Source organism: Pseudarthrobacter defluvii (assembly GCF_030816725.1).
Taxonomy (GTDB): domain Bacteria; phylum Actinomycetota; class Actinomycetes; order Actinomycetales; family Micrococcaceae; genus Arthrobacter; species Arthrobacter defluvii_A.
This window is the reverse complement of sequence record NZ_JAUSYG010000001.1, coordinates 3,483,272-3,540,942: the sequence shown is the minus strand read 5'-3', so window position 1 is coordinate 3,540,942 and position 57,671 is coordinate 3,483,272. Positions and strand designations below refer to the sequence as shown.

The following is a 57,671-nucleotide window of genomic DNA, read 5'->3' as shown; positions in this document are numbered from 1 at the left end:
GTACGCTCCGGATCCCGCCAGTTTCCGGAGCTCCACCATCGGCGGCAACGTGGCCACCAATGCAGGAGGACTGCGCTGCGCCAAGTATGGGGTCACCAGGGATTCGGTCCTCGCGCTCGACGTCGTCATGGCTGACGGGTCGCTCATCCACACCGGACACCAGACCTTCAAAGGCGTGGCAGGCTACGACCTCACGGGCCTTTTCGTGGGGTCCGAGGGGACGTTGGGCATCGTCGTCGGAATCACCGTGCGGCTAAAGTACCTGCCCCGGGAAGTCCACACCGTGGCCGCGTTCTACCCGGACTTCCGCATGGCTGCCGCAGGGGTCCTGGCCGTGGGCAGGGCACGCGTCCAGCCCGCCATCATGGAACTGCTCGACGGCGGGACGCTGGCCCAGCTCGACGACATCCATGGCTCGGACCTCAGCACGCGCGGAAAGTCCCTGCTGCTCATCCAGACGGACGGCTTCGGCGCTGCTGCGGAAGCCGACGTGGTGCGCCAGGTCCTGCGCGAGGGCGGCGCAACGGTCACCACCGAGGCCAGCGCCGAAGCCGAGCGGCTGGTGGAGCTCCGGCGACACAGCCGGGGCACGGAAGTCGACGACGAGTACCGCGTTGGTGAGGATGTGGCCGTTCCGCGCTCCCGCCTGGTGGACTACGTTGCAGCGCTCGAGGCCATGGCCGCCACGCAGCAGGTGCACCTCAAAGTGGTGGCCCACGCCGGTGACGGGAACCTGCATCCCACGTTCTGGATCGACCGGCAGGGGGCGGAGGTGGATGCGGGCGCCATGGAGCGGCTGCAGGTGGCGCTGGATGAGTCCATCACTGCCGCCCTGGCGATGGGCGGCACCATCACGGGGGAGCACGGCGTAGGCCAGTACAAGCTGCGCTGGCTGGGCCAGGAGCAGCCGGAACCGGTCCGGGAGCTCCAGCGCAGGATCAAGGACCTGTTTGATCCTGCCGGGATCCTGAACCCCGGCAAGGCCATCTAGGACCTAGTCATCGGAGTCCGGGTACTCGTCCACGGACTCGTCGGCGCCGTAGCGGGACTCCTCGTTTTCCACCTCGAGGATCTTCAGCAGCTCAGTATCCGGGTTGAGCATGATGGCCGCTTCGTCCCGCCGGTGCCGGAGGATCGAATCGATGTAGGACTGCACGGCTTCAGCCAGCGGAATGTGGCGCTCCTGCTTTTCGGACATGTACCACCGGTGCTCCAGGACCTCGTGCACCACCTCGGCGTGCTCAAGCTTGCCGGACAGGTCGCGGGGTATGGCCCGCACGATCGGCTCGAAGATCTGGCTGACCCACAGGTGGGCGCTGTATTCCTCATCCATTTCCGGGTTGTTGTCCGCGCGGAACGAGTCCATGTCGTTGAGCAGCCGGCGGGCCTGGTTCTCCTGGGCATCCAGGCCGGTGAGCCGCAGCAGGCGGCGCTGGTGGTGCCCCGCGTCCACCACCTTGGGCTGCAGCTGGATGGTGGAGCCGTTCTGGGTGGTCTTGATGGCGTACTCTTCGACGTCGAAGCCGAGTTCGTTCAGGCGCCGGATACGCGCTCCTACCCGCCAGCGCTCGCCGAGTTCAAAGGACTCCTTTTCGGTCAGCTCAGCCCACAGCCGGCGGTAGCTGTCCATGATCAGCTCGCTGGTGGCCACGGGGTCCACCTTCTCCTCGATGAGGCCGCCGTCCAGCAGGTCCATCAGCTCGCCGGCGATGTTCACGCGGGCAATCTCCAGGTCGTACTCGCGCTGTCCGGTGGAGAGGTCCGGGTAGAGCTCGCCCGTTTCGGCGTCCACCAGGTAAGCGGCGAAAGCACCGGCATCACGGCGGAAAAGGGTGTTGGACAGCGAGACGTCGCCCCAGTAGAAACCGATGAGGTGCAGCCGCACCATGAGCAGTGCCTGCGCGTCGATGAGGCGGGTGAGGGTGTCCTTGCGCAGCATCTGGGAAAAGAGCGCGCGGTAGGGCATGGAGAACTTCAGGTGCCGCGTCACCAGGACCGGGTTGAGCGGGCGGCCGTCCGGAGTGGTGCGCCCTGTGATCACCGCGACCGGCTCCACGCACGGGACGTCGAGGCGGGCCAGCTTGCGGAGCATGTGGTACTCGTGGCGGGCAACGTGCTCGGAGGTTTCCTTGATGGCGATCACGGAGCCGCCCAGGTGCGCGAAGCGCACAATATGCCGGGAGATGCCGCGGGGGAGTGCCGCCAGGTACTCCGCCGGCCACTCCTCCAACGCGATGTGCCAGGGCAGGTCCAGCAGTTCCGGATCCGCCGCCGCGGCGGTGATGTTCAGCGACGAGGCGACCGAGGCGGCTTTGTTGTCATCGGCACTGGCCGCCACGAACCGCGGCAGTTTCCCGATCTGCGCGTAGTCGGTGGGTTCGTCGTGCCACTGGGCGCTGTATTCCTCGGTCATGGCTCAATTCTTCCGTACTCAGGGCAGGGCGGCTAAATCCCGGACAGGCATGGTTAAAGGCCGACGGCGGCCCGCCAGGAAGGAGGGCCGCCGTCGCTAACCTGGGGCCACGCCGGCAGGGTTCCCTGGCCGAAGCGAAGCGAGGTTAGGGTGCCGGTGGGGAGGATCAGTCGCCGAGGCGCAGGCCGGTCTTGGTGTCGAACAGGTGCACGTGGCCCGACTGCGGACGGACGTAGATGACCTCGCCCTTCATCGGGGGGCGGCGGCCGTCGACACGGGCCACGATGTCGTGGTCCTTGCCGTCAAGGTTGGTGTGGCCGTAGACGTAGGCGTCGGCGCCGAGTTCTTCGACGACGTCCACCTCCACCTTGAGGCCCTCACCTTGCGGGGCGGTTTCCAGGTCTTCGGGACGGCTGCCCAGCGTGACCGTGGAGCCGTGGGCTTCTTCGAGGACGTCGCGCGGCACGGGGTAAACGGTGCCGCCGAACTGCACGCCGCCGTCGACGACGGGCAGTTCCAGCAGGTTCATGGCGGGGGAGCCGATGAAGCCGGCAACGAAGACGTTCTTGGGGCGGTCGTAAAGGTTGCGCGGAGTGTCAACCTGCTGCAGCAGGCCGTCCTTCAGCACGGCGACGCGGTCGCCCATGGTCATGGCCTCAACCTGGTCGTGCGTCACGTAAACGGTGGTGACGCCCAGGCGGCGGGTCAGGGACGCGATCTGGGTACGGGTCTGGACGCGGAGCTTGGCGTCCAGGTTGGACAGCGGCTCGTCCATGAGGAAGACCTGCGGGTTGCGGACGATTGCGCGGCCCATGGCAACACGCTGGCGCTGGCCGCCGGAGAGTGCCTTCGGCTTGCGGTCCAGGTACTGCTCGAGGTCGAGGAGCTTGGCGGCTTCACGGACGCGCTCGGCGCGCTCTTCCTTGGAGATGCCGGCGATCTTGAGGGCGAAGCCCATGTTGTCGGCCACAGTCATGTGCGGGTACAGCGCGTAGTTCTGGAAAACCATCGCGATGTCGCGGTCCTTCGGGGGAACATCGGTGACATCGCGGTCGCCGATCAGGATGCGGCCTGCGTTTACGTCCTCAAGGCCTGCGAGCATGCGCAGGGAGGTGGACTTGCCGCAACCGGAGGGTCCAACGAGGACCAGGAATTCGCCATCGGCGATGTCGATGTTGAGCTTATCGACGGCGGGCTTATCTGTGCCCGGGTACAGACGCGTAGCGTTGTCAAAAGTAACTGTAGCCACAGTTATCAATCCCTTCACCGGCAGGTACGTGCCGGACGATCCGTTGTGAATGGTTCATTTTTATTCAGTTTTGTTCCTGCAAAATGCTCCGCGGCGTCCGCGGAGCATTGATTGACGCCGCACGCTTGTTGTGCGCCACATCACACAAAGAGTATGACAGAGGTTTCTCTTTTTAGCGCAATTGTTACGAACGTCACATCCGGCGCGGGACTAGGCCTTAGCCGGACGCGGCCTGCGGATCCTCCTCGGTCACGGCGCTGCTCCGCTCCTGGAGCAGGGCTTCCAGTAGTTCCGCGACGTGGACGGGTGCCTCCACCCGGTATTGCGCCTGGGTGAAGTCGAGCCCGATCTTGACGCCGACATCGCCTGGTTCGAGGCGCCCAAAGGCGTCCTCATCCGTGACGTCATCACCGGCGAACAGCACGGCGGTGGCCCCCGTTGCCTGCCGGAGGAAGGTGACCCCTTCACCCTTGGAGGCATGGACCACTGAAGTTTCCAGGACACGCTTGCCCTCTTTGAGGAAGACTCCCTTGCGGTCCTGCAGAACCGAGCGGGCGGCGGACACTGCGTCCTCCGCCACGTCATCCTGGGCCTGGCGGGTGTGCAGGACCACACCGGCGGGCTTGTCTTCCAGCGACGTGCCGGGCGCTTCCGCGACGATAGCCGCTAATTCGGCCCGCACTTCTTTAAGGAGCGCTTTCTGGTCCTCATCCAACGTCAGTTCGGTGGAGCCCGGCCCCAGCCAGGCCTCGGCGCCGTGGCTGCCGATCAGCAGCGTGTCCACCGGCGGGGAGGCGACCTCACGCAGGCTGGCGAGGGCGCGCCCCGAGATGAGTGCCGTCCTCGTGCGTGGAAGCACGGCGAGCCCTGCGAATGCCGCGGCTGAGCGCGGAAGGGGCCGCGCGTCCTGGGCGCGGCCCACGATAGGCGCCATGGTGCCGTCGAAATCCATGGCAACCAGCAGGTGCTCTGTTGCGGCGATCCGGCGCAGCGCCTGGCGGAGTTCGGGAGTGAGCGCCAGCGCCGGCCTGCCCCCGTCTTCACGAGTCATCGCGGATCACCTTTTCCTTCAGCGCGCGCAGGAAGTCCGCGGACCAGTGGTCCACGTCGTGCTCAAGGATCTGCTTGCGCATGGCACGCATGCGCCGCGCTGCGTCCCGCGGCGGCAACTCGACGGCGCGCATGATCGTGGCCTTCAGTCCGTCGATATCGTGCGGGTTCATCAGCAGCGCCTGCTTCAGCTGGTCCGCGGCGCCGGCGAACTCACTGAGGACCAGGGCGCCGTCATTGTTGATTCGGGCGGTGACGTATTCCTTGGCCACCAGGTTCATCCCGTCCCGCAGGGCGGTGACCAGCATGACGTCCGCCGCCAGGTACAGCGCCACCATCTCCTCCACGGGGTAGCTGTGGTGCAGATAGCGCACCGCGGTGTTCTCGATGGTGTCGTAGGTGCCGTTGATGTGGCCCACGGTGCCCTCCACCTCCTCCCGCAGCAGCCGGTAGTGCTCAACGCGCTCGCGGCTGGGTGAGGCAACCTGGATCAGGGTTGCGTCACCCACGGTCAGTTTGCCGTCCGCCAGAAGCTCTCCGAACGCCTTGAGCCGGTGGCCGATGCCCTTGGTGTAGTCCAGGCGGTCCACCCCCAGGAGGATGGTCCGGGGATTGCCCAGGTCCTGGCGGATCTGCCGGGCCCGCTCGATGATCTCCGGCTTGGCGGCCAGTTCACTGATCTGCTGGGCATCGATGGAGATGGGGAAGGCCTGGGCGCGCGCGATGTGGGTGATTTCCCCGTTCTGGCCCTTGACGTGCACCTGCTGCTGCTTGACGCTCGCGCCGAGGAAGCGGCGCGCGGAGCGCATGAAGTTGCCGGCATCGCTGGGCCGCTGGAAGCCCACCAGGTCGGCGCCGAGAAGTCCGTCGATGATGGCGTGGCGCCACGGCAGCTGCGCGAAGATTTCCGGAGGCGGGAACGGAATGTGGTTGAAGAACCCAATCTTCAGGTCCGGCCGCGCCTGGCGCAGCATGCGCGGCACCAGCTGCAGCTGGTAGTCCTGCACCCAGACCGTCGCGCCCTGGTCGGCGTGGCTGACGACGGCGTCGGCGAACCTTTGATTGACCCTGCGGTAGGCATCCCACCAGGTCCGGTGGAATTCCGGCGGCGCGATGACATCGTGGTAGAGCGGCCACAGGGTCGCGTTGGAGAAGCCCTCATAATAGAGCTCCACGTCGTCGGTGCTCAGCTGGACCGGAACAAGGTCCATGCCACCGTGGCTGAAAGGATCCACGGTCTCATCCGGTGCGCCATGCCAGCCAACCCAGGCGCCGTCCGTCTTGGTCATCATGGGAGCCAGCGCCGTCACCAGCCCGCCGGGCGAACGGCGCCAGCCTGAGCCGTCATCCCCGGCGTCGCCCGCTGCCACACGGTCAACGGGCAGCCGGTTCGAGACCACCATGAAGTCGTACTTGGTGTCACCGGCGTGGCTGGAACCGGAACCCACGGCCGTTGCTGTGCCGGCGGGTTTTTCCTGGACGGGTGTTTGCATTGCGGCCCCCTGGGGTTGCTTGTGCCTCTAAGCCACCCTAGCCGGACGGAATCTTCGGGGCTATTCGTCCGTTGGTCAAGCCGAAGGAATAGTTGAACCCGCAAGCTCTCAGCTTTCTCCCCTAAAATGTTGGGGTGCCACGAAGTGGTCCCCTACGTCGACCGACCCAAGGAACTCATGAGCCCCGCAAACGAAGTACGTAAGTCCAAGGCTGAGCGAACGGCGGAGGCGCGCGAAAAAGCGCGCCTGATCCGCGAAGCGCAGGCAAAAAAGGACAAGCGCAACAAGCTGCTGATCGGCTGGGGCATCGTGGCGGCGGTGGTGGTCATCCTGGTGGTGGTGGGCCTGGTGGTGGCGGGCAACATCCAGCGGAACGCCCCGGTTGCGGACCAGGGCCCTGTTCCTGCCAACGCCAACAGCCACGGCGGCGTTACGCTGCTGGCCAACAACGAGGTGGCCAAGACGGAGCCGGCTACTGTTGACGCCGCTTCCGTGGGGGAAGCGCCGAAGACTCCGCCCGCCGAGGTGGTGGCACCCGGCGCCGAGGCGGAGGCGGGCAAGCCGGTCAAGGTGGTCCTCTACATCGACTTCATCTGCCCCATCTGCAAGAACTTTGAGACCCAGTACAACGACCAGCTCACCTCGCTGCGCAATGAAGGCAAGATCACTGTCGAATACCGCGCCCTGGGCTTCCTGGACAGCCGGTCCACCACCAACTACTCGTCCCGGGCAGCGAACGCAGCAGCGTGTGTGGTCAACACATCGCCGGAGAAATACTCGGACTTCGTCAACGCACTGTTCGCCAAGCAGCCGGCAGAAGGCACTGCGGGCCTGTCCGACAACGACCTGAAGAAGATGGCCTCGGACATGGGCGTGAACATCGACTCCTGCGTGGATGACAAGACCTACCGCCCCTTCGTGAAGTTCACCACCGCGGAAGCATCCGCGATCGGCGTTACGGGTACGCCCACCGTCTTCGTGGACGGCAAGCAGTGGGGCAAGGGCGACAGCGCCCAGACGCCGTTCCCCGACTTCCTGCAGGCAGCCATCGCCGCCAAGGGCTAGGAACCAACAGTGCTGCCAGGGGCCTGTTCCGGAACATTCCCGGGGCAGGCCCCTGCCGCAGGCAAAACACCGGCCCGGGCGTTTTTACGCCCGGCGGGGAGTTGGGCTACCCTTATCTAGCGCCTTCCGCGCGCATGCCCTAATGGGCACGCCTCCTTAGCTCAGTTGGCCAGAGCACCGCTCTTGTAAAGCGGGGGTCGTCGGTTCGAATCCGACAGGGGGCTCCACAAACCTCCGGGTCTAAGCTGGAACTATCCACATGATCAGCGTGCTGACAAAGGAGGATGGGTCCCATGCCCAAGACCGGCAAGAACGACCATGCCCGCAAGGAAGAGCTCCCCTCGACCCTGCAGCGTTCTGACCAAAAGGCCCAGGACACCTTCGCCAAGACCTACGATTCCGCCCTTGAGTCCTATGACCAGGACGAACAGCGGGCCGCCCGCGCGGCCTACGCCTCCCTGAAACACAGCTACGAGAAGGTGGGCGACCACTGGGAGCCCAAGGAAAACCGCGGCCCGTCGGATAAACGCGCAGAAGAGGGTATCCGCTCCTCGGAACCCACGGCCGGTGGCGTGGATGCCAACGCCTCGAAGGACCACCTCTACGAGCTGGCCAGGGAACTGGACGTCAAGGGCCGCTCGAAGATGGACAAAGACCAGCTGGTGAAGGCACTCCAGAAGGCCAACGACGCCGCCACCCGCAAAGCCCGCAGCAAATAGCCTTCGCTCTTGCCGTCCCGCCGTCCAAGGTGTCGAATCAGAGGACACGTTCGGTCCGGTCGGCAATGATGCCAGGAGGTTCCAATGTCGGTGAAGAGCACCAGGGAGTCAGCGCGGGCGGCAGGCGGCAGGAGCGGGCCTGAATCCAGGCGAAGCGACCAGGCGGGCGGCATCGCAGCCCAGGACCCGGCCCGCATCCGGAACGTGGCCCTGGTGGGACACTCCGGCGCCGGGAAAACCATGCTGATCGAGGCGCTGCTCGCGGGCAACGGCATGATCACCCGCAAAGGCTCCATCGCGGACGGGTCCACCGTCAGCGACTCGGACCCCGCCGCGGTGCACCAGCAGCGGTCGGTCTCGCTGTCCCTGGTGCCGCTGATGGTGGACGACGTCAAGGTGAACCTCCTGGACACACCGGGCTACCCGGACTTCATTGGCGAACTGCGGGCCGGACTCCGGGCCTCGGACGCCGCCCTCTTTGTGGTGTCCGCCGTCGAGGGAATCGATGCAACCACCTCCGCACTGTGGGGCGAGTGCGCGCACATGGGGCTCCCACGCGCCGTCGTCATCACCCGGGTGGACCACCCGCGCGCAAATTACGACGCCGCCCTGGCCGCCTGCCAGAGAGCGTTCGGCGACGGCGTCATCCCGCTGTGCGTCCCGGTGCGGACAGAAGGAGCTGTCACCGGCCTGTTGGGCCTGCTGTCGCAGGAGGTGGCGGACTATTCCGCTGAAGATTCAGCACCTGAAGTCCGCGCCGCAACAACCGGCGAACGTGAGGAAGCGGGGACCGCCAGGGGAGCGCTCATCGAGGGCATCATCGCCGAGAGCGAAGATGAGACGCTGATGGACCGCTACCTGGAAGGCGAGGACATGGACACCGCCGTGCTGGCCGCCGACCTGGAAACCGCCGTGGCCCGCGGCTCGTTCTTTCCGGTGCTGCCCACATCCGCCGTCACCGGGCTTGGCACCGCGGAACTGCTGGACCTGCTGGTGCGCGCCTTCCCGGCGCCGGTGGAACGCAGCCTGCCCGCCACGGCCGACCTCGCCGGCAGGCCGGCCGGAAGCCTGGCCTGCGATCCTTCCGGACCGCTCGCCGCCGAAGTGGTCCGCACCTCCAACGATCCCTTCCTGGGCCGCATCTGCCTGGTGCGGGTCTTCTCAGGCACCCTGCGCGAGGACTCGCCCGTGCACGTAGGGGGCCACGGCCTGGCCGACCGCGGCCACCAGGACCACGACACCGATGAACGCATCACCCATATCTACTCACCGCTGGGGGCCACCCTTCGCCCGGTTCCCTACTGCGTGGCCGGGGATATGTGCGCCCTCGCGAAACTCGGCAGCGCCGAAACCGGGGACACCATCTCCAGCCGGGAGAGTCCGTTGCTGCTGGCCACCTGGGAGATGCCCGAGCCGCTGCTGCCGGTCGCGGTGGAAGCTGATTCACGTAGCGACGAGGACGCGCTGGCCCGCAGCCTGGGCAGGATCGCGGCGGGAGACCCAACGCTCCGGGTGGACCGGAACACCGAAACGCACCAGCTGGTGCTGTGGTGCATGGGCGAAGCGCACTCCGAAGTGGTGCTGGACCGGCTGCGCGAGCAGGGCGTGAAGCTGCATACCGTGGACGTGGTGACCCCGCTGCGGGAAACCTTCGCGGCCCCCGCCTCCGGCCACGGCCGGCACGTCAAACAGTCCGGCGGGCATGGCCAGTACGCCGTGTGCGATATTGAGGTGGAACCGCTGGAGCGCGGCGGCGGGTTCGAGTTCGTGGACAAGACGGTTGGCGGGGTCATCCCGGGAACGTTCATTCCCTCCATTGAGAAGGGGGTGCGGGCGCAGATGGACAAGGGGGTCTCTGCGGGTTTCCCCGTGGTCGACCTGCGCGTGACCCTGGTGGGCGGCAAGGCACACAGCGTCGACTCATCCGACGCCGCGTTCCAGGCGGCCGGGGCCCTGGCGCTCCGTGAGGCAGCTGCCGAGGGAAAGGTGCAGCTGCTGGAACCGGTGTCCTCAGTCTCCATCACCGTTGCCGACGAGCACGTGGGGTCTGTGATGAGCGACCTCTCCGGCCGCCGGGGACGCCTCACCGGGACCACTTCTTCCGGGGAAGGGCTCACGGAGATCAGCGCGGAGGTTCCGGACCAGGAACTCCTGCGGTACGCCGTTGAACTCCGGGCCCTGACTGCAGGCACCGGACGGTTCCGCCGGCAGTACCTGCGGCACGACCCCGTACCCCCGAATTTCAGCCCGTCCTGACACCAACGGCAGGAAGACAGACGCAGGGCGCCCGCCAGTGAACGCTGCAGCTCGAAGAATCCAGACCATCTACCTGACCCTGACGTTGGGAAACACCCTTGCGGCGTCGTTCATCTGGGGCATCAACACCCTGTTCCTGCTCGATGCCGGGCTCACCAACCTGGAAGCGTTCGCGGCCAACGCTTTTTTCACGGCCGGAATGGTCCTGTTCGAAGTTCCAACAGGGGTGGTGGCCGACAGCTGGGGGCGCCGCACGTCCTTCCTGCTGGGCACCGTAACCCTGGCCGCATCCACCTACCTCTACTACCTGCTGTGGCAGTTGTCCGCGCCCTTCTGGTGGTGGGCCGCGGTGTCCGCCCTGCTGGGTCTTGGCTTCACGTTCTTCTCCGGTGCCGTGGAAGCGTGGCTCGTGGATGCGCTGCATTTCTCGGGATACGAGGGGGCACTGGAAGCGGTGCTGGGGCGCGGCCAGATGGTGTCCGGCATCGCCATGCTGGCAGGATCAGTTGCCGGCGGCGTCATTGCCCAGGCCACCAACCTGGGCGTGCCGTTCCTGCTGCGTGTCGCGGTGCTGGTGGCCATGTTCGTGGTGGCTTTCCTGCTGATGCACGACGTCGGCTTCACCCCGGAGCGGTCGGCGCACCCCCTGCAGGCCACCCGCGCAGTCCTGAAGGCATCCGTGGACGGCGGACTGAGGAACCCGCCGGTTCGGTTCATGATGCTGGCTGCGCCGTTCACCGAAGGCGTGGGGTTCTACGTCTTCTACGCCCTCCAGCCCTACCTGCTGCAGCTTTTCGGCGATCCCAGGGCCTACGCCATTGCGGGCCTGGCAGCGGCCATTGTGGCGGGCGCGGACGTGGTGGGCGGCTGGCTGGCGCCCCTGGTCCGGAAGCTGGTGCGCCGGCGCACCAGCGTTCTGATCGCCTCCACCATCACCAGCTCGGTGGTCCTGGTGGTGCTCCTGGCCACCACCGTCTTCTGGGTGGCGCTGGTACTCCTGGCCGTGTGGGCCGTGGTTGCCTCCGCAGGCACCCCGGTGCGCCAGGCCTACCTCAACGACATGATTGCCTCGAAGCAGCGGGCCACGGTCCTCAGCTTCGCTTCGCTGATGGGTTCCAGCGGGGGAGTGGTGGTGCAGCCACTGCTCGGCAGGACCGCGGACCTCTACGGCTACCCGGCGTCGCTGGCCCTGGGCGGCGCGGTGCAGCTGCTGGCGGCCCCGTTCATCGTGCTGAGCCGCCGCCGCCGCTCGCCTGCCGATGTTGCCGCAGGCCTGGCTGCCCCCTGAGCAGTTGCCCCTCATCGCCGCGGCCGCACGCAGGAAGGCCCCCGTTGCCAGGACTCAGTCCGGGGCAACGGGGGCCAACAGGTGCACGGTTGCGGTGTTTCCTACTTGATGCCTGCCTCCACCGTTTCGCTGGCGGCCGGCGCCGGCTTCTCTGCTGCCGGCGGAGGGCTGGTCTTGAGCTTGAAGCGCTTGCCAATGTCGCCGCCGCCACCGCTGCGGTTCTTGTTGAAGATATCGAAGCCGACGGCGACAAGGAGCACCAGGCCCTTGATGAGCTGCTGGTAGTCGGTACCCAGGCCCAGGATGGACATGCCGTTGTTGAGCACACCCATTATGAGGCCGCCGATCATGGCCCCGGCCACGGTCCCGATGCCGCCGGTGACCGCGGCGCCGCCGATGAAGGCTGCGGCGATGGAATCCAGCTCGAAGCCCGTTCCACCGGCCGGCTGCGCGGAGTTGAGCCGGGCGGTGAAGACGAGGCCCGCCAGCGCGGACAGTACGCCCATGTTGACGAAGAGCCGGAACGTGACGGCCTTGGTCTTGATGCCTGAGAGTTCAGCCGCGTGGAGGTTGCCGCCGATTGCGTAGGTGTGCCGGCCGAAGACGCTGTTGTTCATCAAGGCCGTGTACGCAATCACCAGGGCGGCCAGGACCACCAGGACAATGGGGGTGCCCCGGTAGGACGCCAGCAGGAACGTGATGATGAGCATGAGCAGCGACGTGAAGGCGGTCTTGATGATGAACCAGACCAGCGGCTCGCTTTCGAGATCGAACTTCCGGCGGATCCTGCGCTCCTTGAACGCCTGGATCAGGAGGGCGGCGGTTGCCCCGACGCCGAGAATGACGGTGAGCCACTCCAGGACGGAGGTGCCGCCGGTGAGGTCGGGAAGGAAGCCGCCGCCGAGGGCGCGGAGTTCTGCCGGGAAGGGGGTGATCTGCTGGTTCTTCAGGGTGATGAGGGTCAGGCCGCGGAAGATCAGCATGCCTGCCAGCGTCACGATGAAGGCCGGAATCCCCACATAGGCGATCCAGTAGCCCTGCCAGGCGCCCACCAGGGCGCCGACCAGCAGGCAGGCGGGGATGGCGGCCCACCACGGCCAGCCCCAGTGCACGATCATGACGCCGGCCACGGCGCCGATGAACCCGGCCACCGATCCGACGGAGAGGTCGATGTGCCCGGCGATGATCACCATCACCATGCCGATGGCCAGGATGAGGATGTAGCTGTTCTGGACCACCAGGTTGGTGACGTTCTGCGGCTCCAGCAGGATCCCGCCCGTCAGTCCCTGGAAGAGCAGGACAATCAGGATCAGGGCAACGAAGATGCCCACCTGGCGCAGGCGGCTTGTGAGGAATCCAAGCGATTCTCTGAGGGCGGACATGTCGCTATTCCTTCTCTTTGGTCATGTAGTGCATCAGGGTTTCCTGGGTGGCCTCGGCGATGGGTACTTCACCTGTGATGTGGCCGGCGGCGAGGGTGTAAATGCGGTCGCAGATGCCCAGCAGTTCCGGCAGTTCGGAGGAAATCACAATGACGGCTTTTCCTTCGGCCGCGAGTTTCGCGATGATCGTGTAGATCTCGTATTTGGCGCCGACGTCGATGCCGCGGGTGGGTTCATCGAGGATGAGCACGTCCGGGTCGGAGAACATCCATTTGCTCAGCACCACTTTTTGCTGGTTTCCGCCGGAGAGTTTTCCGGTGATGGCCGCCACGGACGGCGCTTTGATGTTCATGCTCTTCCGGTAGCCGTTGGCCACTACGGTTTCCTGGTTCTTGTCCACAAAACCGTTTTTGGCGAGCTTGCGCAGCGCTGCCAGGGAGATGTTCCGCTTGATGTCCTCGATGAGGTTCAGGCCGTAGTGCTTGCGGTCCTCGGTGGCGTAGGCGATGCCGTGCCTGATCGCGTCGGACACGGTGGAAGTGTTGATTTCCTCGCCGTATTTGTAGACCTTGCCCGATGTGGCGGTGCCGTAGGTGCGGCCGAAGACGCTCATGGCGAGTTCGGTGCGCCCGGCGCCCATGAGCCCGGCGAGTCCTACAACTTCACCCTTCCGGACGTGCAGGTTGGCGTTGTTGACCACCATGCGGGTGTGGTCCTGGGGGTGGCGAACGGACCAGTCCTCGATCCGCAGGACTTCCTCGCCGATGTTCGGCTCGCGGTCCGGGTACAGGCTCTCAAGGTCCCGGCCCACCATGCCGCGGATGATCCGTTCCTGCGTGATCTGGCCTTCGTCTAGCCGCAGGGTCTCGATGGTTTTGCCGTCCCTGATGATGGTGACGGCGTCCGCCACCTTGCGGATTTCGTTGAGTTTGTGGCTGATGATGATGCTGGTGACGCCCTGGCCCTTCAAGTGGAGGATCAGGTCCAGCAGGTGGCCGGAATCCTCGTCGTTGAGGGCGGCCGTGGGCTCGTCCAGGATGAGCAGCTTCACTTCCTTGGACAGGGCCTTGGCGATCTCCACCAGCTGCTGTTTTCCCACACTGATGTGCTGGACGGGGGTGACAGGGTTTTCGTCGAGGCCAACGCGGGCCAGCAGCTTTGCAGCCTCCAGGTTCGTCTTCCGCCAGTCAACCCACCCGTTGGTGGCCTGTTCATTGCCAAGGTAGATGTTCTCGGCAATCGACAGGAAGGGGCTCAGGGCCAGTTCCTGGTGGATGATGACAATTCCCCGCTTCTCGCTGTCCGAGATGCTGGAGAAGTTGCAGGGTTCGTTTTCGAAGAGGATCTCCCCGTCGAAGGTGTTGTGTGCATAGACGCCGGACAACACTTTCATGAGCGTTGATTTGCCGGCTCCGTTTTCACCGCAGATGGCGTGGACTTCTCCACGGTTCACATCCAGGGTGACGTCCTGCAGCGCTTTCACGCCGGGGAACGTCTTGGTGATTCCTCGCATTTGAAGAATGGGTGTGTTCATCGTCAATTCCCACTGACTGGTCGAAGCTTGGCCTTCCTGCTGCTGCAGGAGGCGGCGGGAGGGGCTGTGCCCGGGATGGAGTCCCGGGCACAGCCCCTGGACGCTGACTACTTGACGTCGGCGTCGGTGTAGTAACCCGAGTCGATCAGTTCCTTCTTGTAGTTGTCCTTGGTGATGATCACGGACTTCAGCAGGAACGCCGGAACTACCTTGACCTTGTTGTTGTAGGTCTTGGTGTCGTTGGTTTCCGGCTCCTGGCCCTTCAGGACTGCGTCTACCATCTTGACGGCCTGCGCGCCGAGCTGCCGGGTGTCCTTGAAGATGGTGGAGTACTGCTCGCCGGCGATGATGGACTTGACGGAGCCCTTTTCGGCGTCCTGGCCGGTGACCACCGGCAGGCTTCCCTTGGCGTAGCCGCCGGTGCTGGTGAGGGCAGAGAGGATGCCGATGGACAGGCCGTCATATGGAGAGAGGACGCCGTTCAGCTTGGTGCCCGAGCTGTAGGCGGAGGTGATGATGTCCTCCATGCGCTTCTGGGCCACCGGTGCCTGCCAGCGAAGGATCGCGGCCTGCTCAAACTTCGTCTGTCCGCTGGGGACCTTCAGGGTGCCGGCATCCAGGTACGGCTTGAGGGTGTCCATGGCGCCACTCCAGAAGAAGTTGGCGTTGTTGTCGTCGGGGCTGCCGGCGAAAAGCTCAATGTTGAACGGGCCCTTGCCGTCCACCTTCTTGCCGCTGGCGTCCAGGAGGCCCAGACCGGTCAGCAGTGAGGTGGCCTGCTGCACGCCCACCGTGTAGTTGTCGAACGTCGTGTAGTAGTCCACGTTGGGGGTGCCGTTGATCAGGCGGTCGTAGGCGATGACCTTGACGTTCTGGTCCTTGGCCTTGGCCAGCACATCGGTCAGGGTGGTGCCGTCAATGGCGGCGACGATCAGGGCCTTGGCGCCCTTGGTCAGCATGTTTTCAATCTGCGACACCTGGGTGGGGATGTCGTCATTGGCGAACTGAAGGTCCGTCTTGTAGCCGAGGTCCTTCAGCGACTTCTCCACGTTGGCGCCATCGGCAATCCACCGTTCGGAGGTCTGGGTGGGCATCGAGATGCCGACCAGCGAATCGCTGGGCTTGGCGGCACTGCCGGATTCAGAGGCGGCTCCGCCCCTTGACCCGCAACCGGTGGCGCCCACCGTCAGGGCGAGGACGAGGGCCACCGCGCCCATGAGTTTTTTGATTCTCACCATTTTCTCCTTCCGCGGCAGCATTGCCGCGAAGTGTCGTTGGACCAGGCAGCGCGAAGGCTCCCTGGTCCTGGCCACATTGTTGATGTGTCGGTTCAATATAGACCTCTTTGTGAACGCTAACAAGGCTCCGCCGCGGAAATTTCGCAACTTTTTCGGCTTCATTGACTTCTGCTTTGTTAGCGTTCACAGTTGTTGCAGCACCTAGCTCTACCCCAAACCCTACAAACCCCGGTGATGAGGCCCCAGCCTCCCGGACGGAGGCAAACGCATGCCAGAGACGTTGTTCGATTCAAGCTCCGCCCCCCGCCATGACCAGTACGTCATCGGGGTGGACTACGGGACCCTCTCGGGCCGTGCCGTGGTGGTCCGGGTCCGCGACGGCGCGGAACTCGGAAGTGCCGTCCATGAGTACCCGCACGCAGTGGTCACTGACGCACTTCCCAAAGACACAGCGGGAGCGGGATCCGATGGACAAGACGTAAGGCTTCCCGGCGAATGGGCACTTCAGGTGCCCAACGACTACCGGGACGTCCTGCGCAAGGCTGTGCCCGCCGCGGTGGCGGACGCGGGGATCAACCCGGCCGCCGTCGTCGGCATTGCCACTGACTTCACTGCGTGCACCATGGTGCCGGTCAAGTCCGACGGCACGCCCCTGAATGAATTGCCCGCTTACGCCAACCGGCCGCACGCCTACGTGAAGCTCTGGCGCCATCATGCGGCGCAGGGCCAGGCAGACCGGATCAACCGGCTCGCTGCCGAGCGGGGTGAAGACTGGCTGCCGCGCTACGGGGGACTGATCTCCTCCGAGTGGGAGTTCGCCAAGGGCCTCCAGCTGCTGGAAGAGGATCCTGAGGTCTATGCGGAGATGGACCACTGGGTGGAGGCTGCCGACTGGATCGTCTGGCAGCTGTGCGGACGGTATGTGCGCAACGCCTGCACCGCCGGCTACAAGGGCATCTACCAGGATGGCCGGTACCCGTCGGAGGAGTTCCTGGCTGCCCTGAACCCGGAATTCAAGGACTTTGTCAGCTCCAAGCTGGAGCACACCATCGGGCGGCTGGGGGACGCGGCGGGCACCCTCACCGCGGAAGCGGCAGCCTGGACCGGGTTGCCCGAGGGCATCGCCGTGGCCGTGGGAAACGTTGACGCCCACGTCACGGCCCCCGCTGCCAAAGCGGTGGACTCCGGCCAGTTGGTGGCCATCATGGGCACCTCCACCTGCCACGTCATGAACGGTGCCGAACTGCGCGAGGTGCCCGGGATGTGCGGGGCCGTGGACGGCGGCATCGTGCCCGGGCTCTGGGGCTACGAAGCCGGCCAGTCCGGCGTGGGGGACATCTTCGGCTGGTTCACCAAGTACGGCGTCCCGCCCGAATACCACCAGGCTGCCAAGGATGCGGGCGTGGGCATCCACGAGTACCTCACCGAACTGGCCTCGCGGCAGGCCATCGGCGAGCACGGCCTGATCGCGCTTGACTGGCACTCGGGCAACCGCTCGGTCCTGGTGGACCACGAACTGTCCGGAATTGTGGTGGGACAGACCCTGGCCACCAGGCCGGAGGACACGTACCGGGCGCTGCTTGAAGCCACCGCCTTTGGGACCCGCACCATCGTTGACGCCTTCCGCGACGCCGGTGTCCCCGTCAAGGAATTCATCGTGGCCGGCGGCCTGCTCAAGAACAGACTCCTCATGCAGATCTATGCGGACGCCACAGGCCTGCAGCTGTCCACCATCGGCTCGGAGCAGGGCCCGGCCCTGGGCTCGGCCATCCACGCGGCCGTGGCCTCGGGCCTCTACGCGGACATCCGCGAGGCTGCCGCCGCCATGGGCGCCGAACCCGGCGACGTATATACCCCCATCCCGGAAAACGTGGCCGCCTACGACGAACTGTTCCAGGAGTACAAGACGTTGCACGACTACTTCGGCCGCGGCGGCAACGACGTCATGCACCGGCTCAAGGCCATCCAGCGCAAAGCCGCCCAGACCGCCCTGCCGGGCACCGGAAACCCATCCGCAGCGGTTGTGGAGGTGTCCGCATGACCGCCGGAACCGGAACCGAAACCGGAATCCTGCAGACCATCGCCCGGGTCCGTGAGGAAGTGTGCGCGCTGCACGCCGAGCTGACCAGGTACCAACTGGTGGTGTGGACGGCGGGCAATGTCTCCGCGCGCGTCCCCGGCACCGACCTCATGGTCATCAAGCCGTCCGGTGTTTCCTACCAGGACCTGACCCCGGAGCAGATGATTGTCACCGACCTGCACGGTACGCCGGTGAGGGGTTCCAACGTCGGCGGCGGCGGGACCGTTGACTGGGGCAACCCGCCTTTGTCGCCGTCCTCGGACACGGCCGCGCACGCTTACGTGTACCGGCACATGCCCGAGGTGGGCGGCGTGGTGCACACGCACTCCACCTATGCCACCGCCTGGGCCGCCAGGGGCGAGGCCATCCCGTGCGTGCTGACCATGATGGGGGATGAGTTCGGCGGCTCCATCCCGGTGGGGCCGTTCGCGCTGATCGGTGACGACTCGATCGGCCACGGCATCGTGGAGACGCTCAAGAACTCCAATTCCCCGGCGGTGCTGATGCAGAACCACGGCCCGTTCACCATCGGCAAGGATGCCAGGTCCGCGGTGAAGGCCGCCGTGATGTGCGAGGAAGTGGCGCGGACTGTCCACATCTCCCGGCAGTTGGGCGCGCCGTTGCCCATCGACCAGGCCGACATCGACTCCCTCTACGCCCGCTACCAGAACGTCTACGGCCAATAACAAGCACAGGCCAGTAAAAGGCCCCGAAACTTTTCCAGGAGAACCCATGAGCACCCCAGCAAACACCTCCCTCGACGGTTACGAGGTCTGGTTCCTTACCGGCAGCCAGCACCTGTACGGGGAGGAAGTCCTCAAGCAGGTGGCCGCGCAGTCGCAGGAGATCGCCAACCAGCTCAACGCATCCACCGCGGTCCCCGTGCGGATCGTGTGGAAGCCGGTCCTCACGGATTCGGAGGCCATCCGCCGCACGGCGCTGGAGGCAAACTCCGATGATTCCGTGATCGGTGTGACGGCCTGGATGCACACCTTCAGCCCGGCCAAGATGTGGATCCAGGGCCTGGACCTGCTGCGCAAGCCGCTGCTGCACCTGCACACCCAGGCCAACCGTGACCTGCCGTGGGCGGACATCGACTTCGACTTCATGAACCTGAACCAGGCCGCGCACGGCGACCGTGAGTTCGGGTACATCCAGTCCCGCCTGGGCATTGCCCGGAAGACCGTCGTCGGGCACGTCTCCAATCCCGAGGTTGCACGGCAGGTGGGTTCCTGGCAGCGTGCCGCCGCGGGCTGGGCCGCCGTCCGCACCCTGAAGCTGACCCGCTTTGGCGACAACATGCGCAACGTGGCCGTCACCGAAGGCGACAAGACCGAGGCTGAGCTGCGCTTCGGCGTCGCGGTTAACACCTGGTCCGTGAACGAGCTCGCCGACGCCGTGCACGGCGCCGCAGAGGCCGACGTCGACGCCCTGGTGGCGGAATATGAGGACCTTTATGACGTGGTTCCGGAGCTCCGCGCAGGCGCAGCCCGGCATGAATCGCTGCGGTACGGTGCCCGGATCGAACTGGGCCTGCGCAGCTTCCTGGAAGGCAACGGCTCCGCCGCGTTCACCACCTCCTTCGAGGACCTTGGCGCGCTCCGCCAGCTCCCCGGCCTCGCGGTGCAGCGGCTCATGGCCGCGGGCTACGGGTTCGGTGCCGAAGGTGACTGGAAGACCGCCATCCTGGTCCGTGCCGCCAAGGTGATGGGCGCCGGGCTGCCCGGTGGTGCCTCCCTCATGGAGGACTACACCTACCATCTGGAACCGGGTTCGGAGAAGATTCTGGGCGCGCACATGCTGGAGGTCTGCCCCTCCCTGACGGCGCAGAAGCCGCGCCTGGAAGTCCATCCGCTGGGCATTGGCGGCAAGGAAGACCCCGTCAGGCTGGTATTCGACGCCGATGCCTCCCCGGGCGTCGTCGTCGCCCTGTCCGACATGCGGGACCGTTTCCGCCTGGTGGCCAACGCCGTCGACGTTGTTCCCCTGGACCAGCCCCTGCCCAACCTTCCCGTGGCGCGCGCCCTGTGGCAGCCCAAGCCGGACTTCGCCACCTCCGCCGCAGCCTGGCTGACTGCCGGGGCTGCGCACCACACGGTACTGTCCACCCAGGTGGGCATGGACGTGTTCGAGGACTTCGCGGAAATCGCCAAAACCGAGCTGCTCACCATCGACGAAGGCACCACCATCCGCCAGTTCAAGAAGGACCTGAACTGGAACGCCGCCTACTACAAGCTGGCCGGCGGGATCTGACCCATGGCACGGCTGAGACCCCGGCTGCCACCGCGAAGAAGCCCGTGACGGACGGCAGGCCGCCCCGGCTGCCGCGGCTTGAAGACGTGGCGGAGCTGGCCGGGGTCTCCCACCAGACCGTGTCCCGGGTGGTCAACTGCCACCCCAACGTGAGTACCGGGACCCGGGAGAAGGTGGAGGCGGCGATTGCTCGGCTTGGATATCGCCGCAACTCCGCGGCCCGGAGCCTGGTCACCCGGCGCTCGCAGACCATCGGGGTCCTGGCCAGCGAACTGTCGCAGTACGGGCCCGCCAACACCCTGCTCGGCGTCGAACGCGCCGCACGGGACGCCGGGTACTTCGTCAGCGTCGCCGCCCTGCGGGAGGTCAACAGGGACGCGATCCTGGACGCCGTCCGGCACTTCCTGGACCAGTCGGTGGAAGGCATCGTGGTGATTGTTCCGCACCTGGAGATGCCCGGGGCCCTCGCGGAGCTGCCCATCGGCGTGCCTGTGGTGGCCGTGGGGCCCACCGGCAATGACGCCGTTGGCGGGGTCAAGGTGGACCAGCGCCGCGGCGCCGAACTGGCGGTGCAGCACCTCATCGGGCAGGGGCATGCCCGCATCGGGCACGTCGCCGGGCCGCAGGACTGGATTGATGCCGTGGCCCGCGCCGACGGCTGGCGGTGCACCCTGGAAGCCGCCGGGCTCGACGCCGATCTCATGATCGAAGGTGACTGGAGCGCCGGCAGCGGCTACGACATTGGCCGCCGGGTGGCAGCCGCCCGCCGGGCCACTGCCCTCTTTGTGGGCAACGACCAGATGGCCCTGGGGGTCCTGTGCGCGTTGAACGAGGCAGGCATCAAGGTGCCCGACGACGTGTCCGTGGTGGGTTTCGACGACCAGCCCGAAGCCGGCTACTTCAGCCCGCCCCTGACAGTGGTGCGGCAGGATTTCGAGGAACTGGGCCGGCGGTGCATGGACATGATGCTCGGGGCACTGGCCGGAGCAGATGGACCGCGGACGCTGGTGGTGGAGCCCGAACTGGTCCTGCGCAGCAGCACCGCCCCGCCCGCCTGGGCTGCAGGCCGCGGCGCGGTGTCTGGTTAAGCACACTATTGCCCCACTGGCGTGATAATGCCCTAAACTGCTTCACTGAGGTGCCTGGAATGGCGCTGTGCAGCAACGAAAGTGAACACGCTATGGCTACCGATTACGATGCTCCACGCAAGCAGGAAGAAGAGTCGCCCGCTGACTCGCTCGAGGCCCTCCAGGCGTCACGGAGCGGCAACGCGCAGACCGCTGTTATCGATGTCGATGAAACCGACACCGCCGAGGGCATCGACCTGCCCGGCGCAGACCTGTCCAACGAGGAACTGACCGTCATCGTGGTCCCCGAGCAGTCCGATGAGTTCACCTGCTCGTCCTGCTTCCTGGTCCGCCACCGGTCACAGGTTGCCCGTGAGAAGGACGGCCTGAAGTACTGCCGCGACTGCGAAGGCTAGAGCTTCTTCCTGGTTTTTCCCGGCGCCGGGCACCCCTGAAGGGTGGCCGGCGCTTCTTTGTCTGAGGCCGCCGTCGTTATCAAAATGGTCCTCGTTTCCGGGCCGCAACACTCCTACGCTGGAAGCATCGAATGGCGTTGAATCCTGGATGGCACAGCAATGAAAAAGTTCTCCGTCTGGCTCGCAGCCATCCTGCTGGCTGTAGGGCTCGGAATCGTGGTCCAGGGGCCTGCCTCGGCGGCTCCCTACTGCGGGCTCACCTGGGGCTCGCTGGCGAAATCCGGGCAGGACACCGGTACCGCATCGGTCACCGACGTCCGCACCGGGCAGCATTACTGCTTCGACCGCCTGGTGGTGGACCTTAACGGCCCTGCTGTCTCCTACACGGTGCAGTATGTGCCGCGGATCGAGCAGGAAGGCTCAGGGGCGGTCATTCCGGTACGGGGCGGCGCACGCCTTCACATCAGCATTAAGGCGCCGTCCTACGACCAGAACGGCAACCCCACCTACAACCCTTCGGACAGGAATGAACTCAGCAACGTTTCCGGTTACCAGACCTTCCGCCAGGTGGTGTCCGCCGGAAGCTTTGAAGGGTATACAAGCCTGGGGCTTGGAGTCCGGGCCCGCCTGCCGTTCCGTGTCTTCACCCTCGACGGTCCCGGTTCCGGCTCCCGCCTGGTGATCGACGTGGCGCATTACTGGTGACGGACCCTCCGTCGTCGGTCAGACCGTCTGCAAGCAAAAAGGTGCCGCGCCCCCGCTGAGGCACGGCACCTTTTCGGTTGGCGGCCTACTCCGGAACCACCAGGGCGGGAGTGTCCCGCTTGAGGGTTTCCCCGCGGAAGAAGCCGGGGTGCGTGCGGGACATGGCCAGCATGACGACGGCGCCCAGGGCCAGGATGCCGATGCCCAGGATGAAGACGAGGCCCACACCGAAGACCTCGGAACCGCTGCCGAACTCGGGGGCAAGGCTGTCCACTGCGGTCTGGACGAACACCACGAACAGGCCCACACCGCCAACCACCGGACAGACCAGCCGGAACATGAAGTGGCGAACGCTGTTGAACAGGCTGTGGCGGAAGTACCAGGTGCAGGCCAAAGCGGTGAGGCCGTAGTAGAAGCAGATCATCAGGCCGAGGGCCAGGATGGTGTCATTCAGGACGTTCTCGCTGACCACGTGCATCACCGCGTAGAAGCCCGCGGACAGCACCCCGGCCGCGATGGTGGCGAAGCCCGGCGTCGCAAACTTCCTGCTGATGCGGCTGAACGGCTCGGGCAGCGCGCCGTAGTGGGCCATGGCCAGCAGGCTCCGGGAGGGTGACATGAAAGTTGACTGCAGGGATGCGGCGGAGCTGGAGAGCACCGCGAGGGACATCAGGATGGCGAAGGGACCCATGATGGGGGATGCAAGCGCGGTGAAGATGTTCTCGTGGTTTTCGGCGTTGTTCAGGCCGTTGCCCGTATCTCCGACGCCGGCGAACATCATGGTGGCGATGCTCACCAGGAGGTAGATGGCAAGGACGATGACGGCGGTCAGCGTGCCTGCCACGCCGGCGGTCTTCTTGCCGTTGGCCGTCTCCTCATTGACCGTGAGGCAAACGTCCCAGCCCCAGTACACGAAGATCGACAGTGAGATGCCGGCGGCAACCTGCCCGAAGGTTTCGATCTTGGTGACGTCGAACCAGTCCCAGCTGAACGGGATCGCTGTTTCTGAGCTGGACCAGTTGGCGAAGGCCATCCCCACGAACAGGCCCAGCACCAGCAGCTGGAAACCCACCAGGCTGTACTGCACCAGCTTGGTGGTGTGCAGGCCGCGGTAGCTGACCCAGACGGCCAGCGCCACGAAAACGAAGCAGGTGAGGACGTTCAGCGCTTTGTTGTCCGCCAGGTCCGCGAGCTCGGGGGAGCCGGTGAGCTGTGACAGGAAGAGGTAGAAGAAGTCGACGGCGACGCCGGCAAGGTTGGACAGCACGATGATGTTGGCCGCCAGCAGGCCCCAGCCGCCCATCCAGCCGATCCAGGGCCCGAAGGCCTTGGTCACCCAGGTGAAGGTGGTGCCGCTGTCCGGGGAGTCGGCGTTGAGCTCCCTGTATGCGAGCGAGACCAGGATCATGGGGATGAACCCGATCAGGAAGATGACTGGCAGCTGGAGGCCGGCTTCGTTGACGGTGGGGCCCAGTGCGCTGGTGAGGGTGTAGGCGGGGGCGATGGTTGAAATGCCCAGGACGACGACGGCCAGGAGCCCGAGCTGCCCGCCCTTGAGGCCCTTGGCGCTGAAGCCGTCCGCGGAGGGCGCGTGTACGTGCGGACCGGACTTGGAAGTACTGGTGCGGATTGTCTCTGTCATGGCACCGCTTTCTGGAAAGGCTGTGAGACGGACGTCACTATATGAATGGCGTTCATTTAGTATGGGGGCGGCGGCCCTGTGATGCAAGACGCAATATGAACCACATTCGTTTATGACTGGTTTTCGGAATTAGTAAGCTCACTGAGAAATTGCCTTTTGCCCTGCCGCCGCGCCGACTGCGGCTGGTAGCGTCTGCCGTACTGGACCATTTGAGGAGGATGCATGAAAGCTTCACCGACACTGACCAACAACCTGCAGGCTGTCCTGGCGGACCTGATCGAGCTTCACGTTCAGGGCAAGCAGGCGCACTGGAACATCGTGGGCACCAACTTCCGCGACCTCCACCTGCAGCTGGATGAGATCGTGGACGCTGCGCGCCAGTTCGCCGACGATACCGCCGAGCGCATGCGTGCCCTGCACGCGCTTCCCGACGGCCGCAGCGCCACCGTTGCCGAAACAACCAGTCTGGCCCAGTTCCCCGAAGGGCTGATCAGCACCGAAGATGCCATCGAGCGGATGGTCGCCGCCATGGAGGCTGCCGTGGGCACCATGCGCAAGGTCCATGACGAAGTGGACGAGGAGGACCCCACCTCCGCGGATCTCCTGCACGAGTTCATCGCCCGGCTGGAGCAGTTCGCCTGGATGGTGCAGGCGGAAAACATGAAGCCCACCGCCAAGGTCACGGCCGCCGACTCCAAGTAGCGGATATTCCAGAGGGCGCCCGGCGCCGGGGTTGGTCCCCGTCGCCGGGCGCCTTTTTGTGTGCATTGGGCTGTTGGGGCTAGCTGCCGTTAGGCGGCCTTTGGCACTTTCCGAAGCACGACGGCGGCGAGGACTGCCGCCGTCGCCATCAGTACCAGCCCGATCGCCGCAGTGATGTGCACCCCGGAGTCGAACGCTGCCGCAGCGGCGCCGTGGGACGCGGCGGCGAGCGGCGCGGGCAGGAGGTTGGCCGCTTCCACTGCGCCCGCCAATGTTTCCCCGGCGTTGTGCAGGACGGGCCCGGGCAGCATGCCGTCCAGTCCTGCGGGCAGCCGAAGGTTTTGCTGGTAGGAGGCCGTCAGGATGGATCCCAGGACGGCGGTCCCCAGCAGTGAGCCCACCTCGTAGCCCGTCTCGGAAATGGCCGCGGCCGCCCCTGATTTTGCCGGCGGGGCGGAACCGAGGATGAGGTCGTTTGAGATGGTCTCCGCCGTGCCCACACCCAGCGCCAGGACCAGGAGGGCGGCCAGCAGCAGGGACGGGCCGCCGTCGTGGTTCCCGAACGTCACCATGCTGTAACCGGCGGCGCTGAACGCCAGCCCCGCAGCCACCACGAAACCCGGCCGGACCTTGCGGACCAGCGGCACCACCACCAGGCCGGCCACCACGGTGGCTGCCAGCGCGGGGAGCATGGCAACCCCTGCCGCCGACGGGGCCATGCCTTCGAGGAGCTGCAGGTGCTGGGCAAGGAACAGGATGAACCCGTTGAAGGAAAACAGGGCCAGGATGTTGGCGCAGATGGCCATGCTGAACACCCTGTTGCGGAACAGCGACATGTCCAGCAGCGGGTGCTCCAGGCGGAGCTGCCGCTGCACGAACACCACCCCCATGGCCAGGCCGAAGGCAACCGCTCCCAGCCCCGCCGCGTCCGGCCCCTCGGTGGCCAATGCCTTGATGCCGTAGACCACCGGCACCATGACCAGCAGGGAGAGCAGGATGCTGGCAATGTCCACCTTCCCCGGCGCGGGATCCTTCGACTCCGGGATGAGGGCCGGTCCCAGCACCAGCAGGGGGATCATGAGGGGTACCGCCACAAGGAATACAGCGCCCCACCAGAAATGCTCCACCAGCCAGCCGCCAAGAATGGGCCCCAGGGCGGCGCCGCCGGAGAACCCTGCCGCCCAGATGGCTACGGCCAGCCTCCGCCGGTTGGGCTCGGGGAAGATGTTGCGGATCAGCGACAGTGTGGACGGCATCAGCATGGCCCCGAAGAAGCCCAAGGCGGCCCGGCCGGCGATCAGCCACTCGGGGGTCGTGGCAAAGGCGGTGGCGGCAGAGAGCGCGGCAAAACCAATGCTGCCGATGACCAGCAGGCGCCGCCGGCCGATCCGGTCACCCAGGCTGCCCATGGACACCAGCAATCCGGCCAGCACCAGCGGATAGGCGTCCACGATCCAGAGCAGCTGCACACCCGAGGGCTCCAGGGAGCGTGCAATGGCGGGCAGGGCGAAGGTAAGAGCGGTGTTGTCCACGGCCACCAGCAGCACGGGAAACATCAGCAGGCCCAGCGCCAGCCAGTCGCGGTGCGGCGGGCGTGAAGCGATGTTGTCCGGGCGCGAGGTCGCTTGGATGGTGAAAATCGGCATGAGGTAACTATACCGTCCAGACGGTATAGTTACGGCGAGGTGCCTGGGCTTGTGCCTTCCGGACCGGCGGAAGGCATGATGGAAGGCATGCCCAGAAAGCCTGTTGCCCGCGATGCGGTCCTTGATGCCTTCGAGTCCCTGCTGATCGAGGTGGGGGAGCGGGCTGCAACCCTTGATGCCGTTGCACGCAAGGCTGGAGTGTCCAAAGGCGGACTGCTGTACCACTTTCCCAACAAGGAAGCGCTCATAGCCGTGCTGCTTGACCGGCTGGAAGGCCTGGCAAAAGCGGATGCCGATGCCATGGCGGCGGCGGAAGAAGGTGCCGCCGCCTACTTCATCCGTTCCTCCGTGTGGGCGGATACGCCCCTTGACCGGGCCATTGTGGCCGCCACCAGGCTTGCGGAGGTGGCGCATGAAGAGACGCGCCGGCGGTTCGCCGCCATCCAGCAACGCTGGCTGGACGAAATTGCCGCGGACGTGGGCCCGGGGCTGGCAAAGGCTGTCCTTTACATGGGTGACGGCCTGTACTTCAATGCCATGCTGTCCGTGGCCCCTGTGCCGCCGGGGGGAGCAGCCGCTGACGTGGAGGAACTGCTGGCCGCCTTGGAGCGGCTGCGCAGGTAGCCGCCGCCCATTTGCCGGGAGGGGTTGCACCGTAGGACAATGGAGAGTTGTGAGGGCTGTCACCGGCCGTCATGATCCAACAAGTGAATAGCCTTTGATCTGCGGCGGGAGAGTTCTGCCGGAAGTACAGGCAGGCGCCGTAGGAGCAAATCCTCCCCAGGAATCTCGCAGGCCCCTGTACCGCCGCGGCGAGGCGCCTCTGGAAAGCAGCAGGCAGTTTCCCTCCCTCCACTGTGGGAACGGAAGGCTGTTGTGCTCACCGACGGTGCAAGCGGGTCCTGCCAAGGCAGGAAACGCGGAAACTCTCAGGTCCAATACAGAGCGGGGAGGAACCCAATAGCTGTGGCGTACCCTGCGCCGCCTGAATAAATGGAGTTCCTTCGTGTCGGTTACCCCAGCCTCCACCACCTTCGTAGACCGCCATGTCGGCGCGCGCCGCCAGGCCGACGTCGACACCATGCTCAAAGCCGTAGGCTATGACAGCGTCGACTCCATGGTGGATATGGCCGTTCCCAAGGTCATCCGCCAGGAAACTGCCCTTCGCCTCCAGGACGCCCTCAGTGAGGTCGAGGTCCTCACCGAGCTGCGGAAGCTCGCCGGGAAGAACAAGACCGCCGTGCAGCTGATTGGCCAGGGGTACTTCGACACCGTCACTCCGCCGGTGATCCGGCGCAACATCCTGGAGTCCCCGGCCTGGTACACCGCGTACACCCCGTACCAGCCCGAGATTTCCCAGGGCCGGCTCGAGGCACTGCTGAACTTCCAGACCATGGTCCAGGACCTGGTGGGCCTGCCCATCGCCAACGCTTCCTTGCTGGATGAAGCCACCGCCGTGGCCGAAGCCGTGCTGCTGATGCGCCGCGCCAACAAGGCCAAGCCCGCGGCCGACGGCAAGACCGTCCTGGATATTGACGTCCTGCCGCAGACCATCGCCATCGTCAGGGGCCGCGCCGAGGCGCTGGGCTTCGAGGTGGAGGTTGCCGATCTGTCCCAGGGCCTGCCTGAGGGCGACATCAACGGCATTGTGCTGCAGCAGCCCGGTGCGTCCGGCCGGGTCTGGGACCAGTCCGGCGTCATTGCCGCTGCCAAGGAGCGCGGCGCGCTGGTGACGGTCGCGGCTGACCTGCTGGCCCTCACGCTCATCACTCCTCCGGGCGAACAGGGCGCAGACATTGCCGTCGGTTCCGCCCAACGTTTTGGTGTGCCGCTGTTCTTCGGCGGCCCGCACGCGGCCTACATGGCCGTCCGCAAGGGCCTCGAGCGCTCGCTGCCCGGCCGCCTTGTGGGTGTTTCCAAGGACGACGCCGGAGTCCCCGCCTACCGGCTTGCCCTGCAGACCCGCGAGCAGCACATCCGCCGCGAGAAGGCAACGTCCAACATCTGCACGGCCCAGGCGCTGCTGGCGATCGTTGCCTCCATGTACGCCGTCTACCACGGGCCGGACGGGCTGAAGGCCATCGCCGAGACCACCCATGGCCACGCGCGGAGCCTGGCGGCCTCGCTTGCAGCCGCCGGCGTCGAGGTCTTGCACCGGAGCTTCTTCGACACGCTTTCTGTCCGGGTGCCCGGGCGGGCGGCCGGAATCACTGCCGACGCCGAGGCGCGCGGCATCAACCTGCGCAGCGTTGACGCTGACACTGTGGGCATCTCCCTGGATGAAACCACGACGGCGGCCATCGTCGCCCAGGTTGCCGACATCTTTGGCGCCACCGTCGCCAGCGACGGTGAAGGCTTTGCGCTGCAGGCCGCCGTCGAGCGTTCCTCCGATTACCTGCAGCACCCGGTGTTCAACACGCACCGGTCCGAAACCCAGCTGCTGCGCTACATCCGCAAGCTCTCGGACCGGGACCTGGCGCTGGACCGCACCATGATCCCTCTGGGATCCTGCACCATGAAGCTGAACGCTACCGCCGAGATGGAGGCCATTTCCTGGCCTGAGTTCGCCTCGATCCACCCGTTCGCCCCGGACTCCCAGACCGAAGGCTGGCGCGAACTGATCGCCGACCTGGAAGCTGACCTGACGGCCATCACCGGGTATGACCAGGTGTCCATCCAGCCCAACGCCGGCTCCCAGGGCGAGCTGGCGGGCTTGCTGGCGATCCGCGGCTACCACCACTCCCGGGGCGATGAGCAGCGGAACGTCTGCCTGATCCCGGCCTCGGCCCACGGCACCAACGCTGCCTCGGCCGTGCTGGCCGGCATGAAGGTGGTGGTGGTCGCCACCGCCTCCGACGGCACCATCGACCACGACGACCTGACGGCCAAGATCGAAGCCAACAAGGACGCTCTGTCCTGCATCATGATCACGTACCCGTCCACGCACGGCGTCTACGACGGCGACGTCCGCGAAGTGTGCGACGCCGTGCACGCTGCCGGCGGGCAGGTGTACATCGACGGGGCCAACCTCAACGCCCTCGTCGGACTTGCCCAGCCGGGCCAGTTCGGTGGCGACGTGTCCCACCTGAACCTGCACAAGACCTTCTGCATCCCGCACGGCGGCGGCGGACCTGGTGTCGGTCCGGTGGCAGCGAAGGCCCACCTCGCACCGTTCATGCCGGGCGACGCGACGACGTGGAGTGCCGGTTCCGGTGCTACCGATGTGCCGATTTCCGCCTCCCGTTTCGGCTCCGCCGGCGTGCTGCCCATTTCCTGGGCTTATGTGAAGCTGATGGGCGGCGAGGGGCTGACCGAAGCCACCAAGTCGGCCCTGCTGGCCGCCAACTACGTCGCGTCCCGGCTGAACGAGTACTTCCCGGTCCTCTATACGGGCGAAGGCGGGCTTGTTGCCCACGAATGCATCCTCGATCTGCGCGAACTCACTGCCAAGACCGGGGTTACCGCCGAGGACGTGGCCAAGCGGCTGATCGACTTCGGCTTCCACGCCCCCACCCTGTCCTTCCCCGTCGCGGGGACGCTGATGGTGGAGCCCACCGAGTCCGAGGACCTGGCCGAGATGGACCGCTTCATCGAAGCCATGATCACCATCCGCAAGGAAATCGACCAGGTGGCCAACGGCGACTTTTCCGTTGCAAACTCACCGTTGCGCCGCGCACCCCATACCGCCGCCGCCGTCGTCAGCTCCGACTGGGACCGCGCATACCCGCGGGAACAGGCAGCCTTCCCTGCCCACCACAAGCAGGACAAGTACTTCCCGCCGGTGGGGCGGATTGACGGCGCCGCCGGGGACCGGAACCTGATCTGCTCCTGCCCGCCGCTCGAAGAGTTCGAGAAGTGAGGACTGCCGCCATGACCGAGAAATACACAGCGCTGTACGACGAGCACAAGAAGCTGGCCGCCTCCTTCACCGACTTCGGGGGGTGGCAAATGCCGCTTAAATACAGCTCCGAACTGGCCGAACACCACGCGGTTCGAAAGGCCGCAGGCCTGTTCGACCTCTCCCACATGGGGGAGGTCTGGGTGACCGGGCCGGACGCTGCGGCCTTCCTGGATTATGCGCTGGTGGGGAAGATCTCCGCCATGGCGGTGGGCAAGGCCAAGTACTCGCTGATCTGCAACGAGGACGGCGGCATCATCGACGACCTCATCACCTACCGCCGCCCCGCCGCGGCGGACGGCACCGACGTCTTCCTGGTGGTGCCCAACGCGGGCAACGCCGCCGTGGTCGCGGCGGCGCTGCAGGAACGGGCTGCAGGGTTCGACGTGGTGGTGCAGGACGCCTCCGCCGAGACGTCGTTGATCGCCGTACAGGGCCCCACGGCGCAGGAACTCCTGCTGCGCCTGGTCCCGGCCGCCCAGCACTCTCTGGTCATGGACCTGAAGTACTACGCCGCCGTGGAGGTTCCGTTCCTGGTGGGCGGCGCGGGCAAGGATCTCCTGCTCGCCCGTACCGGATACACCGGTGAGGACGGGTTCGAGATCTTCGTGGACAACCACGACGCACCAGCGCTCTGGCAGGCACTCATCGCCATCGCCGACGAAGGTGAGCTGACCCCCGCAGGGCTCGCCTCCCGCGACTCCCTCCGCCTTGAGGCAGGCATGCCGCTGTACGGCAACGAACTCTCGCTGCAGGGCGACCCGTTTGCCGCCGGCCTGGGCGCCGTCGTCGCGCTCTCCAAGGAAGGCGACTTCGTCGGCAAAGCGGTCCTGGCCGCCAAAAAGGAAGCCGGCGCCGGAAGGACCTCCGGCCGCCGCCTCGTGGGGCTCAAAGGCCAGGGCCGCCGCGCCGGCCGCGCGCACTACCCCGTGGTCAAGGACGGCGTCACGGTCGGCGAAGTCACCTCCGGCCAGCCCTCACCCACCCTCGGGTACCCCATCGCCATGGCCTACGTCGACGTCGAGCACTCGGCGCCCGGCACGGCTTTGGACATCGACCTCCGCGGCAAGGCAGAGCCTTTCGAAGTCGTCGACCTCCCGTTCTACAAGCGCCTCAAGTAGTCCCTTATGCCGCGCCGTCGTCACCTTGTCGAAACATCGGTGGTTGCCTTGGGCCCGGTGGGACCGGCATCCTCCGCGTGCTCGGTCGCGAAGACGCCCGCTGAGCGGACGTGTCGCTCCCTTGGACGCACGCTTCCGGATACCCGTCCCACAAGGGCTTCGGTCCGTCGCCTTGGGTACGGCTCCGCCGGCCGCCCCTGGGCACGTCGCCACGGTGCAGAGGCCTAGGTGACGGGCATGTGCAGGCAGCGGGGGGGGGGCGCGGACAAGGTGTGCGTCTTCTTTCTCCGGCACTCACGATCGTTGTCGGCCTGTTCGTTGCTTGCCTGCCGCGTCGCTTTGATGCCGTGTCCCTCGGAGTGGGCGGGGCATCCGGCAGCGTGCGTCTAAGGGAGCGTCACGTCCGCTTAGCGGGCGTCTTCGCGACCGAGCACGCAGAGGATGTCCTGCCCGCTCCACCCCAACCACCCGTTTTAGTTAGGAACCAATCGCATGGCTGTTGGCGTTTTTGATCTGTTTTCGATCGGGATTGGTCCCTCGAGTTCGCATACGGTGGGGCCGATGCGGGCTGCTGCTGTTTTTGCGGAGGAGTTGAAGGGCTCGGGGAAGCTGGCAGAGGTGGCTTCGTTGCGGGTGGATTTGTATGGGTCTCTGGCGGCGACGGGGCATGGGCATGGGACGATGACCGCGGTGTTGTTGGGGTTGGAGGGGTTCCATCCGGAGTTGATCCTGCCGGCGGAGGTGGAGGAGCGGCTGGCCTCGATCGCGGAGACCGGGGTCCTGAACCTGGGAGGTGCTGTGGCGCTGCCGTACGGGGTGAAGGACATGGTGCTGCGTCCGTTGACGGTGCTGCCGCGGCATACGAACGGGATGACCTTCACGGTTTCCGATGATTCCGGGACGGTGCTGCATGCGGCGACGTTCTTCTCGGTCGGTGGCGGGTTCATCGTCCGGGAGGGTGAGGAGGACGCCGCGCAGCAGGAACTGGACGCGTCCAAGCAGGAGCTGCCGTTGCCGTTCCGGACCGCGGCGGAGCTGCTGGAGCACTGCGCGGTGACCGGGCTGGGCATCGCGGACGTGATGCTGGTCAACGAAAAGGCTTCCCGGGACGAGGAGGGGATCCGGGAGGGTTTGCTGCACATCTGGTCGGTGATGGAGAACTGCGTGCAGGCCTCGCTCAAGCGTGAGGGGGTGCTGCCGGGCGGGTTGAAGGTCCGCCGCCGCGCCCCGGACTGGTACGAGCGGCTGAAGAAGGAGACCGCCCGGCCCGGGGACCGGGACAACGAGGACCAGGACGGTGGCCAGGACTTTTACGACCCGCGGTATTGGCAGGAGTGGGTTAATTTGGTGGCGCTGGCGGTGAACGAGGAGAACGCTTCCGGCGGGCGGGTGGTCACCGCACCGACCAACGGGGCGGCCGGGATCATCCCCGCGGTGCTGTTCTACGCGCTGCATTTCGCCCCGGGCATGGACCAGGCCACCCAGGCCGACCGGGACGGCGTGGTACTGCGGTTCCTGCTCGCCGCCGGCGCCGTCGGGGTGCTCTACAAGGAACAGGCCTCGATCTCCGGGGCCGAGGTCGGCTGCCAGGGCGAGGTGGGGTCCGCGTCCTCAATGGCCGCCGCCGGCCTGGCCGAGGTCATGGGCGGCACCCCCGCCCAGGTGGAAAACGCCGCCGAGATCGCGATGGAACACAACCTGGGCCTGACCTGTGACCCGATCGGCGGGCTGGTCCAGGTCCCTTGCATCGAACGGAACGCGATCGCCGCCGCGAAAGCGATCAACGCCGCGAAAATGGCGCTCTGGGGCGACGGCACCCACCGCGTCTCCCTGGACGAAGTCATCATCACCATGCGCGAAACCGGCAAAGACATGAGTGACAAGTACAAGGAAACCGCCATGGGCGGCCTCGCCGTCAACGTCGTCGAATGCTGACACCCTAAAGCCGCCGGTGGCATAACGGCTGGCCGCGTTCCCGGCCCTCCTTCCCAAGCGGCTAGTTGTGCGCTGCCGCCCACCAGTTCAGGCTCGCAGCGAAGACAAGCCACGAAATATAGGGGAGAAGGAGCAGCCCGGCGGTCCGGCTGATCGGGCCGAAATACAGGACCGTCACAACGACCGCGGCGATCAGGGCAAGGATTATGGCCAGTCCCAGCCACAGGGCCGGCGTGCCCAGGGCGGGGTACAGGGCAAAGAATGCGGGGGTCCAGGCGAGGTTGAGGACCAACTGAAGGGCATAGACCGCCATGGCCGGCCGGGTCCTGTCGGTGCGCCGACGCCAGACCAGCCACGCCGCCACGGCCATCGCTGTATAGAGGACGGTCCAGACCGGACCGAACACGCCGTTCGGCGGGGACCACGGAGCCTTGTCTGCAGTTGCGTACCAGCCGGTGACATTCGCCGCCGATGCCAGTCCACCCAGCGCCGCCACCACCAGGGACGCCACCAGGAACCCGACAAGCGCCGCAACCTGAACCCCGGCGCTGTAGGGCTGCCTGCCGGTGTCCGCAGGAGCGGCTGTCTCTTCCCCATCCGGTCTCATACCCCAACCCTTGTTGAACGCCCCACGCCCCGTCAAGACGGCGTCCGGCAGCGTGAGACGGGCCATGCCGGCCGGGTCAGGGAAAGGCTGGGAGCGCATCAGGCTTTAGACTTGAGGCTGCATGTCCGCACGCAGCCAGAAGTACCGAAACCGCGCACAAACCCGATTGGACACGGCCCCCTTGCGAGAATTCACCGCACGTTTTGCCACAGCCGAGGAAATTGAGAACTGGGACAAGCACGTCACGGCCAACCCGAACGGCGGCAACATGCTGCAGTCGGCCGCCTACGCATCCGTCAAGAACGGAAGCGGCTGGACAGTCCGGTTCCTGGTATTGGAAAGCGGCGGAAACCCCAGCTACAACCTGGTGCTGGAAAAGCGCTTCCCTGTCCTGGGACGGCTTTGGTACCTCATCAAGGGCCCCGACCTGGCGGAGGCGGCGGACCTGCGGCCGGCCCTCGAAGCGTGCGCTGCGTTCGTCCGCAGCCGGAAACTGAACGTCTTCACCGTCAAGGTGGAACCGGACATCGTCGACTCCGCGGAGGCGCAGCAGGAACTGCAGGCGGGGAACCTGGTCAAGGCCCCCAACATCCAGTCCAACGACTCCACCGCCCTGCTGGACATCTCCGGCACGGAGGAGGAAGTCTTCAAAGCCATCTCCTCCCGCGCCCGGAACGCAATCCGGCGTGCAGAGCGTGAGGGCTGCCAGGTGGTCCGGCAGGAACAGGGGCCCGAAACCTACCGGGCGCTGTACGACCTGATGGCCAACACCGTCAACGCCAAGGGCTCCATGCCCCTCCGCAGCTACGACTACTACGAGAAGTTCTGGGACGAGTTCTGCAACCGCGGCCAGGGCAACTTCTTTTTCACCTACGAGGACGGGAAACCCAGTGTGGGCGCCTTCGTCATCAACTACGGGTCGAAGGCCACCTACAAGGACGGTGGCTCCATCCAGAACCGCAAGCAGTACGGGGATTCGCACCTGGTGCAGTGGACCGCCATCAAGCGGATGCAGGAACTCGGCTGCACGGAATACGACTTCTGCGGCACCCCGCCGGCCGCGCGCATCAAGGACAAAACCCACAACCTTCACGGAATGGGCATGTTCAAGACCAGCTTCACCAAGACCGTCACCGACTTTGTGGGCTGCCACGACTACGTGCTGTCCCCGCTCCGGCACCGGCTCTGGGTCAGCGGCGGCGAAAAAGTGTTCCGGCGGATCGAAACCGCACGCACCGGCCAGCAGTTCTACTGACCCTCAGCCGGCAGGGCTGCAAAGCCAGCGAGCCCTGCCTGGCGGCCCCTGCCAGCCCTACGGCCGGCCCCGTACGCCGTCCGCCTGAACACCCTCCCTCTCAACACCCTCCATACACTGCGTGCCCGTCAAGGCCGCGAAGAGTCCAGAAGAAGGTCATCCCTTGAACACAGTTTCCGCCGCTACCGGGCTTGAATACGCCAACCTCAGCGACGCCGACTTTGAGGCCTTCGCCCTGAAGCATCCGCAGAACAGCTTCCTGCAGTCCATCGACTTTGCCCGCTTCCAGCGTGCCCGGGGCCAGCAGGTGGAGCTCTTCGGCGTCCGGCGCGACGGTGAACTTGTGGCCGCCGGAAAACTCAACTACACCACCAGCCGGCTGGGCTACACCATCTGCGAATGCGCCAAGGGCCCGCTGATGGACTACACGGACCGGGAACTGGTGGGGTCCGTCGTCGAACTTCTCCGCAAACACGCGGCAGTCCGCAAAGCTGCCGAGCTGCGGATCTCGCCCAACATCAGGTACATCGCAAGGGACGCCGACGGCGCCGAGCACCCCGACACCGAGGACAACCGGCCGCTGGTGGCTGACCTGGAGCGGCTGGGGTTCCAGCACCAGGGCCTGGACATGAACTTCGTCAACGTCAACTGGATGTTCATCAAGGACCTGGCGGGCATCCAGGATGCCGAGGAACTGATCATGGGCACCAGCTACCGGACCCGGAAAGCCATCCGCAAGGCCGAAAAGAACGGCGTCTTCCTGGAGCAGGCCACCCTGGAAACCCTGGACGATTTCTACGGTGCCCTGAGCCGGGCCGGCGACGAAAAGGGATTCGTCTACCGCGAACGCGCCTACTATGAGCACCTGCTGCGCACCACGTCAGCCGAATTCACCAAGCTCATGATGGCCAAGATCGACATCCCGGCCTACCGCAAGTCCATCACGGAGCGTCTTGCCAAGGAATCCGCCGCTGCGGCCGACCTCCGCCACGAGGTGGAGGAAACCGGCAGCAAGAAGAAGGCCAACCGGCTCAAGGTGGTCCAGGACCTGGTGGACAGCTACGAGCGGAGCCTCAAGGACATCGAAAGGTTCCCCGACTCCGTGGGCACCGCCACGGTGGCCGCCATCCACTTTGTCTGCTACGGCGATGAAGTGGTGTGCGTCATCGGCGGTACCGTCCAGGACTACATCTACTTCAACGGCGCAACCTCGCTGTACTGGGGAATGATGCTGCACGCCCTGGAGAAGGGGTATCCGCGCTACAACTTCTACGGCACCTTCGGCATCTCCGGGCAGGACGAGGAAGGCCACGGCGGCTACGAATTCAAGAAGGGATTCGGCGGGGAAGTGGTCCAGCTGGTGGGCGACTTCGTCCTGCCGGTGCGGCCCGCCGTCTTCCACGCCAACCGGCTTGCCAGGACCGCGGCAGCAGCGGCCCGCACCCTGCTGGGCAAGCTGCCGCTGAAACGCGCAGCCTGACCATCCACCAACCGCGCACCATCACTAAACGCGTCCAGGGAGGAAGCGGGAATGACTGACCGGCCCCCACGGCCAGGGCACAGGCCGAAGACCGACGGCCTGCCCAAGACTGAAGCGCTGACCCCTGCGCAGATACGGCAGGATGCGGCCGCCAGGCGCATGATCCGGCGTCTGGTGCAGGGCGAGAACCCGCCCACTGCGCCCATGAGCATCGTTGACCGGCTGGCGGGCAGCCCTTACGCCAACCCCACCATCCAGGTGGGTGGGGTGGACACCTCCGCCCGCAAAACCCTGGATTTCGCCCTGCACCTGGCAGAGACCATGTTCCGCTACGGCGCCGGCGCCCTCGAAGTGGAAACCAGCATCATTGCCGTCACTGCTGCGCTGGGGTTGAAGAACATCGAAGTGGACATCACCAACCAGTCGGTGGGCATCAATTACGCGCCCAAGGACCAGACGCCCATCTCGCTGCTGCGGGTGGTGCGCTCCTGGACCAACAACTACGCCGGCCTGGCCAAGGTGCACCAGCTGGTCACGGACATCGTGGCCGGCGGCGTGGGCCGGGACGAAGCGATCCGCAGGCTCAACGAGGCGATCACCAGCCCCAAGCCCTACCCGCGGTGGATGGTCACGGCGGCGTTCGGTGTCTTCGCCGCCGTGTTCGTGGGTGTGCTGGGCGGCGGCCCGGTGTCCTCGGCGGTCGCCTTCGTGGCCAATCTCGGCATCAGCCTCCTGGCCAGGCAGCTGGGGCGGTGGCGGGTACCGGACTTCTTCATCACCGCCAGCTGCTCGTTCGTGGTGACCATCCTGGCGCTGCTGCTCTGGCAGTTCGGGCTCACCGCCTCGCCGTCCATCGTGGTGGTGGGTGGCATCCTGCTGTTGCTGCCAACCGGGCGGCTGGTGTCCTCCGTGCAGGACGCCATCAACGGCTTCCCCGTGACGGCGGCGGGCCGGTTCCTGTCCACGCTGCTGACCTTCGGCGCCATCGTGGCAGGAATCGCTGTCGCCTTCGTGGTGGGGGAGCTGACCGGGCTGCAGCGCATCGATGTCACCCAGACCTTCCCGCCCGCCTACGACCTCTGGGTCCTGATCGTCTTCGTGGCCGCCGCGGTGATGGCCATCGGCATTACGGAACAGACCACCTGGAAGCTCCTGCTGCCCACGGCAGCTGTTGGTGTGGCAGGCTACCTGGTGCTGCTCGGCTGCGGCCTGCTGGGGATCGGCGACCGGTTCTCACCTGCCATCGCTGCCGTCGTCATCGGCCTGCTGGCAAGGGTTGTGGCCCTCCGGATGGGTGCGCCGCAGCTTGTGGTGGCAGTTCCCGCGGCGCTGATCCTGCTTCCGGGCCTCACCATCTTCCGGTCCATGTATGTGCTCACCGTCGAGGAAACCGAGATCCTTGCAGGCGCTGGAGGAATGCTCAGCGCCGGCGCCATTGTGCTGGGCACGGCCGGCGGCATTGTCCTGGGTGACGTGCTGGCCCGTCCGCTGACCCGCAGCCTGGCGAGCAACGAGCGGCGCCGGGCCCGGCGCCGCTAGCCCGGCTGGGAATTAGCGGGCTAGATTTGCCCGACCGGCAGTTTCTTCTCGGCCTGGAACACGTCCTCCACCCGGCCCTGCGCCCAGTAGCCCGAGAGGGACACCTGCCGGCGCTCCAGGCCGCGCTGCTTGAAGAGGACCTCGCGCAGCGCCTTCATGTAGCCGCGCTCGCCATGGGCAAAAACATCCACCCTGCCATCGGGCCACTGTGCATCCGCCACCGCTTTGACCAGCAGGTCGCTGGACCCTGCCGGTACGCCGTTGCGCGGCAGCCAGGTGATGTCCAAGCCTGCGGGAGCGGAGATGGACTGGATATCGGCTGCGGAGCCAACCTCCAGGAAGGCCAGCCCGGTTGCCTCCGCCGGCAGTGACTCGATGCACGCGGCGATGGCGGGCAGGGCAGCCTCGTCGCCGGCAAACAGGTACCAGTCGGCCTCAGGGCTGGGGTTGTAGGCACCGCCGGGTCCGGTGAAGGTGAGTGTATCGCCAGGCTCGGCCCTGGCTGCCCACGGACCCGCCAGGCCCTCGTCGCCGTGGACTACGAAATCGATGGCCAGCTCCCGGGCTTCCGGATCCACCCACCGCAGTGTGTAGGTGCGGGTGAAGGGCCACTGCCCGCGCGGCATGGCTTCCCGGATGGCCCAAAGGTCAAGGGGTGACGGATACTGGACCCCCGGCTGCGGAAAGACGATCTTCACGTACCGGTCCACGAACCCGTTGTCGGCAAAGTCACTGAAGCCCTCCCCGCCCGCGACGATCCGGACCATGTGCGGCGACAGCTGATCCTTGCGCAGCACCCTCAGGTCGACCTGCGGGCGGTTCTTCTTGGTTGCGCTGGTGGCGGCAGGAACAGTGCTCATAAGGCAAGCCTAAGCTAGGGCAGCGGCGGCAGTTCCCAGGTTACGTCGGACGCACCTTGTTCCCGCAGGAGTTCGTTGACCCGGCTGAACGGGCGGGAGCCAAAGAACCCTCGCGACGCGGACAACGGGCTGGGGTGCGGGCTGCTCACGGCGGGGGCGCCCGCCAGGAGCGGCCCGACACCCTCAGCCTCCTTGCCCCACAGCACGGCCACCAGCGGCATCCTGGACCCGTCCGCAGCCTTGCGGGCCGCCAGGGCGGTGACTGCCGCCGTCGTAATCTCCTCCCAGCCCTTGCCGCGGTGCGAACCCGCCGCCCCCGCCCTGACCGTGAGTACCCGGTTCAGGAGCAGCACGCCCTGCCCGGCCCACGCCGACAGGTCGCCGTGGACGCGCGGCGGAATGCCCAGGTCCGATTCCAGTTCCCGGTAGATGTTCACCAGGCTGCGGGGGAGGGGCCGGACGTGCGGGTCGACCGAAAACGACAGTCCGACGGCATGTCCCGGCGTGGGGTAGGGATCCTGGCCCACGATCAGGACCTTCACCTCCGCGAGGGGCTGGCGGAAGGCGCGCAGCACGTTCGACGGCGGCGGCAGGACCTGGTGCCCGGCAGCCTCTTCGGCTGCCAGGAAAGCGAGCACCTTCCGGAGCTGGCCTTCGACGCCCTGCAGCGCCGCGGTCCAGTCCGGAGCCATGAGCTGAGCCAACGGCAGCTCCCCGAGGTCTGCGAAGCTGAGGGCGTCCGCCGTGTCCTGCTGCAGGTCGAATAGCGCATCCGATTCAAACATCGTTCCATTCTTGCAGGCAACATGCAGGAGCAGTCCGGGGAGGGCAGTTTGTGACCAGCCCCGGTACCGGCGTGCCGGCAGCAGGGGCTCAAATGACACTGCTGTTATTCGGCGGCTAGCATAGGGGTAAGACATTGACCGTAACCAGCTGAAGGAGTGCGCCGTGGCGGAACCGGCCCGGGAACACCTGCCGGAGCAGGATCCGCGGAAGTCCCTCCTGGCGGATTTCAGCCTTCGTGAGTCCTCCCTCTCCGAGCGTGAACAGCAGATGCTGGCCCTGGAACGGCAGTGGTGGAAGTACGCGGGAGCCAAGGAACAGGCCATCCGGGACCTGTTCGATCTCTCCGCGACCCATTACTACCAGCTCCTCAACGCACTGATCGACCGCGAGGACGCCCTGGCCCACGATCCCATGCTGGTGAAGAGATTGCGTAGACTACGTACGTCGCGCCACCGTGCACGCACCGCCCGGCGCCTGGGATCCGACGCTTAAGACGCCCCGGGCCGGGACAACAGCCGCAATCAACAAGGATGTCCTTCCACCATGACCAGATACGCCCGCGATGAATTCGACAAGGTCCCCGAGGCCGCGTCGCGACAAGGTGTCCACCGGACGGCCTCGGCCCCGTCCCGCGTGCGGCTGTGGCCCATCCTGGCGGTGGGCATGGCGGCCCTGGCGATTGGGCTGGTGTCCTTCCTGATCCTTCCCAGGCTTGGCTTCAGCAGCACCGCCAGCCAGGCGTCGGCAAGCGTTGAGTCGGCCCCGCTGGCCGGAACGGGGTCCAGCCCTTCGCCTACGCGGGCATCTTCCGCGCCGTCGTCCGCCCCGCCGTCGTCCGTCTCTGCGGAACCGACCCAGAGCAGCGAGCCCGAGCCCACTGCTTCCGCCACCCAGGCCATCGTCGACAAGACCCGGCCAGTTGCTGTTTACAACGCTGCCGGCACCGCGGGGCTGGCCGGCCGGATAGGCGGGACGGTCCAGGCCGACGGCTGGCGGCTCGGCCAGGTAGGCAACTGGTCCGGCGCCCCGCAGAAGTCCTCCGTGATCTTCTACGCCGGTCCCCAGCAACTGGCCGGCGCGCAGGCACTCGCCGGGCTGTTGAACATCCCCACCGTGGTGGACAGCACCGAGTTCCAGGTACCGCTCGTGGTGGTGCTCGGCCCCGGATACCGGTAGCCGCACGCCCTCCAGGTACGCCGCCCGGTTTGCAGCCCGGGCCCCAACGGAAAGAGTTGTCCACCATGTCACTGGGAACCGTCAGATGGTTCAACGCTGAAAAGGGCTACGGCTTCATCACCGTTGACGGCTCCGGTGACGACGTCTTTGTCCACTGGTCCGCAATCCAGGGCGAGGGCCACCGCTCCCTGGTTGAGGGCCAGCGGGTGCAGCTGGACGTCGGCGAGGGCGAAAAGGGCCCGCAGGCCGAAAACGTGCGGCCCGCCCAGTGATGCCGGTTTACCGATCCCCGGCCCGCGCCAGTGCCGCGCTCGCCGTTTCCCTGGCAGGCCTTCTTTCAATGACGGCCTGCACCGGCACCGGCGGCAACGCCAGGACAGAGCCCGCAGAAGCCTCCGGCGACGGCGTCCTCCGGGTAGGGCTGATCCTTGATAACACCGGCGACAACGCGTTCCTCAACGCACCCCAGCTGGCCGCGGCAAAACTGGCCATCCACGACATCAACGCCGTCGGCGGCCACAAAGGCCGCCCTGTGGAACTGCTTCCGGTGCACCCGGACCAGGACACCGCAGCCCAGGCCAAGGACCTGGCCGCTGCCAAAGCAGACGTTGCCATCGGACCCACCGACTCCAGCCATGCAACTGCTGCCCTGGACGTCCTCGCCGGTGCCCATGTGCCGCTCATCTCCCCGGCCAACACCGCTGCCGCCCTCTCCACGAGCGCCAGCGGCGGCTACTATTTCCGCACCGCCGCAGCCGACGTCGCACAAGGGCCGGTCCTGGCCAAACTCGCCAAGGACGCCGGCGCCGCCAGCATCGGCGTGCTCTACCAGGACGGTTCCTACGGCAAGGACCTGTCGGCTGCCGTCAAGGAAGCTGCCCAACAGTCCGGACTCAAGGTCCTGCCCGGGGTGGGCTTCAAGCCGGGCGATGCCGCCGAAGCCGCACGCTCTGCCGCCCAGGCCGGGCCGGACGCCGTCGTCCTGGTTGCCCGCGACGGCGCGCGGGCCGCGTTGGCTGAGCTCCACAACGCCGGCCTCAGCGGTTCGAAGGTCATCCTCAGCGACGGTGCCTTCGCCCGCTACGGTTCCGGGCTGCCGTCCCGGATCCTGGAAGGCGCCCGCGCCGTCGTTCCCGGCCAGCTGCCCTCGGCTGCTTTCCAGGGCAAACTGCTGGCCGTGGACCCGTCCCTGAAAGATCTCTCCTACGCTGCTGAAACCTATGACGCCGTGACGCTGGCGGCGCTGGCCGCGGCCCGCGCCCAGGATGACGCCGGGCGCTCCATCGCCGCGAACCTCATTCCGGTGTCGGGCGGGACGGCGGCTCCGGGTGCCGGCACGCCATCCGCCCCCTGCCGGAGTTACAAGGAGTGCCTGGGCGGCCTTGCCGCCGGCCCGGACATTGATTACGACGGCGAATCCGGCCCGGTTGCCTTTGATTCCAACGGGGACATCACCTCGGCGGCCTTTTCCGTCTTCACCTACGGCGCAGACAATAACCCCAGCCCCACCGGGCATGAAACAGTTGGCCGCTCCGGCTGATCGCCCTGGGCGAAGCCGCCGAAGCCAGGCTCCCGTCCGGCGTCTTATCGCTTGCACTCTCACTTGGGGAGTGCTAATTATTGAGTTAGCACTCTGAGGTACCGACTGCTAAAGCTAAGCCTGGTTTCGGCCAGGTGGTGCACAGCACCGGCCGAAGAGCGAAAGAAACGCCTCACTTCAGTGAGATCCCCACCCGGAGGCATACAGAGGCCGCCGTCGAAGGATCGTCCGTCGCGGGCACTGCAGCGAAGGTCCATTCTTAACGACTGTCCCGAAAGGACTACTGCCGTTATGGCCAAGATCATTGCATTTGATGAAGAGGCACGCCGCGGCCTTGAGCGGGGCCTGAACATCCTCGCCGACGCCGTTAAGGTCACCCTCGGCCCGCGTGGACGCAACGTCGTCCTCGAAAAGAAGTGGGGCGCCCCCACGATCACCAACGATGGTGTTTCCATCGCCAAGGAGATCGAGCTGGACGATCCCTACGAGAAGATCGGCGCAGAGCTGGTCAAGGAAGTTGCCAAGAAGACCGATGACGTCGCAGGCGACGGCACCACCACGGCAACCGTCCTGGCCCAGGCCCTGGTCAAGGAAGGCCTGCGCAACGTTGCCGCCGGCGCCGACCCGCTGTCCCTCAAGCGCGGCATCGAAAAGGCCGTTGACGCCGTCACCGCCGAACTGCTGAACTCCGCCAAGGAAATCGAAACCAAGGAAGAGATCGCAGCTACCGCCTCGATCTCCGCCGGTGACGACGAAATCGGCGCCCTCATCGCCGAAGCCCTGGACAAGGTGGGCAAGGAAGGCGTCATCACGGTCGAGGAGTCCAACACCTTCGGCCTGGAGCTGGAACTCACCGAAGGCATGCGCTTCGACAAGGGTTACATCTCCGCCTACTTCGTCACCGACGCAGAGCGCCAGGAAACGGTCCTCGAGGATCCGTACATCCTGATCGTCAACTCCAAGATCTCCAACGTCAAGGAACTGGTTGCTGTCCTGGAAAAGGTCATGCAGTCCAACAAGCCGCTGCTGATCATCGCCGAGGACATCGAGGGCGAGGCCCTGGCCACGCTGATCGTGAACAAGATCCGCGGCACGTTCAAGTCTGTGGCCGTCAAGGCTCCCGGCTTCGGTGACCGCCGCAAGGCCCAGCTCGCCGACATCGCCGTCCTCACCGGCGGCCAGGTCATCTCCGAGGAAGTCGGCCTCAAGCTGGAAACGGCTGGGCTGGAACTCCTGGGCCAGGCACGCAAGGTTGTTGTCACCAAGGACGAGACCACCATCGTTGAGGGTGCGGGCGACGCCGACCAGATTGCCGGCCGCGTTTCACAGATCCGCGCCGAGATCGAGAACTCCGACTCCGACTACGACCGCGAGAAGCTGCAGGAGCGCCTGGCCAAGCTGGCCGGCGGCGTTGCAGTCATCAAGGCCGGTGCCGCCACGGAGGTTGAGCTCAAGGAGCGCAAGCACCGCATCGAGGACGCTGTCCGCAACGCCAAGGCTGCCGTTGAAGAGGGTATCGTCGCCGGTGGCGGCGTGGCCCTCATCCAGGCCGGTGCCAAGGCATTCGCCAACCTGCAGCTGTCCGGCGACGAAGCAACCGGCGCGAACATCGTCCGCGTTGCCATCGACGCCCCGCTGAAGCAGATCGCCTTCAACGCCGGCATGGAGCCGGGCGTCGTGGTCGACAAGGTCCGTGGCCTGCCCGCAGGCCACGGCCTCAACGCCGCCACCGGCGAGTATGTCGACCTGCTGGCCGCCGGCGTCAACGACCCCGTCAAGGTGACCCGCTCTGCCCTGCAGAACGCGGCCTCCATCGCCGGCCTGTTCCTCACCACCGAAGCAGTGGTTGCTGACAAGCCGGAGAAGGCTGCAGCACCCGCCGGTGGCGACGACATGGGTGGCATGGGCGGCATGGGCGGCTTCTAGTCTCCCGGCCAGGAAAACCCTCCCGCCAAACAAAATGCGGCCCCTCGTTGTGAGGGGCCGCATTTTTGGTTGGCGGAAATTACTTTCGGGCCGAGTCCAGCATCCCCTGGACTTCCTTCTTGAAGGCTTCCGCTGCCGCCTGGGGCGTCAGCCGGTCATACAGCACTTCATCCGTGTAGCGCTTGATCACATTCTGGACGCTTCCCGCGCCCACGGGCGGCACCGGCGGCGCGTCTTTGATGTCCGGCGCGATGTCCTTCAGGAAGTTCACCACCGTGGTGTCCGCCGGCTTCAGCGAGGGCGTGATGTCCGCGACGATCTCGCTGTTGGTGGGCACGCCCCTGTCCGTCATGAGGATGGCCCCGGCCTCCGGGCTGTTGGTGAGGTAATTGATGAACTCAGCAGCCTGCTGGGGATGCTTCGAGCGGGAGGAGGCAGACCAGAACATGGTGGGCTTGTAGTACATGCCGTTCTTGGCCGATGCGCCGTCGACGCTCGGGGCGCGCAGCATTTTGATGCTGCTGCCGGTGGTGGCTTCAAGCGAACCAAGCTGATTGGTCCACCACCAGGCCATGCCCACCCGGTTTGTCCCGAAAAGGCTTTCCTCCAGGCCGGCCCCGGCGTCCTCCGTGGCCACCGTGGCCGGCGGGCTGGCCTTGGAATCACGCTGTTCCTTGAGTCGCTCCCAGAAGGACGCAGCCGTAGCGGCCTCAAAGTCGAGCTTGCCGTCCTCGGAGTACAGGTTCTCCCCGTGCTGGCGCAGCCAGATGATCAGGTCAGCCTCGTTGCTGCCGTACGCAGCTCCGTAGTTCTTCCCGTCGCCTGCGGCGCTGATCTTCGACGCGGTGTTCATGAAGTCCTTCCACGTCCACGTCTTGTCGTCCGGAACGGGAACACCCGCCGCTTCAAACACCTTGGTGTTGGCCATGATGACGTAGGCATTCTGGCCGGTGCTCAGTCCGTACTGTTTGCCGTCGTACTGGCCGGAGGCAAGCGCTTCCTTGTCCAGTTTTGACGTGTCGATTCCGTCTTGCTTGGACAGGTCCAGCAGCGCGCCGCGGCCGCCGTATTCGGCAATGTATTTTTGGTCCATCTGGATGACGTCCGGCGCATCGTTCGCGGCGGTTTTTGTTGCCAGCTTGTCCCAGTAGCTGGACCACTCGCCAGGTTCGGCCTTGATCTTGATGTTGGGGTGGGATGCTTCAAACGCGGCGATGACCTTGTCCGTCTGTCCGTTCAGGTATTCGTTGCCCCACCAGGCGAAGCGCAGGGTCACCTGGCCGCTGTCGCCGGAGCCTCCCGGGGCTCCGCAGCCCGTTGCCAGGATGGACAGGGCCAGCGCGGCAGCACCGAACTGGAAGCTGCGCCGGCTTACGACTGGAATCGTCATTGATGTTCCTTCCGGTAGGTTTCCTGGCGCTGCCCCCTATGGAGGTTAGGGGCGGTGCACGTATGAGAAACCGCTTTCTTAAGGGATGTTGCGATTCTTCCGTGCGGCTGGTGTTCCCGTCAAGATATTTGGGTAAGCGTTTTCCCGCCGTGCCATCCCGGCAGGTGACTCCGGGTCGGGGGCGCGCCGGTATCCGTAGCAGGCCCAGCGAAGGCTGCCCCAGCCGCCGCAGCCGATTGTCTGTTGCTTCTGGCAGGATGGATTGGTGACGATTACTGCAGCGGCTGACGGTTCGGCCTTGGGAAACCCTGGCCCGGCGGGCTGGGCCTGGTACGTAAATGACGATTGCTGGCGGGCCGGCGGCTGGCCGCACGGGACCAACAATCAAGGAGAGCTGATGGCTGTCCTTGATCTTTTGCGTGCCACCGCGCATATGCCCGGGGAGGACCTGCGCATCCTGTGTGACAGCCAGTACGTCATCAACTCCATCACCAAGTGGATGCCGGGGTGGAAACGGAAGGGGTGGCGCAAGGCCGACGGAAAGCCTGTCCTGAATGTGGAGCTGCTGAAGGAACTCGACCGCGAACTGGCGGGCCGCACCTACACGTTTGAATGGGTCAAGGGCCACGCAGGGCATGACCTCAACGAGGCTGCCGATGAACGGGCAAGGGCTGCGGCCACGGCGTACCAGCAGGGAGTGGCAGCACGCTCCGGCCCTGGATTCCCCGGCGCGCACCACCCGGGCAGCCAGCACGCCGCCTCACAACGCCCGGACGCATCCGGACCTGCGCTGGACAGGCAGGCGCCGTCCGGTGTGGGGCTCCCCCCGGCCACCCTGGATATCCCCACTGCTTCCCCGAAGCGTCCGGCGGAAGCGCGCCCGGCGGAAGCGCGTCCGGCAGCAGCAGCTGGCGGGGATGTTCCTGCTGGCGCAGGCGCAGGCAACCGGCGCAGGGCAGCGCCCGAGCCTGTGTCGGCCTTCGACGAGCTGGACCTTTTCAGCGAACTGGACAACGAGGCCCTTGAAGTGGCCGAGGCAACGCAGCAGGCCGGCTCCATCCCGCCGGAGGCCTTGGTGGAGGAGCTCGAACGCGAGCTCCTGGGACCCCTGGTGCGCGGGGATATCGGCCGGACCGCCGTCCTTCTCCACCCGGACTTCATGGAGATCGGCAGCTCGGGAAGGGTCTGGACGCGGGACGCCATGATGATGGCCCTTGAAGAGGACCCCGGGGAACGGACCGACATCGAAATCTTGGGCGCAGACCGCATCGGCCCCGGCGCGGTCCTGCTGACGTACCGGAACTTCGCCCGGTCCGGCACCACGCTCCGCAGCTCGCTGTGGGTCCTCGACGGCGGCCGGTGGCGGCTGCGGTTCCACCAAGGGACGCCTGAGGCCTAGCCGGAGGTTCAGCTGAACCGCTGCGTGTTGCCCTGCTCTGCCTGGGCATAGGTGGCGGCGGCAGAGGCCAGGGCCGCATTGATGGAGGCCAGTGAAGCTTCCACGCGGCCCTGGGTCATGGTCCATTCGGTGATGAGTGCCTGGAAATTGGTGGCTGCGGAACCGCGCCACGAGCCCTGCAGTTCGTCCAGGCCCCGCTTCATGGTCTGCACGTCCGCACTGATGCGATCAACTGTGGCCTGGACATTGGCGGACTTCAGCTGCAGCAACTCGGTGTCGACGGAAATAATGCTCATGGCTGTGCCTCTCGATACGGCGGGTCCCTGGGAGTCCCACGCCCGGTGGATCCGGGCTGCTGGGACGAGCCTATGGAGCAGCCGCACCCCGGGACCACTGACCAGTGGCTATATGTGGATAACCGATCCGTCACTGCCCTTCGCCGGGGCGACATCGTCGTCAGCGGCGTCCTCGCCGTCGCTGCCTGTTGTGTCGTCACGCCGCGGAAGGCTGACCACCAGGGTCGCGCCGCCGCCGTCGGTCTTTTCCACCCGGACGGAGCCGCCGTGGGAGCCCACGATTGCTGCCACGATGGCCAGCCCCAGGCCGCTGCCGCCGGTCTCCCTGGTCCGGGAGGTGTCCGCGCGGTAGAAGCGTTCAAAGACCTTTGCGGCATCCTCATCCGAAATGCCCGGCCCATGGTCCCGGACTTCGATGACGGACCGTGCCCCGCCGTCGCTTCCGCGGACCCCGACGGCGAGTTCGATGGGGCTGCCCTCGGGGGTGTAGCGCAGGGCATTGCCCACCAGGTTGCCCACCACCTGCCGCAGCTTGGCCTCATCGCCAAGGACCGGGGCCGGGGAGGCCGGGCCGCCGTCGAGCCCGGTCAGGGATATTGCCCTGGAACGGTCGCTGGCCTGGGTGTCGACAACTGCGTCATGGGCAACCAACTGCAGGTCCACCGGCTTTTGCTGCAGGGGCCGCTGCTCATCGAGGCGGGCCAGCAGGAGCAGGTCCTCGACCATGGAGCCCATGCGCTTGGCTTCGCTTTCGATCCGGCCCATGGCTGTGGCCACGTCCTGGTCGGTGGCCAGGGCGCCGTGGCGGTACAGCTCGGAGAACCCGCGGATGGTCACCAGGGGAGTGCGCAACTCGTGGGAGGCGTCGGCGGCGAAGCGGCGCATCCTTGCCTCCGAGGCGGTCCGCGCGGCGAATGCGGTTTCGATGTGGGCCAGCATGGCGTTCAGGGAACTGCTCAGCCGGCCCAGCTCGGTGGCAGGGTTTTCCACTTCCACGCGGCGGGAGAGGTCGCCGGCGGCAATGGCGGCAGCTGTTTTTTCCACCCTGGCCAGCGGCCGGAAGGACCGCGACACGGTCCAGCTCGCAATGAGCGAAGCCAGCAGCAGGGTCAGCAGGCCCACCCCGGTGACCACCAGGGTGGCATGCTTGAGGACATCGTCGACGCTCTCCAGCGGCAGCCCGATCACCACCACGGACGTGGTGGGCCCATTCTGGACCGTCACCGCCACTACCCGCCAGTTTTCGCCGTCCGTCCCGCGGACCTGGAAAGGAACCAGCTGGAGCGCCTGCGCCTGCTCCACGGTGATGTTGGTGATGTCCGGGTGCTCGTCAGGGTCCCCGCCGAACGTGTACGGCTGCTCGCCGGGGGCGAAGAGCATCAGGGAATAGTCGGTGGGGATCGAGCTGGGTGCCTGGAGCTGGGTGAACGAGCGCTGCTTCCGGGCAGAGTCGACGGCGGCATCCAGTTTGTCGTCCACCTGGCCCTGGAGGTAGCTGTGGAGCAACGTCAGGGTCACCGCTCCGGTCACCGTCAGGGCCACGATCAGCAGGGCCATGATCATGGCCACCAGCTGCGACCTGAGTGAGGCCGACTTCCACCGCTTCAGCAAGGTCAGCGCTTTTCAGCCGTCCGGAGCACGTAGCCCACGCCGCGCTTGGTCTGGATGAGGGCGGGCGCGTCGGGGTCGATGTCCACTTTCCGCCGCAGGTAGGAGATGTAGGACTCCACGATGGAGGCATCGCCGTTGAAGTTGTACTCCCAGACGTGGTCAAGGATCTGCGACTTGGACAGCACCCGGTTGGGATTGAGCATGAGGTAGCGCAGCAGCTTGAACTCGGTGGGGGAGAGCTCGATGACAGTGCCGCCGCGCCGCACTTCGTGGGCGTCGTCGTCGAGCTCCAGGTCATCAACGCGGATCACCGCATCATCGTCCAGCAGGGGCTGGGTCCGGCGGAGCACGGCCCGGATGCGGGCCACCACCTCGTCAAGGCTGAAGGGCTTGGTGACGTAGTCGTCCCCGCCCACGGTCAGGCCTGTGACTTTGTCCTCGGTGTCGTCCTTGGCGGTCAGGAAGAGGACGGGGAAGTGCTTTCCGGACGCGCGGAGCCGGCGGGTCACGGTGAAGCCGTCCATGTCCGGGAGCATGACGTCCAGCACGGCCAGGTCAGGGGCGTGGGTATCGGCCGCGGCGAGGGCATCCCGGCCGTTGGCGGCGGAGACCACTTCAAAGCCGGCGAACCGCAATGACGTGGAGAGGAGCTCGCGGATGTTGGGTTCATCATCGACGACGAGCAGCCTGGCTTCTGGACCGTTCTTGTTCATGCTCCCATCATGCTCCCAGTCTCTGGGAGTTGTCTGGATATTGGTTGTGAGCACGGTGTTGGTCCGCTTGGCCTACCAGCCCATGGTTCCGGGTTCGCCTTTGAAGGGACCCACCACCCGGCTGGTGATCCAGCCGCCGTAGAACCTGCCGGGCTGGGCAGTCACCCGCTCACCATCCACCTCGCAGTAGTCCATCCTGCCCGGATAGACGGCCACCCGGTCCGCAAGCGCCTCGAAACCGGAGGCGGGCTCGGGATAGGACCACGCAGCGCTGTCCGCTTCCTTCCCGCCGCCGCGGACAGTCAGGTACTTCGCCGCGCCCTTGAACTCGCAGAAGCTGCTGCCCGAGGCGGGCTCCAGCGCCCCCGGGGCAAATGCCGACAGCGGGAGGTAGTACACCGGCGGATGGCTTGTCTCAAGGACCCGAAGCGAATCCGTGGAGTCGAGGATCAGCTCTCCGCCCAGGACGATGCGGATGCGCTCGCTGCTGCGTTCGATCCGGGGCGGCCGGGGGTAGTCCCACACCGATTCCTGCCCCGGTCCCGGCGCCGTGGGAATGATTCGTGTACCCATGCCTCCAGTGTGCACGCCGGAAGCGCTACCGGCACAGGGGAATTCCTAGTCGGCTGCCGGCACGTCCTTGGCATCCATGATCCGGTAGGCGTAGCCCTGCTCGGCGAGGAACCTTTGGCGCTTGGCAGCGAAGTCCTGGTCCAGGGTGTCCCGTGCGACGAGGGAGTAGAAACGCGCCGCCCTGCCGTCCTTTTTGGGCCGCAGCAGCCGGCCCAGCCGCTGGGCTTCCTCCTGCCGCGAGCCGAAGGAACCGGACACCTGGATGGCAACCGAGGCTTCCGGCAGGTCGATGGAAAAGTTGGCCACCTTGGACACCACAAGGGTCTGCAGCTCTCCGGCACGGAACGCGTCAAAGAGCTTCTGGCGTACCTTGACGGTGGTATCGCCCTTGATCACCGGTGCCTGCAGGCGCTCGCCGAGCTCATCCAGCTGGTCAATGTACTGGCCGATCACCAGCAGTTGCTCGCCGGCGTGACGGGCCACCAGCTCCTCCACCACCAGGGTCTTTGATTCGGAGGTGGCGCAGAGGCGGTACTTGTCGGCGTCATCGGCCATGGCGTAGGCAACCCGTTCGTCCTTGGGCAGGTCCACCCGGACCTCCACGCAGTCCGCGGGTGCGATGTAGCCCTGCGACTCGATGTCCTTCCAGGGCGCGTCATACCGCTTCGGCCCGATCAGGCTGAAGACCTCGCCCTCGCGCCCGTCCTCCCGGACCAGCGTGGCGGTCAGCCCAAGCCGCCGCCGGGCCTGCAGGTCTGCGGTCATCCTGAAAATGGGTGCCGGAAGGAGGTGGACCTCGTCATAGATGATCAGTCCCCAGTCGTGGCCGTCCACCAGTTCGAGGTGCGGGTAGATGCCGCCCCGCTTGGTGGTGAGCACCTGGTAGGTGGCGATGGTCACCGGCCGCACCTCCTTGAGGGCGCCGGAGTATTCACCCACCTCGTCCTCGGTAAGGGAGGTGCGCTTGAGCAGTTCGTCCTTCCACTGCCGGGCGGCCACGGTGTTGGTGACCAGGATCAGCGTGGTGGTGGAACCGGTGGCCATGGCTGCGGCGCCCACCAGGGTCTTGCCCGCGCCGCAGGGCAGGACAACCACTCCGCTGCCGCCAGCCAAGAAGTTTTCACTGGCCAGGCGCTGGTAGGGCCGGAGCTGCCAGCCGTCCTCATTGAGCGAAATCAGGTGCGGGGTGCCGTCCACGTAACCGGCCAGGTCCTCCGCGGGCCAGCCGAGCTTCAGTAGCAGCTGCTTGAGCTGTCCCCGCTGGGAGGCGTGCACCACGACGGTTTCGCCGTCGATCCTTGGCCCGAGCAACGGCGCGATCTTCTTGGCCCGGATGACTTCCTCCAGGACGGGGTAGTCATCCGTCCGCATGACCAGCCCGTGGCGTGGGTCTTTTTCGAGGCGCAGCCGGCCGTACCGGGACATCGTTTCCTCGATGTCGATCAGCAGCGAATGCGGCACCGGGAAGCGGGAGTACTTCAGCAGCGCATCCAGCACCTTTTCCGCGTCCAGCCCGGCGGCCCTGGCGTTCCACAGGCCCAGCGGGGTCAGCCGGTAGCTGTGCATGTGCTCGGGTGCACGTTCCAGCTCGGCGAAGGGTGCAATGGCGTGCCGCGCCTCGGTGGCCAGTTCGTGGTCCACCTCGAGGAGGATGGTCTTATCGCTTTGGACGATCAGGGGTCCGTCGGTCACGCGCGGGAATCCTTTACTGGCGCAGTTCCTCTGCGGCCTCGATGTCAATGATGCGGTGCACGGACAGGACCCGTTCGGTGTCCTTGGCAGGATCGAACACGCGGACCCTGCCCCCGCTCACGGATAGCGGAACAACAACTTCCAGGCTGGCATTCCCCAGGTTGTCCACCACGTTCATGTTGACCCGCTGCTTGAGCCGGATGGCCCTCTGCAGCGCCTCCAGTCCCAGCTGCGTGGCAGCCTCGCTCCCGGTCGCCGCGCCGGAATGATGCGCGACGCCGGGGCCCACCTGGCGCAGGACGTGCAATTGGGCTTCCACCTCCTCAGCCGCCGGTGCCGTCCGCGGCGGGGTGTACACGGGGCGGAGGTTTTCCTGCGGCGCGGCAGGCCGGCGAAGGTGGCCCGCAGGTTCGGCGCCGTCCACGGACGGGGAGAGGCCCAGGCTGCGGAGCACGGCGGCAAGCTCACGCGGCGGCGCGGATGACGCCACCACAGTGGGGGCCAGCCGGACCAGGCCCAGCTGGGCGGCCTTCGGTCCCGCCAGCAGGTCGGTGAGCGCGGTTTCATCCTCGCTTTGGATGAAGCTCACCGCCTGGCCCACGTGAAGCCTGCCGTGCCGGGAGGCGGTGTCCTCCACCAGGTACTGCAGCGGCTGGGGAACTGCGGTTGCGGAGTGTTCCCGGAGGAACGCCAGCAGGCCTGCGGCGTCATAGCCGCTGTCCAGTGCACGTTTAACCGACTCCGCAGAGAACCGGTAGATGGTGGCGGGGCCCTGCCCCTCGGCGTCGGCCATTACCAGGAGCTGCTCCGTCAGCGCCGGGGAAAGGTAGCCGGGGGCAACGGCGGTGAGGTCAGCCTGCAGCAGCACGTGATTCAGCGCGGCGGGCAGGTGCTCGCCCAGGATGGCAAGGGCGGCGTCGGGGTTGTCCTCGGCGAACGCGCTCCCCAACTGGCTCAGGGCTCCCGAGCCCACCAGCCCCAGCATCTCGGCCTCGGCCAGGACGCCCCTGATCAGGGAGCTGAACCGCCGGGCCATCCGCGGCTGCGACCACTCGGCGCGCTGCAGCACGGCTGCGGCATCAAGCACGGGCGCGGCACCGTCGCCATCATCAGCTTCCCGCGTCAGCTCAAGCAGGATTTCCAGGATGCGTTTGCGGACCACCGGCGCGTCGGGCCGCTGTGCGCCGGCCGACAAGGCTGCGATGGTGGTCCCGGACGCCGAGCGGGCCGCCGCTGCACCCGGGGCTGAATTGACGGGTTGGCCCACCATGGAGGGCACGCGCTCGCTGGCCAGCCAGGCGTTCACGAGCCACAGCCATTGTTCCTGCCGCGGAAGGACCAGCCACTCCAGCTGCGGCGGCTGGACCCATGATGACGAGTCCACGTCGAGGCGGATCAGGCCGGCCAGCCCGCACAGTTCCAGCAGCCGGCCCACCGCACCCTGGTCGACGCGCAGCTGTTCGGACAGCCGGCGCATCTCGCGGACGCCCACGCCCCCGCTCCGCAGGGTGGCCAGCGGCTGCACCCCCACGGCATGCAGCAGTTCGGAGACCAGCCGCAGGGTTTCCGAAATGGCGCTCAGGGCTGCATTCCTGCGCAGCGCCGCGGTGGTGCGGCCCAGCTCCGCGACCGGCGGTGCGAGGGTGAAGTCGTTGATGATCGCCCCGCCGCGCAGGGCCAGCCCCACGCTGTGCGGCAGTTCCACGTGCGCTGCGTCCAGCGGCACCAGCAGCCCGCGCGCAAGGAGCCAGTCCACGGGCCCGACGTCGGCTCCCTCGGAGGCGACGGACGCTTTCCGTTGCGCCTGGGGGACGGCACCCATGGCCCAGTTCCGGAACTTGGCGAGCAGCGCCGTCGTCCGTTCCGGGGCGCCGGCCATGATGTCCTGCAGGGATTCGGGGGACGATGTCCAGTGCTGAAGCGCCAACGCCGCTTCCATGGGCGTGGTGGAGCCGTGGATCGCGAACCCGCTGCGGTGCAGTTCGGAAACCAACTGCACGGCCCGCTGCGCGAACGCCGGCTGGAGGCGTACCAGCTCCGTGTAGCTGCGGCCCAGCCCTGCCGGGTAAATGCCCACTACGTCCTTGAGCGATCCGACGGGCAGGTAGAAGGGCTGCTCCGCGGCGGGGGCGGGGGTGCCGTGCGGGGGAGCAGCGGGGTGCACCAGCGCAAGCTCCTGCAGGGTGCCAATGATCTGTTCAATGGTGGCCAGCGACGAACCGCGGATCAGCTGGTGCAGGTGTTCTGCCGAGGCGCTGTGCCCGGTATCCGTGTTGGTGCACAGATGCAGCGTTTCCAGGACCTGCATCTGCGGCCGGTTCAGCCGCTCCAGGGCGCGCTGGACGCTGACGCGGGAACTGGCGCGGGCAGCCAGCGCCGAAAAATCCGGAACACCGGGGGAGATGAGGTCCGGCCGCGCGGCGAACAACGCGCGCAGCGAATCGTCGCTGCGTGCCTCCAGGTCCATGCCAAGCGCGCGAATGAGGGACATCAGTCCAACGTTACCGCCGCCCGGCCTTTCCCGCCCGCCGCCGGGCGGCAACTCCGTCGAGGACCACCAGGAGCATCAGGATGAAGGCCGCCGGCAGTCCGTAAAGCGCCGAATACGTGACCCAGGCGGGTGCGACCGATCCGGCGAAGGCAAGCACCATGACTGTACCCACGGCAATGAGGGACAGCACGGCAATAACTGCGGCGAGGACCATCAGCGGCCGCCGGTAACGCGAGGGAGTCATGGACGTAACGCTACAGCTGCCGCCACGGTGCGCTTAAACGCCGGCCCGGCCCTTGCGCCTGGGGCGGAACAGTACTCACGGAAGCGTAATCAGGGCAGGCGGCAGGATAACCTTGAACGATACAGACCAACACGGTTTGCGCATGCCATACCTTGAACCCGCACAACACTGCGGATGCGGTGGCAGGAGGCCGTGTCTCATGACAGCAGAACGAAGAAGGTTGATTACGTGCCTACCGGCAAGGTCAAGTGGTATGACAAGGACAAGGGCTTTGGGTTCCTCGCGGGCGAAGACGGCCAGGAGGTCTTCCTGCCCAAGTCGTCGCTGCCCGAGGGGGTAACGGAGCTGAAAGCGGGCACCCGGGTGGAGTTCGGGGTCGCGGACGGCCGCAAAGGCGCCCAGGCGCTGGGCCTGCGGGTGCTGGACAAGACCCCGTCCATTGCCAAGGCCAAGCGTCCCAGCGCCAAGGACCTCGCACCCCTGGTGCAGGACCTGGTGACTGTTCTGGACAACCTGTCCGGAACCCTGTCCAAGGGCAAGTACCCGGACGGCAACAAGGGCAAGGCCATCGCCGCCGCCCTGCGCAAGGTTGCCGACGAGCTGGACGTTTAGGCGCCCATGAACCTCCAATCTGAACAGCCGGGCACGCCAGTGCAGGAGCAGGCTGCCAAGACCCAGCCCAAGCGCAAGGCAGGCGTGCCCGTGTGGCGTACGGGCAAGCCTGATGCTTTCCTCGCCGCGGCCGTTGATGCTGCCCGCACTGCCGTGGAAGGCATCACGCCCGCTGCCACCATCGGCCCGCACCTTGCCGCCAGGAGTGAGGGCGACCGCCTGGTGACGCACCTGTTCGAATCCAGGTTGCCCGGCTACGCAGGCTGGCAGTGGTACGCGGTGCTGACGCGCAACTCGCGCTCCAAGGTGGTCACCGTCAACGAGCTTGGCCTGCTGCCGTCCGAGGACTCCATCCTCGCCCCGGAGTGGGTGCCGTGGGCCGAACGCGTCCGCCCCGAGGACGAGCAGCCGCCGGAGCCCGAAGCGGACGGGCGCGGAACGGAAGCTGCCCAGGAGCCGGACCTTCAGGCAACAGACGCGCAGGCAGCCGATGAGGATTCGGTCCAGGAAGAATCAGCCGGGGAGGGTTCAGGGCAGGCCGGTTCAGGGCAGGCAGGGGAACCAGCGGACGACGACGGAGCGCAGGCAGGAGCCTAGCGCACCTTACCCGGGAAACCGGCCGCCCCTCTGCCGGGGCACAACAAAAACGGCGCCGTCCGGGAAGAACCCGGGCGGCGCCGTCATACGTTAACTCTGCCTGCTTGCTGGACCTTGCCTACTTGCGCAGCTGGGCCACCACGTAGTCGATGCTGGCCAGCAGGGCCGAGACATCGCTGGGCTCGATGGCCACGAAGGTGGCGATGCGCAGCTGGTTGCGGCCCAGCTTCCGGTAGGGCTCGGTGTCCACGATACCGTTGGCGCGCAGGACCTTCGCCACTGCCGCGGCGTCCACCGATTCGTCGAAATCGATGGTGGCAATGACGTTGGAGCGTTCCTCGGGCTTGGCCACAAACGGAGTGGCGAACTCCGACGCTTCGGCCCAGCTGTAGATTCGCCCGGCGGAGTCCGCGGTGCGTGCGGTGGCGAAGTCGAGCCCGCCGTTGGAGTTCAGCCATTGGACCTGGGCGTCAAGGGTCACCAGCGTGGACAGCGAGGGCGTGTTGTACGTCTGGTTCAGGCGGGAGTTGTCGATGGCCGTCTGGAGGTCCAGGAAGTCCGGAATCCAGCGGCCGCTGGCCTTGATGCGGGCGGCGCGCTCGAGTGCGGCGGGGGAGAACAGGCCAAGCCAGAGGCCGCCGTCGGAGGCGAAGTTCTTCTGGGGCGCGAAGTAGTAGACGTCGCTCTGGGCAACGTCCACGTCAAGGCCGCCGGCCGCCGAGGTGGCGTCCACCAGGACCAGGGATCCGTCGTCGGCTCCGGAGACCCGCTGCACTGGGGCAGCCACGCCGGTGGAGGTCTCATTCTGTGGCCACGCGTAAACATCCACGCCGGCCTCCGCCTGTGCCACGGGACGGGTGCCGGGCTCCGACGTGATGATGGAGGAGGCTTCAAGGAAAGGAGCCTTGTTGGTGGCCGCGGCGAACTTGGACCCAAACTCGCCGAAGGACAGGTGCTGGGCTTTTTTGTCCACCAGGCCGAAGCTGGCGACATCCCAGAAAGCAGTGGAGCCGCCGACGCCGAGGACCACTTCGTACCCTTCAGGGGCGCGGAAGAACCGGCTCAGCCCTTCGCGGACGGAGCCCACCAGGTTCTTGACGGGGGCCTGGCGGTGGGAGGTGCCCAGGATGGTCCTGGATGCTGCGGCGAGGGCATCGATCTGTTCCTGCCGGACCTTCGACGGGCCGGCCCCGAACCGTCCGTCCTTGGGCAGGAGGTCGGCGGGAATCGTGATGCTGGTGTCGCTCACAGGTGCTCCAATTCGGCGGGGACGAACGTTTTGGTCCGGACGGACAGTGTGTGGCCGGCAGCCGGGTGCGGCTGCGCCAAAGGCCTTTCCCATTCTGCCTGAACAGCGGCAGCGGCCGGGAACCGGCAGCGGCAAAGTCCAGACATTGAGACGGCCCAGCGCGCGTGCAACTGTTCCCGGGCTGCAACTGTTCTGCGTGCTGGTCTTTGGGGCTTGCCGCTATTCGGACAAAGTCAAAATAGGCTAAGCTTTCCCCCGGACTATCTCGCGGGAAGAGCGATACGGTGGGACAACGCAAGGTACTGCGCTCGAGGAGCTGAGCTGGATGACGGATCTGATCGACACTACGGAGATGTACCTCAGGACCATCCTGGAGCTTGAGGAAGAAAACATCGTCGCCCTCCGGGCCCGTATCGCCGAGCGGTTGCGCCATTCCGGCCCCACCGTTTCCCAGACCATTGGCAGGATGGAGCGTGACGGGCT

General features: G+C 66.2%; 49 protein-coding genes, 1 tRNA gene and 1 riboswitch (2 of these 51 running past the window's edge). Of the genes, 29 read left to right on the top strand and 21 right to left on the bottom strand.

Annotation, left to right across the window (positions count from 1 at the left end):
- Nucleotides 1-991 carry the 3' portion of an FAD-binding oxidoreductase gene (locus tag QF031_RS16485; protein ID WP_307430560.1) on the top strand. The gene continues 380 nt to the left of window position 1, outside the view, so the window shows 991 of its 1,371 coding nt (coding positions 381-1,371); the start codon falls outside the window, past its left edge; the stop codon is at nt 989-991.
- 3 nt (nt 992-994) lie between these two features.
- Here the strand turns inward: QF031_RS16485 and QF031_RS16480 are convergent, their stop codons facing one another.
- The 4 genes from QF031_RS16480 to QF031_RS16465 form a co-directional block, all read right to left on the bottom strand.
- A complete protein-coding gene (locus QF031_RS16480; RefSeq protein WP_307430557.1) occupies nt 995-2,413 on the bottom strand; it encodes a DUF4032 domain-containing protein in 1,419 nt (472 codons plus the stop codon).
- 166 nt (nt 2,414-2,579) lie between these two features.
- Nucleotides 2,580-3,662: an ABC transporter ATP-binding protein gene (locus QF031_RS16475; RefSeq protein WP_307430553.1), complete on the bottom strand. Its 1,083-nt coding sequence runs from the start codon at nt 3,660-3,662 to the stop codon at nt 2,580-2,582.
- A gap of 217 nt (nt 3,663-3,879) precedes the next feature.
- On the bottom strand, nt 3,880-4,713 hold the full coding sequence (gene otsB, locus QF031_RS16470; RefSeq protein ID WP_307430549.1) for a trehalose-phosphatase: 834 nt from the start codon (nt 4,711-4,713) through the stop codon (nt 3,880-3,882).
- Complete coding sequence (locus QF031_RS16465; RefSeq protein WP_307430547.1) at nt 4,703-6,205, bottom strand: alpha,alpha-trehalose-phosphate synthase (UDP-forming); 1,503 nt, start codon at nt 6,203-6,205, stop codon at nt 4,703-4,705. The genes otsB and QF031_RS16465 overlap by 11 nt, the downstream gene beginning before the upstream one ends.
- Before the next feature lie 177 nt (nt 6,206-6,382).
- Between QF031_RS16465 and QF031_RS16460 the strand changes: the two genes are divergently transcribed.
- From QF031_RS16460 to QF031_RS16440, 5 genes are all read left to right on the top strand, one after another.
- A complete protein-coding gene (locus QF031_RS16460) occupies nt 6,383-7,270 on the top strand; it encodes a DsbA family protein (protein WP_307430543.1) in 888 nt (295 codons plus the stop codon).
- Nucleotides 7,271-7,420: 150 nt separating this feature from the next.
- A tRNA-Thr gene (locus tag QF031_RS16455) sits at nt 7,421-7,497 on the top strand.
- Nucleotides 7,498-7,563: 66 nt separating this feature from the next.
- Nucleotides 7,564-7,989, top strand: coding sequence for a ChaB family protein (locus QF031_RS16450; protein ID WP_307430541.1), 426 nt, complete (start codon nt 7,564-7,566; stop codon nt 7,987-7,989).
- A gap of 84 nt (nt 7,990-8,073) precedes the next feature.
- Complete coding sequence (locus QF031_RS16445; RefSeq protein ID WP_307430538.1) at nt 8,074-10,245, top strand: elongation factor G-like protein EF-G2; 2,172 nt, start codon at nt 8,074-8,076, stop codon at nt 10,243-10,245.
- A gap of 37 nt (nt 10,246-10,282) precedes the next feature.
- Nucleotides 10,283-11,533, top strand: a complete 1,251-nt coding sequence (locus tag QF031_RS16440) for an MFS transporter (protein ID WP_307430535.1) — start codon at nt 10,283-10,285, stop codon at nt 11,531-11,533.
- A gap of 101 nt (nt 11,534-11,634) precedes the next feature.
- On the opposite strand, the gene mmsB is transcribed toward QF031_RS16440, so the two are convergent.
- The 3 genes from mmsB to chvE form a co-directional block, all read right to left on the bottom strand.
- The gene (gene mmsB / locus QF031_RS16435; protein ID WP_307430531.1) at nt 11,635-12,915 is read right to left on the bottom strand and encodes a multiple monosaccharide ABC transporter permease; all 1,281 of its coding nucleotides are present in this window, start codon (nt 12,913-12,915) and stop codon (nt 11,635-11,637) included.
- A 4-nt stretch (nt 12,916-12,919) separates the two neighbouring features.
- Nucleotides 12,920-14,449, bottom strand: coding sequence for a multiple monosaccharide ABC transporter ATP-binding protein (gene mmsA / locus QF031_RS16430; RefSeq protein ID WP_307430528.1), 1,530 nt, complete (start codon nt 14,447-14,449; stop codon nt 12,920-12,922).
- A gap of 107 nt (nt 14,450-14,556) precedes the next feature.
- Nucleotides 14,557-15,687: a multiple monosaccharide ABC transporter substrate-binding protein gene (chvE, locus tag QF031_RS16425; RefSeq protein WP_370874522.1), complete on the bottom strand. Its 1,131-nt coding sequence runs from the start codon at nt 15,685-15,687 to the stop codon at nt 14,557-14,559.
- 268 nt (nt 15,688-15,955) lie between these two features.
- On the opposite strand from chvE, the gene araB reads away from it, so the two are divergent.
- The 6 genes from araB to QF031_RS16395 all read left to right on the top strand — a co-directional run bounded on the left by araB (nt 15,956) and on the right by QF031_RS16395 (nt 22,208).
- Nucleotides 15,956-17,728, top strand: a complete 1,773-nt coding sequence (gene araB, locus QF031_RS16420; protein ID WP_307430526.1) for a ribulokinase — start codon at nt 15,956-15,958, stop codon at nt 17,726-17,728.
- Nucleotides 17,725-18,453, top strand: coding sequence for an L-ribulose-5-phosphate 4-epimerase (locus tag QF031_RS16415; protein ID WP_307430523.1), 729 nt, complete (start codon nt 17,725-17,727; stop codon nt 18,451-18,453). The genes araB and QF031_RS16415 overlap by 4 nt, the downstream gene beginning before the upstream one ends.
- A 46-nt stretch (nt 18,454-18,499) precedes the next feature.
- Nucleotides 18,500-20,020, top strand: coding sequence for an L-arabinose isomerase (gene araA / locus QF031_RS16410; protein ID WP_307430520.1), 1,521 nt, complete (start codon nt 18,500-18,502; stop codon nt 20,018-20,020).
- Nucleotides 20,021-20,064: 44 nt separating this feature from the next.
- Nucleotides 20,065-21,108: a LacI family DNA-binding transcriptional regulator gene (locus QF031_RS16405; protein ID WP_307430517.1), complete on the top strand. Its 1,044-nt coding sequence runs from the start codon at nt 20,065-20,067 to the stop codon at nt 21,106-21,108.
- 92 nt (nt 21,109-21,200) lie between these two features.
- Nucleotides 21,201-21,503 carry a DUF4193 domain-containing protein gene (locus QF031_RS16400; protein ID WP_307430514.1) on the top strand — a complete coding sequence of 101 codons (303 nt, stop codon included), beginning with the start codon at nt 21,201-21,203 and terminating at the stop codon, nt 21,501-21,503.
- A gap of 159 nt (nt 21,504-21,662) precedes the next feature.
- The gene (locus tag QF031_RS16395; protein WP_307430511.1) at nt 21,663-22,208 is read left to right on the top strand and encodes an AMIN-like domain-containing (lipo)protein; all 546 of its coding nucleotides are present in this window, start codon (nt 21,663-21,665) and stop codon (nt 22,206-22,208) included.
- Nucleotides 22,209-22,293: 85 nt separating this feature from the next.
- Here the strand turns inward: QF031_RS16395 and QF031_RS16390 are convergent, their stop codons facing one another.
- Entirely contained in the window at nt 22,294-23,850 is a 1,557-nt protein-coding gene (locus QF031_RS16390; protein WP_307430508.1) for an APC family permease, read from the bottom strand.
- Nucleotides 23,851-24,072: 222 nt separating this feature from the next.
- Between QF031_RS16390 and QF031_RS16385 the strand changes: the two genes are divergently transcribed.
- The gene (locus tag QF031_RS16385; RefSeq protein WP_307430505.1) at nt 24,073-24,552 is read left to right on the top strand and encodes a Dps family protein; all 480 of its coding nucleotides are present in this window, start codon (nt 24,073-24,075) and stop codon (nt 24,550-24,552) included.
- A gap of 89 nt (nt 24,553-24,641) precedes the next feature.
- On the opposite strand, the gene QF031_RS16380 is transcribed toward QF031_RS16385, so the two are convergent.
- Complete coding sequence (locus QF031_RS16380; protein WP_307430502.1) at nt 24,642-26,198, bottom strand: MFS transporter; 1,557 nt, start codon at nt 26,196-26,198, stop codon at nt 24,642-24,644.
- Nucleotides 26,199-26,285: 87 nt separating this feature from the next.
- Here QF031_RS16380 and QF031_RS16375 point away from each other — a divergent pair, with 87 nt between their 5' ends.
- From QF031_RS16375 to QF031_RS16360, 4 genes are all read left to right on the top strand, one after another.
- The gene (locus tag QF031_RS16375) at nt 26,286-26,822 is read left to right on the top strand and encodes a TetR/AcrR family transcriptional regulator (protein WP_307430498.1); all 537 of its coding nucleotides are present in this window, start codon (nt 26,286-26,288) and stop codon (nt 26,820-26,822) included.
- Nucleotides 26,823-26,917: 95 nt separating this feature from the next.
- A riboswitch (glycine riboswitch) is annotated at nt 26,918-27,015 on the top strand.
- A 189-nt stretch (nt 27,016-27,204) separates the two neighbouring features.
- On the top strand, nt 27,205-30,057 hold the full coding sequence (gcvP, locus tag QF031_RS16370; protein ID WP_307430496.1) for an aminomethyl-transferring glycine dehydrogenase: 2,853 nt from the start codon (nt 27,205-27,207) through the stop codon (nt 30,055-30,057).
- 11 nt (nt 30,058-30,068) lie between these two features.
- Nucleotides 30,069-31,217: a glycine cleavage system aminomethyltransferase GcvT gene (gene gcvT / locus QF031_RS16365; RefSeq protein ID WP_307430494.1), complete on the top strand. Its 1,149-nt coding sequence runs from the start codon at nt 30,069-30,071 to the stop codon at nt 31,215-31,217.
- A gap of 492 nt (nt 31,218-31,709) precedes the next feature.
- On the top strand, nt 31,710-33,152 hold the full coding sequence (locus tag QF031_RS16360) for an L-serine ammonia-lyase (RefSeq protein ID WP_307430491.1): 1,443 nt from the start codon (nt 31,710-31,712) through the stop codon (nt 33,150-33,152).
- Nucleotides 33,153-33,213: 61 nt separating this feature from the next.
- Here QF031_RS16360 and QF031_RS16355 read toward each other — a convergent pair whose 3' ends face one another.
- Nucleotides 33,214-33,759: a TspO/MBR family protein gene (locus QF031_RS16355; RefSeq protein ID WP_307430488.1), complete on the bottom strand. Its 546-nt coding sequence runs from the start codon at nt 33,757-33,759 to the stop codon at nt 33,214-33,216.
- Between the two features lie 121 nt (nt 33,760-33,880).
- Between QF031_RS16355 and QF031_RS16350 the strand changes: the two genes are divergently transcribed.
- From QF031_RS16350 to QF031_RS16340, 3 genes are all read left to right on the top strand, one after another.
- Entirely contained in the window at nt 33,881-35,014 is a 1,134-nt protein-coding gene (locus QF031_RS16350; RefSeq protein WP_307430484.1) for a lipid II:glycine glycyltransferase FemX, read from the top strand.
- A 163-nt stretch (nt 35,015-35,177) separates the two neighbouring features.
- Nucleotides 35,178-36,494: a peptidoglycan bridge formation glycyltransferase FemA/FemB family protein gene (locus QF031_RS16345; protein WP_307430481.1), complete on the top strand. Its 1,317-nt coding sequence runs from the start codon at nt 35,178-35,180 to the stop codon at nt 36,492-36,494.
- A 51-nt stretch (nt 36,495-36,545) separates the two neighbouring features.
- Nucleotides 36,546-38,033, top strand: coding sequence for a threonine/serine ThrE exporter family protein (locus tag QF031_RS16340; protein WP_307430479.1), 1,488 nt, complete (start codon nt 36,546-36,548; stop codon nt 38,031-38,033).
- Nucleotides 38,034-38,053: 20 nt separating this feature from the next.
- Here the strand turns inward: QF031_RS16340 and QF031_RS16335 are convergent, their stop codons facing one another.
- Both QF031_RS16335 and QF031_RS16330 read right to left on the bottom strand, forming a co-directional pair.
- Nucleotides 38,054-38,893 (bottom strand): siderophore-interacting protein, encoded by an 840-nt coding sequence (locus QF031_RS16335; RefSeq protein WP_307430476.1) that lies wholly within the window; start codon nt 38,891-38,893, stop codon nt 38,054-38,056.
- Between the two features lie 14 nt (nt 38,894-38,907).
- Nucleotides 38,908-39,678, bottom strand: a complete 771-nt coding sequence (locus QF031_RS16330) for a uracil-DNA glycosylase (RefSeq protein ID WP_307430473.1) — start codon at nt 39,676-39,678, stop codon at nt 38,908-38,910.
- Nucleotides 39,679-39,841: 163 nt separating this feature from the next.
- On the opposite strand from QF031_RS16330, the gene QF031_RS16325 reads away from it, so the two are divergent.
- The 5 genes from QF031_RS16325 (at nt 39,842) to groL (ending at nt 44,321) form a co-directional block, all read left to right on the top strand.
- Nucleotides 39,842-40,171 carry a DUF3263 domain-containing protein gene (locus QF031_RS16325; RefSeq protein WP_307430469.1) on the top strand — a complete coding sequence of 110 codons (330 nt, stop codon included), beginning with the start codon at nt 39,842-39,844 and terminating at the stop codon, nt 40,169-40,171.
- A gap of 51 nt (nt 40,172-40,222) precedes the next feature.
- Nucleotides 40,223-40,855 (top strand): LytR C-terminal domain-containing protein, encoded by a 633-nt coding sequence (locus tag QF031_RS16320; protein ID WP_307430466.1) that lies wholly within the window; start codon nt 40,223-40,225, stop codon nt 40,853-40,855.
- Nucleotides 40,856-40,920: 65 nt separating this feature from the next.
- Complete coding sequence (locus tag QF031_RS16315; RefSeq protein WP_307430463.1) at nt 40,921-41,127, top strand: cold-shock protein; 207 nt, start codon at nt 40,921-40,923, stop codon at nt 41,125-41,127.
- Nucleotides 41,127-42,395, top strand: a complete 1,269-nt coding sequence (locus QF031_RS16310) for an ABC transporter substrate-binding protein (protein WP_370874521.1) — start codon at nt 41,127-41,129, stop codon at nt 42,393-42,395. The genes QF031_RS16315 and QF031_RS16310 overlap by 1 nt, the downstream gene beginning before the upstream one ends.
- A 291-nt stretch (nt 42,396-42,686) precedes the next feature.
- A complete protein-coding gene (groL, locus tag QF031_RS16305) occupies nt 42,687-44,321 on the top strand; it encodes a chaperonin GroEL (protein ID WP_307430457.1) in 1,635 nt (544 codons plus the stop codon).
- A 79-nt stretch (nt 44,322-44,400) separates the two neighbouring features.
- Here the strand turns inward: groL and QF031_RS16300 are convergent, their stop codons facing one another.
- Entirely contained in the window at nt 44,401-45,711 is a 1,311-nt protein-coding gene (locus QF031_RS16300) for an ABC transporter substrate-binding protein (protein WP_307430455.1), read from the bottom strand.
- 265 nt (nt 45,712-45,976) lie between these two features.
- Between QF031_RS16300 and QF031_RS16295 the strand changes: the two genes are divergently transcribed.
- Nucleotides 45,977-47,110, top strand: coding sequence for a ribonuclease HI family protein (locus QF031_RS16295; RefSeq protein ID WP_307430452.1), 1,134 nt, complete (start codon nt 45,977-45,979; stop codon nt 47,108-47,110).
- 8 nt (nt 47,111-47,118) lie between these two features.
- Here QF031_RS16295 and QF031_RS16290 read toward each other — a convergent pair whose 3' ends face one another.
- The 7 genes from QF031_RS16290 to QF031_RS16260 all read right to left on the bottom strand — a co-directional run bounded on the left by QF031_RS16290 (nt 47,119) and on the right by QF031_RS16260 (nt 54,730).
- Entirely contained in the window at nt 47,119-47,406 is a 288-nt protein-coding gene (locus QF031_RS16290) for a WXG100 family type VII secretion target (RefSeq protein ID WP_307430449.1), read from the bottom strand.
- 108 nt (nt 47,407-47,514) lie between these two features.
- Complete coding sequence (locus QF031_RS16285) at nt 47,515-49,017, bottom strand: sensor histidine kinase (RefSeq protein ID WP_307430447.1); 1,503 nt, start codon at nt 49,015-49,017, stop codon at nt 47,515-47,517.
- 2 nt (nt 49,018-49,019) lie between these two features.
- Nucleotides 49,020-49,730 carry a response regulator transcription factor gene (locus QF031_RS16280; RefSeq protein ID WP_142131055.1) on the bottom strand — a complete coding sequence of 237 codons (711 nt, stop codon included), beginning with the start codon at nt 49,728-49,730 and terminating at the stop codon, nt 49,020-49,022.
- Between the two features lie 72 nt (nt 49,731-49,802).
- A complete protein-coding gene (locus QF031_RS16275; protein ID WP_307430444.1) occupies nt 49,803-50,303 on the bottom strand; it encodes a DUF427 domain-containing protein in 501 nt (166 codons plus the stop codon).
- A 45-nt stretch (nt 50,304-50,348) separates the two neighbouring features.
- Complete coding sequence (locus tag QF031_RS16270; RefSeq protein ID WP_307430441.1) at nt 50,349-51,995, bottom strand: DNA repair helicase XPB; 1,647 nt, start codon at nt 51,993-51,995, stop codon at nt 50,349-50,351.
- Nucleotides 51,996-52,008: 13 nt separating this feature from the next.
- Complete coding sequence (locus tag QF031_RS16265; RefSeq protein WP_307430438.1) at nt 52,009-54,486, bottom strand: helicase-associated domain-containing protein; 2,478 nt, start codon at nt 54,484-54,486, stop codon at nt 52,009-52,011.
- Between the two features lie 10 nt (nt 54,487-54,496).
- On the bottom strand, nt 54,497-54,730 hold the full coding sequence (locus tag QF031_RS16260) for a hypothetical protein (RefSeq protein WP_307430435.1): 234 nt from the start codon (nt 54,728-54,730) through the stop codon (nt 54,497-54,499).
- A 228-nt stretch (nt 54,731-54,958) separates the two neighbouring features.
- Here QF031_RS16260 and QF031_RS16255 point away from each other — a divergent pair, with 228 nt between their 5' ends.
- Both QF031_RS16255 and QF031_RS16250 read left to right on the top strand, forming a co-directional pair.
- Nucleotides 54,959-55,342 carry a cold-shock protein gene (locus QF031_RS16255; protein ID WP_018762148.1) on the top strand — a complete coding sequence of 128 codons (384 nt, stop codon included), beginning with the start codon at nt 54,959-54,961 and terminating at the stop codon, nt 55,340-55,342.
- A 6-nt stretch (nt 55,343-55,348) separates the two neighbouring features.
- Complete coding sequence (locus QF031_RS16250; protein WP_307430432.1) at nt 55,349-55,939, top strand: DUF3027 domain-containing protein; 591 nt, start codon at nt 55,349-55,351, stop codon at nt 55,937-55,939.
- 118 nt (nt 55,940-56,057) lie between these two features.
- On the opposite strand, the gene serC is transcribed toward QF031_RS16250, so the two are convergent.
- Nucleotides 56,058-57,188 (bottom strand): phosphoserine transaminase, encoded by a 1,131-nt coding sequence (serC, locus tag QF031_RS16245; RefSeq protein WP_307430429.1) that lies wholly within the window; start codon nt 57,186-57,188, stop codon nt 56,058-56,060.
- 325 nt (nt 57,189-57,513) lie between these two features.
- On the opposite strand from serC, the gene QF031_RS16240 reads away from it, so the two are divergent.
- Nucleotides 57,514-57,671, top strand: partial view of a metal-dependent transcriptional regulator gene (locus QF031_RS16240; protein ID WP_307430426.1) — the start only. Its footprint extends 544 nt past the window's final position; 158 of the gene's 702 nt are visible here — the first part of the coding sequence; the start codon lies at nt 57,514-57,516; its stop codon lies off the right edge, out of view.

Bases quoted from the DNA above. Each gene is read 5' to 3' on its own strand.
- mmsB (WP_307430531.1), bottom strand. From the start codon at position 12,915: ATGTCCGCCCTCAGAGAATCGCTTGGATTCCTCACAAGCCGCCTGCGC.
- QF031_RS16250 (WP_307430432.1), top strand. From the start codon at position 55,349: ATGAACCTCCAATCTGAACAGCCGGGCACGCCAGTGCAGGAGCAGGCT.
- QF031_RS16390 (WP_307430508.1), bottom strand. From the start codon at position 23,850: ATGACAGAGACAATCCGCACCAGTACTTCCAAGTCCGGTCCGCACGTA.
- QF031_RS16310 (WP_370874521.1), top strand. From the start codon at position 41,127: ATGCCGGTTTACCGATCCCCGGCCCGCGCCAGTGCCGCGCTCGCCGTT.
- QF031_RS16445 (WP_307430538.1), top strand. From the start codon at position 8,074: ATGTCGGTGAAGAGCACCAGGGAGTCAGCGCGGGCGGCAGGCGGCAGG.
- QF031_RS16385 (WP_307430505.1), top strand. From the start codon at position 24,073: ATGAAAGCTTCACCGACACTGACCAACAACCTGCAGGCTGTCCTGGCG.
- QF031_RS16300 (WP_307430455.1), bottom strand. From the start codon at position 45,711: ATGACGATTCCAGTCGTAAGCCGGCGCAGCTTCCAGTTCGGTGCTGCC.
- QF031_RS16275 (WP_307430444.1), bottom strand. From the start codon at position 50,303: ATGGGTACACGAATCATTCCCACGGCGCCGGGACCGGGGCAGGAATCG.
- otsB (WP_307430549.1), bottom strand. From the start codon at position 4,713: ATGACTCGTGAAGACGGGGGCAGGCCGGCGCTGGCGCTCACTCCCGAA.
- chvE (WP_370874522.1), bottom strand. From the start codon at position 15,687: ATGGTGAGAATCAAAAAACTCATGGGCGCGGTGGCCCTCGTCCTCGCC.
- QF031_RS16265 (WP_307430438.1), bottom strand. From the start codon at position 54,486: ATGTCCCTCATTCGCGCGCTTGGCATGGACCTGGAGGCACGCAGCGAC.
- araA (WP_307430520.1), top strand. From the start codon at position 18,500: ATGAGCACCCCAGCAAACACCTCCCTCGACGGTTACGAGGTCTGGTTC.
- mmsA (WP_307430528.1), bottom strand. From the start codon at position 14,449: ATGAACACACCCATTCTTCAAATGCGAGGAATCACCAAGACGTTCCCC.
- groL (WP_307430457.1), top strand. From the start codon at position 42,687: ATGGCCAAGATCATTGCATTTGATGAAGAGGCACGCCGCGGCCTTGAG.
- QF031_RS16395 (WP_307430511.1), top strand. From the start codon at position 21,663: ATGAAAAAGTTCTCCGTCTGGCTCGCAGCCATCCTGCTGGCTGTAGGG.
- QF031_RS16450 (WP_307430541.1), top strand. From the start codon at position 7,564: ATGCCCAAGACCGGCAAGAACGACCATGCCCGCAAGGAAGAGCTCCCC.
- QF031_RS16350 (WP_307430484.1), top strand. From the start codon at position 33,881: ATGTCCGCACGCAGCCAGAAGTACCGAAACCGCGCACAAACCCGATTG.
- QF031_RS16480 (WP_307430557.1), bottom strand. From the start codon at position 2,413: ATGACCGAGGAATACAGCGCCCAGTGGCACGACGAACCCACCGACTAC.
- QF031_RS16465 (WP_307430547.1), bottom strand. From the start codon at position 6,205: ATGCAAACACCCGTCCAGGAAAAACCCGCCGGCACAGCAACGGCCGTG.
- QF031_RS16400 (WP_307430514.1), top strand. From the start codon at position 21,201: ATGGCTACCGATTACGATGCTCCACGCAAGCAGGAAGAAGAGTCGCCC.
- QF031_RS16280 (WP_142131055.1), bottom strand. From the start codon at position 49,730: ATGAACAAGAACGGTCCAGAAGCCAGGCTGCTCGTCGTCGATGATGAA.
- QF031_RS16460 (WP_307430543.1), top strand. From the start codon at position 6,383: ATGAGCCCCGCAAACGAAGTACGTAAGTCCAAGGCTGAGCGAACGGCG.
- QF031_RS16360 (WP_307430491.1), top strand. From the start codon at position 31,710: ATGGCTGTTGGCGTTTTTGATCTGTTTTCGATCGGGATTGGTCCCTCG.
- QF031_RS16320 (WP_307430466.1), top strand. From the start codon at position 40,223: ATGACCAGATACGCCCGCGATGAATTCGACAAGGTCCCCGAGGCCGCG.
- gcvT (WP_307430494.1), top strand. From the start codon at position 30,069: ATGACCGAGAAATACACAGCGCTGTACGACGAGCACAAGAAGCTGGCC.
- QF031_RS16315 (WP_307430463.1), top strand. From the start codon at position 40,921: ATGTCACTGGGAACCGTCAGATGGTTCAACGCTGAAAAGGGCTACGGC.
- QF031_RS16330 (WP_307430473.1), bottom strand. From the start codon at position 39,678: ATGTTTGAATCGGATGCGCTATTCGACCTGCAGCAGGACACGGCGGAC.
- QF031_RS16355 (WP_307430488.1), bottom strand. From the start codon at position 33,759: ATGAGACCGGATGGGGAAGAGACAGCCGCTCCTGCGGACACCGGCAGG.
- araB (WP_307430526.1), top strand. From the start codon at position 15,956: ATGCCAGAGACGTTGTTCGATTCAAGCTCCGCCCCCCGCCATGACCAG.
- QF031_RS16290 (WP_307430449.1), bottom strand. From the start codon at position 47,406: ATGAGCATTATTTCCGTCGACACCGAGTTGCTGCAGCTGAAGTCCGCC.
- QF031_RS16380 (WP_307430502.1), bottom strand. From the start codon at position 26,198: ATGCCGATTTTCACCATCCAAGCGACCTCGCGCCCGGACAACATCGCT.
- QF031_RS16340 (WP_307430479.1), top strand. From the start codon at position 36,546: ATGACTGACCGGCCCCCACGGCCAGGGCACAGGCCGAAGACCGACGGC.
- QF031_RS16415 (WP_307430523.1), top strand. From the start codon at position 17,725: ATGACCGCCGGAACCGGAACCGAAACCGGAATCCTGCAGACCATCGCC.
- QF031_RS16375 (WP_307430498.1), top strand. From the start codon at position 26,286: ATGCCCAGAAAGCCTGTTGCCCGCGATGCGGTCCTTGATGCCTTCGAG.
- QF031_RS16335 (WP_307430476.1), bottom strand. From the start codon at position 38,893: ATGAGCACTGTTCCTGCCGCCACCAGCGCAACCAAGAAGAACCGCCCG.
- QF031_RS16260 (WP_307430435.1), bottom strand. From the start codon at position 54,730: ATGACTCCCTCGCGTTACCGGCGGCCGCTGATGGTCCTCGCCGCAGTT.